Source organism: Isoptericola sp. NPDC058082 (assembly GCF_042885055.1).
GTDB lineage: Bacteria > Actinomycetota > Actinomycetes > Actinomycetales > Cellulomonadaceae > Isoptericola.
Genome location: NZ_JBHVSQ010000007.1, coordinates 164,117 through 218,852, shown reverse-complemented (window position 1 = coordinate 218,852; position 54,736 = coordinate 164,117). Strand labels below are relative to the sequence as shown.

Annotated in this window: 58 protein-coding genes and 1 tRNA gene (1 of these 59 only partly in view); 28 read left to right on the top strand and 31 right to left on the bottom strand. The window is 74.3% G+C overall.

What is annotated here, in order from left to right:
* From fbaA to ACFVS0_RS12265, 3 genes are all read right to left on the bottom strand, one after another.
* Positions 1-361, bottom strand: partial view of a class II fructose-bisphosphate aldolase gene (gene fbaA / locus ACFVS0_RS12275; protein ID WP_429766120.1) — the beginning only. 659 nt of this gene lie to the left of the window's left edge; 361 of the gene's 1,020 nt are visible here — the first part of the coding sequence; its start codon is at positions 359-361; its stop codon lies off the left edge, out of view.
* Between the two features lie 110 nt (positions 362-471).
* A complete protein-coding gene (locus tag ACFVS0_RS12270) occupies positions 472-1,179 on the bottom strand; it encodes a TrmH family RNA methyltransferase (RefSeq protein WP_430588121.1) in 708 nt (235 codons plus the stop codon).
* The gene (locus ACFVS0_RS12265; protein ID WP_430588120.1) at positions 1,176-2,018 is read right to left on the bottom strand and encodes an SDR family oxidoreductase; all 843 of its coding nucleotides are present in this window, start codon (positions 2,016-2,018) and stop codon (positions 1,176-1,178) included. Before ACFVS0_RS12265 ends, ACFVS0_RS12270 begins: the two co-directional genes overlap by 4 nt.
* A 103-nt stretch (positions 2,019-2,121) precedes the next feature.
* Between ACFVS0_RS12265 and ACFVS0_RS12260 the strand changes: the two genes are divergently transcribed.
* Positions 2,122-2,862, top strand: coding sequence for an HAD-IIA family hydrolase (locus tag ACFVS0_RS12260; RefSeq protein WP_429735840.1), 741 nt, complete (start codon positions 2,122-2,124; stop codon positions 2,860-2,862).
* A gap of 58 nt (positions 2,863-2,920) precedes the next feature.
* Positions 2,921-3,136 (top strand): hypothetical protein, encoded by a 216-nt coding sequence (locus ACFVS0_RS12255; RefSeq protein WP_430588119.1) that lies wholly within the window; start codon positions 2,921-2,923, stop codon positions 3,134-3,136.
* A 12-nt stretch (positions 3,137-3,148) separates the two neighbouring features.
* Here the strand turns inward: ACFVS0_RS12255 and ACFVS0_RS12250 are convergent, their stop codons facing one another.
* The 4 genes from ACFVS0_RS12250 to ACFVS0_RS12235 are packed head-to-tail and all read right to left on the bottom strand — an operon-like array spanning position 3,149 to position 6,654.
* Positions 3,149-3,946: a hypothetical protein gene (locus tag ACFVS0_RS12250; protein ID WP_430588118.1), complete on the bottom strand. Its 798-nt coding sequence runs from the start codon at positions 3,944-3,946 to the stop codon at positions 3,149-3,151.
* Positions 3,943-4,527: an orotate phosphoribosyltransferase gene (pyrE, locus tag ACFVS0_RS12245; protein WP_430551701.1), complete on the bottom strand. Its 585-nt coding sequence runs from the start codon at positions 4,525-4,527 to the stop codon at positions 3,943-3,945. Before pyrE ends, ACFVS0_RS12250 begins: the two co-directional genes overlap by 4 nt.
* A complete protein-coding gene (locus tag ACFVS0_RS12240; protein WP_430588117.1) occupies positions 4,524-5,825 on the bottom strand; it encodes a SpoIIE family protein phosphatase in 1,302 nt (433 codons plus the stop codon). Before ACFVS0_RS12240 ends, pyrE begins: the two co-directional genes overlap by 4 nt.
* A gap of 55 nt (positions 5,826-5,880) precedes the next feature.
* Positions 5,881-6,654 carry an SDR family NAD(P)-dependent oxidoreductase gene (locus ACFVS0_RS12235; RefSeq protein WP_430551699.1) on the bottom strand — a complete coding sequence of 258 codons (774 nt, stop codon included), beginning with the start codon at positions 6,652-6,654 and terminating at the stop codon, positions 5,881-5,883.
* Positions 6,655-6,722: 68 nt separating this feature from the next.
* On the opposite strand from ACFVS0_RS12235, the gene ACFVS0_RS12230 reads away from it, so the two are divergent.
* The 6 genes from ACFVS0_RS12230 (at position 6,723) to ACFVS0_RS12205 (ending at position 11,156) form a co-directional block, all read left to right on the top strand.
* Positions 6,723-7,244 (top strand): VOC family protein, encoded by a 522-nt coding sequence (locus ACFVS0_RS12230; protein WP_430588116.1) that lies wholly within the window; start codon positions 6,723-6,725, stop codon positions 7,242-7,244.
* A gap of 22 nt (positions 7,245-7,266) precedes the next feature.
* Positions 7,267-7,887, top strand: coding sequence for a MerR family transcriptional regulator (locus tag ACFVS0_RS12225; protein ID WP_430588115.1), 621 nt, complete (start codon positions 7,267-7,269; stop codon positions 7,885-7,887).
* Positions 7,888-7,927: 40 nt separating this feature from the next.
* Positions 7,928-8,818: an exodeoxyribonuclease III gene (locus tag ACFVS0_RS12220; RefSeq protein ID WP_430588114.1), complete on the top strand. Its 891-nt coding sequence runs from the start codon at positions 7,928-7,930 to the stop codon at positions 8,816-8,818.
* 17 nt (positions 8,819-8,835) lie between these two features.
* Positions 8,836-9,552, top strand: coding sequence for a septum formation family protein (locus ACFVS0_RS12215; RefSeq protein ID WP_430588113.1), 717 nt, complete (start codon positions 8,836-8,838; stop codon positions 9,550-9,552).
* Positions 9,553-9,978: 426 nt separating this feature from the next.
* Positions 9,979-10,845, top strand: coding sequence for a C40 family peptidase (locus tag ACFVS0_RS12210; protein ID WP_430588112.1), 867 nt, complete (start codon positions 9,979-9,981; stop codon positions 10,843-10,845).
* A 182-nt stretch (positions 10,846-11,027) separates the two neighbouring features.
* Positions 11,028-11,156 (top strand): hypothetical protein, encoded by a 129-nt coding sequence (locus ACFVS0_RS12205; protein ID WP_430588111.1) that lies wholly within the window; start codon positions 11,028-11,030, stop codon positions 11,154-11,156.
* Between the two features lie 105 nt (positions 11,157-11,261).
* On the opposite strand, the gene clpB is transcribed toward ACFVS0_RS12205, so the two are convergent.
* On the bottom strand, positions 11,262-13,868 hold the full coding sequence (gene clpB, locus ACFVS0_RS12200) for an ATP-dependent chaperone ClpB (RefSeq protein WP_430588110.1): 2,607 nt from the start codon (positions 13,866-13,868) through the stop codon (positions 11,262-11,264).
* Between the two features lie 147 nt (positions 13,869-14,015).
* Between clpB and ACFVS0_RS12195 the strand changes: the two genes are divergently transcribed.
* The 4 genes from ACFVS0_RS12195 (at position 14,016) to ACFVS0_RS12180 (ending at position 18,330) form a co-directional block, all read left to right on the top strand.
* Complete coding sequence (locus ACFVS0_RS12195) at positions 14,016-15,092, top strand: LppM family (lipo)protein (protein WP_430588109.1); 1,077 nt, start codon at positions 14,016-14,018, stop codon at positions 15,090-15,092.
* Positions 15,085-16,077: an alpha/beta hydrolase gene (locus ACFVS0_RS12190; protein ID WP_430588108.1), complete on the top strand. Its 993-nt coding sequence runs from the start codon at positions 15,085-15,087 to the stop codon at positions 16,075-16,077. Before ACFVS0_RS12195 ends, ACFVS0_RS12190 begins: the two co-directional genes overlap by 8 nt.
* Positions 16,078-16,139: 62 nt before the next feature.
* Complete coding sequence (locus ACFVS0_RS12185; protein WP_430551687.1) at positions 16,140-17,720, top strand: DNA-3-methyladenine glycosylase 2 family protein; 1,581 nt, start codon at positions 16,140-16,142, stop codon at positions 17,718-17,720.
* Between the two features lie 70 nt (positions 17,721-17,790).
* Positions 17,791-18,330: a methylated-DNA--[protein]-cysteine S-methyltransferase gene (locus ACFVS0_RS12180; RefSeq protein WP_430551686.1), complete on the top strand. Its 540-nt coding sequence runs from the start codon at positions 17,791-17,793 to the stop codon at positions 18,328-18,330.
* Between the two features lie 18 nt (positions 18,331-18,348).
* Here ACFVS0_RS12180 and ACFVS0_RS12175 read toward each other — a convergent pair whose 3' ends face one another.
* From ACFVS0_RS12175 to dcd, 9 genes are all read right to left on the bottom strand, one after another.
* Positions 18,349-19,437 carry a cation diffusion facilitator family transporter gene (locus ACFVS0_RS12175; RefSeq protein ID WP_430588107.1) on the bottom strand — a complete coding sequence of 363 codons (1,089 nt, stop codon included), beginning with the start codon at positions 19,435-19,437 and terminating at the stop codon, positions 18,349-18,351.
* A 23-nt stretch (positions 19,438-19,460) separates the two neighbouring features.
* Entirely contained in the window at positions 19,461-19,817 is a 357-nt protein-coding gene (gene mnhG / locus ACFVS0_RS12170) for a monovalent cation/H(+) antiporter subunit G (RefSeq protein WP_430551684.1), read from the bottom strand.
* On the bottom strand, positions 19,814-20,215 hold the full coding sequence (locus tag ACFVS0_RS12165) for a monovalent cation/H+ antiporter complex subunit F (RefSeq protein ID WP_430562792.1): 402 nt from the start codon (positions 20,213-20,215) through the stop codon (positions 19,814-19,816). The genes mnhG and ACFVS0_RS12165 overlap by 4 nt, the downstream gene beginning before the upstream one ends.
* On the bottom strand, positions 20,212-20,838 hold the full coding sequence (locus ACFVS0_RS12160; RefSeq protein ID WP_430551682.1) for a Na+/H+ antiporter subunit E: 627 nt from the start codon (positions 20,836-20,838) through the stop codon (positions 20,212-20,214). Before ACFVS0_RS12160 ends, ACFVS0_RS12165 begins: the two co-directional genes overlap by 4 nt.
* A complete protein-coding gene (locus tag ACFVS0_RS12155) occupies positions 20,835-22,445 on the bottom strand; it encodes a Na+/H+ antiporter subunit D (RefSeq protein ID WP_430551681.1) in 1,611 nt (536 codons plus the stop codon). Before ACFVS0_RS12155 ends, ACFVS0_RS12160 begins: the two co-directional genes overlap by 4 nt.
* The gene (locus tag ACFVS0_RS12150) at positions 22,445-22,978 is read right to left on the bottom strand and encodes a Na(+)/H(+) antiporter subunit C (RefSeq protein WP_430588106.1); all 534 of its coding nucleotides are present in this window, start codon (positions 22,976-22,978) and stop codon (positions 22,445-22,447) included. Before ACFVS0_RS12150 ends, ACFVS0_RS12155 begins: the two co-directional genes overlap by 1 nt.
* Positions 22,978-25,887 (bottom strand): Na+/H+ antiporter subunit A, encoded by a 2,910-nt coding sequence (locus ACFVS0_RS12145; RefSeq protein ID WP_430562791.1) that lies wholly within the window; start codon positions 25,885-25,887, stop codon positions 22,978-22,980. The genes ACFVS0_RS12150 and ACFVS0_RS12145 overlap by 1 nt, the downstream gene beginning before the upstream one ends.
* A 127-nt stretch (positions 25,888-26,014) precedes the next feature.
* Positions 26,015-27,133 (bottom strand): hypothetical protein, encoded by a 1,119-nt coding sequence (locus tag ACFVS0_RS12140; protein WP_430588105.1) that lies wholly within the window; start codon positions 27,131-27,133, stop codon positions 26,015-26,017.
* A gap of 125 nt (positions 27,134-27,258) precedes the next feature.
* Positions 27,259-27,834, bottom strand: coding sequence for a dCTP deaminase (dcd, locus tag ACFVS0_RS12135; protein WP_430551677.1), 576 nt, complete (start codon positions 27,832-27,834; stop codon positions 27,259-27,261).
* A 586-nt stretch (positions 27,835-28,420) separates the two neighbouring features.
* Between dcd and ACFVS0_RS12130 the strand changes: the two genes are divergently transcribed.
* The 4 genes from ACFVS0_RS12130 to ACFVS0_RS12115 all read left to right on the top strand — a co-directional run bounded on the left by ACFVS0_RS12130 (position 28,421) and on the right by ACFVS0_RS12115 (position 30,915).
* Positions 28,421-28,624 carry a cold-shock protein gene (locus tag ACFVS0_RS12130; RefSeq protein ID WP_430551676.1) on the top strand — a complete coding sequence of 68 codons (204 nt, stop codon included), beginning with the start codon at positions 28,421-28,423 and terminating at the stop codon, positions 28,622-28,624.
* Between the two features lie 101 nt (positions 28,625-28,725).
* Positions 28,726-28,799 (top strand) — tRNA-Gly (locus ACFVS0_RS12125).
* A gap of 105 nt (positions 28,800-28,904) precedes the next feature.
* A complete protein-coding gene (locus tag ACFVS0_RS12120) occupies positions 28,905-29,375 on the top strand; it encodes a nitroreductase family deazaflavin-dependent oxidoreductase (protein ID WP_430562789.1) in 471 nt (156 codons plus the stop codon).
* Between the two features lie 136 nt (positions 29,376-29,511).
* Positions 29,512-30,915, top strand: coding sequence for a hypothetical protein (locus ACFVS0_RS12115; protein ID WP_430588104.1), 1,404 nt, complete (start codon positions 29,512-29,514; stop codon positions 30,913-30,915).
* A gap of 9 nt (positions 30,916-30,924) precedes the next feature.
* Here the strand turns inward: ACFVS0_RS12115 and ACFVS0_RS12110 are convergent, their stop codons facing one another.
* From ACFVS0_RS12110 to ACFVS0_RS12100, 3 genes are all read right to left on the bottom strand, one after another.
* Positions 30,925-31,956 carry a pirin family protein gene (locus ACFVS0_RS12110; protein ID WP_430551673.1) on the bottom strand — a complete coding sequence of 344 codons (1,032 nt, stop codon included), beginning with the start codon at positions 31,954-31,956 and terminating at the stop codon, positions 30,925-30,927.
* An 810-nt stretch (positions 31,957-32,766) separates the two neighbouring features.
* A complete protein-coding gene (locus ACFVS0_RS12105) occupies positions 32,767-33,771 on the bottom strand; it encodes a hypothetical protein (protein WP_430588103.1) in 1,005 nt (334 codons plus the stop codon).
* Between the two features lie 91 nt (positions 33,772-33,862).
* A complete protein-coding gene (locus ACFVS0_RS12100; RefSeq protein ID WP_430562785.1) occupies positions 33,863-34,405 on the bottom strand; it encodes a DinB family protein in 543 nt (180 codons plus the stop codon).
* A 52-nt stretch (positions 34,406-34,457) separates the two neighbouring features.
* On the opposite strand from ACFVS0_RS12100, the gene ACFVS0_RS12095 reads away from it, so the two are divergent.
* Positions 34,458-35,060 (top strand): TetR/AcrR family transcriptional regulator, encoded by a 603-nt coding sequence (locus ACFVS0_RS12095; RefSeq protein WP_429735477.1) that lies wholly within the window; start codon positions 34,458-34,460, stop codon positions 35,058-35,060.
* Positions 35,061-35,099: 39 nt separating this feature from the next.
* Here the strand turns inward: ACFVS0_RS12095 and ACFVS0_RS12090 are convergent, their stop codons facing one another.
* Positions 35,100-35,984, bottom strand: coding sequence for a sugar phosphate isomerase/epimerase family protein (locus ACFVS0_RS12090; RefSeq protein WP_430551670.1), 885 nt, complete (start codon positions 35,982-35,984; stop codon positions 35,100-35,102).
* Positions 35,985-36,071: 87 nt separating this feature from the next.
* On the opposite strand from ACFVS0_RS12090, the gene ACFVS0_RS12085 reads away from it, so the two are divergent.
* Entirely contained in the window at positions 36,072-36,716 is a 645-nt protein-coding gene (locus tag ACFVS0_RS12085) for an HAD family hydrolase (protein WP_430551669.1), read from the top strand.
* A 21-nt stretch (positions 36,717-36,737) separates the two neighbouring features.
* Entirely contained in the window at positions 36,738-37,745 is a 1,008-nt protein-coding gene (locus ACFVS0_RS12080) for a phosphotransferase family protein (protein WP_430588102.1), read from the top strand.
* Between the two features lie 4 nt (positions 37,746-37,749).
* On the opposite strand, the gene ACFVS0_RS12075 is transcribed toward ACFVS0_RS12080, so the two are convergent.
* A complete protein-coding gene (locus ACFVS0_RS12075; RefSeq protein ID WP_430588101.1) occupies positions 37,750-38,586 on the bottom strand; it encodes a GAP family protein in 837 nt (278 codons plus the stop codon).
* Positions 38,587-38,719: 133 nt separating this feature from the next.
* Between ACFVS0_RS12075 and ACFVS0_RS12070 the strand changes: the two genes are divergently transcribed.
* Both ACFVS0_RS12070 and ACFVS0_RS12065 read left to right on the top strand, forming a co-directional pair.
* Complete coding sequence (locus ACFVS0_RS12070; protein ID WP_430588100.1) at positions 38,720-40,054, top strand: sensor histidine kinase; 1,335 nt, start codon at positions 38,720-38,722, stop codon at positions 40,052-40,054.
* Positions 40,055-40,167: 113 nt separating this feature from the next.
* Entirely contained in the window at positions 40,168-40,782 is a 615-nt protein-coding gene (locus tag ACFVS0_RS12065; protein ID WP_430588124.1) for a response regulator, read from the top strand.
* A gap of 58 nt (positions 40,783-40,840) precedes the next feature.
* On the opposite strand, the gene ACFVS0_RS12060 is transcribed toward ACFVS0_RS12065, so the two are convergent.
* The 3 genes from ACFVS0_RS12060 to ACFVS0_RS12050 all read right to left on the bottom strand — a co-directional run bounded on the left by ACFVS0_RS12060 (position 40,841) and on the right by ACFVS0_RS12050 (position 45,573).
* On the bottom strand, positions 40,841-41,731 hold the full coding sequence (locus ACFVS0_RS12060) for a carbohydrate kinase family protein (protein ID WP_430588099.1): 891 nt from the start codon (positions 41,729-41,731) through the stop codon (positions 40,841-40,843).
* A gap of 36 nt (positions 41,732-41,767) precedes the next feature.
* On the bottom strand, positions 41,768-43,726 hold the full coding sequence (locus ACFVS0_RS12055; protein WP_430588098.1) for an NHL domain-containing thioredoxin family protein: 1,959 nt from the start codon (positions 43,724-43,726) through the stop codon (positions 41,768-41,770).
* A 326-nt stretch (positions 43,727-44,052) separates the two neighbouring features.
* Complete coding sequence (locus ACFVS0_RS12050) at positions 44,053-45,573, bottom strand: P-loop ATPase, Sll1717 family (protein ID WP_430588097.1); 1,521 nt, start codon at positions 45,571-45,573, stop codon at positions 44,053-44,055.
* 232 nt (positions 45,574-45,805) lie between these two features.
* On the opposite strand from ACFVS0_RS12050, the gene ACFVS0_RS12045 reads away from it, so the two are divergent.
* The gene (locus ACFVS0_RS12045; protein WP_430588096.1) at positions 45,806-46,150 is read left to right on the top strand and encodes a hypothetical protein; all 345 of its coding nucleotides are present in this window, start codon (positions 45,806-45,808) and stop codon (positions 46,148-46,150) included.
* Between the two features lie 32 nt (positions 46,151-46,182).
* Here the strand turns inward: ACFVS0_RS12045 and ACFVS0_RS12040 are convergent, their stop codons facing one another.
* On the bottom strand, positions 46,183-47,376 hold the full coding sequence (locus tag ACFVS0_RS12040) for an FAD-dependent monooxygenase (RefSeq protein ID WP_430588095.1): 1,194 nt from the start codon (positions 47,374-47,376) through the stop codon (positions 46,183-46,185).
* 103 nt (positions 47,377-47,479) lie between these two features.
* On the opposite strand from ACFVS0_RS12040, the gene ACFVS0_RS12035 reads away from it, so the two are divergent.
* Positions 47,480-48,031 carry a TetR/AcrR family transcriptional regulator gene (locus ACFVS0_RS12035; RefSeq protein WP_430588094.1) on the top strand — a complete coding sequence of 184 codons (552 nt, stop codon included), beginning with the start codon at positions 47,480-47,482 and terminating at the stop codon, positions 48,029-48,031.
* A gap of 11 nt (positions 48,032-48,042) precedes the next feature.
* On the opposite strand, the gene ACFVS0_RS12030 is transcribed toward ACFVS0_RS12035, so the two are convergent.
* Positions 48,043-48,264 (bottom strand): hypothetical protein, encoded by a 222-nt coding sequence (locus ACFVS0_RS12030; RefSeq protein WP_430551660.1) that lies wholly within the window; start codon positions 48,262-48,264, stop codon positions 48,043-48,045.
* Between the two features lie 73 nt (positions 48,265-48,337).
* Complete coding sequence (locus tag ACFVS0_RS12025; RefSeq protein ID WP_430588093.1) at positions 48,338-48,583, bottom strand: hypothetical protein; 246 nt, start codon at positions 48,581-48,583, stop codon at positions 48,338-48,340.
* 78 nt (positions 48,584-48,661) lie between these two features.
* Between ACFVS0_RS12025 and ACFVS0_RS12020 the strand changes: the two genes are divergently transcribed.
* Positions 48,662-49,387 carry a cation transporter gene (locus tag ACFVS0_RS12020; protein ID WP_430588092.1) on the top strand — a complete coding sequence of 242 codons (726 nt, stop codon included), beginning with the start codon at positions 48,662-48,664 and terminating at the stop codon, positions 49,385-49,387.
* A gap of 49 nt (positions 49,388-49,436) precedes the next feature.
* Here ACFVS0_RS12020 and nrdI read toward each other — a convergent pair whose 3' ends face one another.
* Positions 49,437-49,892, bottom strand: coding sequence for a class Ib ribonucleoside-diphosphate reductase assembly flavoprotein NrdI (gene nrdI / locus ACFVS0_RS12015; protein ID WP_430588091.1), 456 nt, complete (start codon positions 49,890-49,892; stop codon positions 49,437-49,439).
* Positions 49,893-50,081: 189 nt separating this feature from the next.
* Between nrdI and ACFVS0_RS12010 the strand changes: the two genes are divergently transcribed.
* Positions 50,082-50,921 carry an aldo/keto reductase gene (locus ACFVS0_RS12010; RefSeq protein WP_430551710.1) on the top strand — a complete coding sequence of 280 codons (840 nt, stop codon included), beginning with the start codon at positions 50,082-50,084 and terminating at the stop codon, positions 50,919-50,921.
* A gap of 71 nt (positions 50,922-50,992) precedes the next feature.
* Here ACFVS0_RS12010 and ACFVS0_RS12005 read toward each other — a convergent pair whose 3' ends face one another.
* Together ACFVS0_RS12005 and ACFVS0_RS12000 are read right to left on the bottom strand one after the other, a co-directional pair.
* Positions 50,993-51,841 (bottom strand): ABC transporter permease, encoded by an 849-nt coding sequence (locus ACFVS0_RS12005; protein ID WP_430562773.1) that lies wholly within the window; start codon positions 51,839-51,841, stop codon positions 50,993-50,995.
* On the bottom strand, positions 51,838-52,800 hold the full coding sequence (locus ACFVS0_RS12000; protein ID WP_430551655.1) for an ATP-binding cassette domain-containing protein: 963 nt from the start codon (positions 52,798-52,800) through the stop codon (positions 51,838-51,840). Before ACFVS0_RS12000 ends, ACFVS0_RS12005 begins: the two co-directional genes overlap by 4 nt.
* 123 nt (positions 52,801-52,923) lie before the next feature.
* Between ACFVS0_RS12000 and ACFVS0_RS11995 the strand changes: the two genes are divergently transcribed.
* Genes ACFVS0_RS11995 through ACFVS0_RS11985 form a run of 3 tightly spaced genes read left to right on the top strand, consistent with a single transcriptional unit; the run spans position 52,924 to position 54,645 of the window.
* Entirely contained in the window at positions 52,924-53,724 is an 801-nt protein-coding gene (locus tag ACFVS0_RS11995; RefSeq protein WP_430588090.1) for a TetR/AcrR family transcriptional regulator, read from the top strand.
* 31 nt (positions 53,725-53,755) lie between these two features.
* A complete protein-coding gene (locus tag ACFVS0_RS11990; RefSeq protein WP_430551653.1) occupies positions 53,756-54,028 on the top strand; it encodes an HPr family phosphocarrier protein in 273 nt (90 codons plus the stop codon).
* A gap of 59 nt (positions 54,029-54,087) precedes the next feature.
* Entirely contained in the window at positions 54,088-54,645 is a 558-nt protein-coding gene (locus ACFVS0_RS11985; RefSeq protein ID WP_430562770.1) for a vitamin K epoxide reductase family protein, read from the top strand.
* The last annotated feature ends 91 nt before the right edge of the window (positions 54,646-54,736 follow it).

Genomic DNA, 54,736 nt, shown 5'->3' with positions numbered 1-54,736 from the left:
TGCCGGCCTTCACCTGCTCCGCCTCGAGGGCGAGCAGCGGACGCACCCAGGAGTCGAGGTTCTTCTTGACGCAGTGGTCGGTGTGGATCGCGATGTTCACCGAGTAGTTCTTCGCGACCTCGGTGGCGTAGGCCGCGAGGGCCAGCGAGCCGACGACGCGGTCCTTCACGGTGGAGCCAGACGCGTACTCGGCGCCGCCCACGGAGACCTGGATGATGCCGTCCGACTCGGCCTCGGCGAAGCCCTGGAGAGCGGCGGTCACGGTCTGCGACGAGGTGATGTTGACGGCGGGGTAGGCGAACTTGCCGGCCTTCGCCCGGTCGATCATCTCGGCGTAGACCTCGGGGGTTGCGATAGGCATCTGCGGTACTCCAATGACGGGGCGTACGAGGATGCAGCGGGATGCTTCGTCGCGACGGGCGCCGTGCGACCCGCATGCAACCGGATTTTCTCACGTCCGGGTCATGAGAGTCACATGCCGTCGGCTCCGTGAGACGGAGGGAGCCACCGCGACGCCCAGGCGTGCATCGCGATCGCGCCCGCGGCGCCCGCGTTGAGGGACCGCGTGGAGCCGTGCTGGGTGATGTGCAGGACGTCGGCGCACACCGCCTGCGCCTCCGGCGTCAGGCCGGTGGACTCCTGGCCGAACAGCAGCACGCAACGGGCGGGCAGGTCGGAGGCCTCCAGCGGCACCGACCCGGGCACGTTGTCGATGCCGATCACGGGCAGGCCGGCCCCGCCGTCCTCCGACGCCGCCCAGGCGGCGAGCGCCGCCGCGTCTGGGTGGTGGTGGGTGTGCAGATAGCGGTCGGTGACCATCGCGCCGCGCCGGTTCCACCGCCGTCGGCCGACGACGTGCACCCCGGCCGCGTTGAACGCGTTGGCCGTGCGCACCACGGAGCCGATGTTGAGGTCGTGCGCCCAGTTCTCGATGGCGACGTGCAGCTCCCGGCCGTCGGGGCGGCGGGCGTCGAGGTCGGCGAGGACGGCCTCGACGGTCCAGTACCGGTAGCGGTCGACGACGTTGCGGCGGTCGCCGTGCTCCAGCAGCTCGGGGTCGTAGCGCAGGTCCGGCGCACCGTCCGCGCGGCGGGGCCACGCGGACGGGCCGCCCGGCCACGGGCCGACGCCGACCTCGCGCTCGATCTCGCGCTCGGGCTCGCGCCCGGTCCCGGTCACCGCCCGGCCAGCCACTGGTCGTAGGTGGTCGTGCCCGCCGCGGCGTCCGGCACGAGGTTGCGCCCGGCGCGCAGGAAGTCCCCGAGCTGCCCGGGCAGCGGCACCCCCGCCGGCAGCCGGCGGGAGCCGCGGGCCCGCCGCCACGCGTCCGCCATCGCCCGCGCGTCGAGCACCTGCGGCCCGCCGACGGTGGCGGTCGGCGCGCCCGAGGGGCCCGTGGCGGGCCCGACCCCGAGCGGGTCCTCTCCCTCGGCCGCGTCCACGAGCGCGCGGGCGACGTCGCGCAGGTCGATCGTCTGGAAGCGGCAGCCGCGCGGGTACGGCAGCAGCCCGAGCCGCGACCAGGCGCCGAGGCGGCTGCCGCGGCCGAAGAAGAGGTCGAGGAACCCGTGGAACTGGGTGGCCCGCACGACCGTCACCGGCGCGGGCCCGGCCGCGTACACGCGCTCCTGCTCGGCGTGCGCGCGGTAGTAGGGGTACTCGCTCTGGTCCACAGTCGCGATCGACAGCACGACCGCACGGCCCACGCCCGCGCGGCCGGCCGCCTCCGCGACCCGCCGCGCACCGGTCGTGAACACGGCCTGCGCGCCGGGCGTCATGCCGTTGCTGGTGTCCACCACGGCGTCGGCGCCGTCGAACGCGGCGGTCAGCGCCGCGCTCACGGCCGCGTCGTCGTCCGCGAGCAGGTCCACCGCGTGGTGCGCCGCCCCGCCCAGCTCCGCGACGTCCTCCGGGCGCCGCCGCGACACCACGCGCACGTCGTGCCCCCGCGCCCCGGCCTCGCGCACGACGGCCCGGCCCGCCTGGCCGGTCCCGCCCACCACCACGATCGTCGTCATGCGCCCATCCTGGCCGACGCACGCGGACGCCCACGCACACGCGCGGCCCGCGCACTAGGGTTGGCGCGTGAGCGAACGACGGATCGAGTGCTGGCTGACCGACATGGACGGTGTCCTCGTGCACGAGGGGCAGGCCATCCCCGGGGCGCCGGAGTTCATCCGCGCGCTGCGCGACGCGGAGCGGCCGTTCCTCGTGCTCACGAACAACTCGATCTTCACGCCGCGCGACCTGCGCGCCCGCCTCGCGACGTCGGGCATCGACGTGCCGGAGGAGGCGATCTGGACGTCCGCGCTGGCCACCGGGCAGTTCCTCACCGACCAGATCCCCAACGGCTCGGCGTACGTGATCGGCGAGGCCGGCCTCACCACCGCCCTCTACGAGGCGGGGTACACGCTCACCGAGTCGAACCCGGACTACGTGGTGCTCGGCGAGACCCGCACCTACTCGTTCACGGCCATCACCAAGGCGATCCGCCTCGTGCGCGACGGCGCCCGCTTCATCGCCACCAACCCGGACACCACCGGGCCGTCGGCCGAGGGCCCGCTGCCCGCCACGGGCGCGGTCGCCGCGATGATCCAGGCCGCCACCGGCCGCTCGCCGTACTACGTGGGCAAGCCGAACCCGATGATGTTCCGCTCCGCCCTCAACCGCATCGACGCCCACTCCGAGGTGACGGCGATGATCGGCGACCGCATGGACACCGACGTCGTCGCCGGGATCGAGGCGGGGCTCGAGACCTTCCTGGTCATGACCGGCTCCACCTCGGCGGCCGAGGTCGACACGTACCCGTTCCGGCCGTCGCACGTCGTGGACTCCATCGCGGACCTCATCGGCCGTGTCTGACGACGCACCGGTCCCCGGGCCAGGGGATTCCCGGAGACGACGCGGCACCTGGACCGCGGTGCTCTCGATCGTGGTCGGCGCCGGCATGATCGCCTGGGTGCTGACCCGCCCCGTGGGCTACGCGTCGTTCGGCTGGTTCGCGTACGCCCCGCTCTCCGACACGGCGTTCGTCCCGGGGACGTCGAGGTGGGTGCTGATGTGGGTGCTGTTCGGGCTGGGCGCCCTGCTCGTGGGGCTGGGCGCAGGGTTCCTGCTCGGGCGCCGCCGCGGCTGACGCACCGTCGGGTCAGCGCGGCGCGTACGCCGCGGCCCGCGCGACGAGGCGGGCGACGTCGTCGACGACGTCCAGGTCCTGGTGGCCCTTGCGCCACCACAGCAGGGTGTCGCCGTCGAGCCGCAGCCGGCCGCCGTGCAGCGCGCCCACGCCCTGGCGGGCGAGGTCCGCGCCGCCGCCGTCGCCGAGCCACGCGTGTGCGGTCCGCTCGCTCTCGGTGGCCACGCGGAACGCGCGGTCGAAGTCCGGCACGCCGACCTCGACGTCGGCCCGCAGCGCGGCGGCGACGCCTGCGGCGGAGACCTCCACCGTGCCGTGCGCGCGGTCGAGACGCGTGACGACCAGGTGGTACGGGTCGGTCAGCGTCGCCGGGCCGGACTCCCGGGCGCCGGTGTCGGTGATCGTGCCGGCGGAGCGGCGCTGCACGCCCAGCTCGAGCGTCCATACGTCGCGACCGTCCACGCGGGTGCGCAGCACCTCGCCGATCGTGTGCCCGACGTCGCTCGCGAGCGGCTCGCGCTTCGGGAACGACCGCACGTCGCGTGGCACGTCGGGCTGCTCGGCGCCGCCGTACGCCGTCCACCGCCCGGCCGCGACGAGCCGGTCGACGCCCTCGCCCCGCCGCACGACGACGCGGCGCTGGGCGCGCAGGTAACCCAGCCCGCCGACGACGGCTGCCACGGGCACGACGATGTAAGCGACCCACAGGTCGACCACCCCGAGCGCCGCGAGCACGACCGCCGCGACCACGACCACCATCGGCGCGACCAGGAGCGCCAGGCTCGGCCGTCGCGCGGCCGGTCCGCTCACGCGAGGCCCAGGTCGGCCAGGTCGTAGAGGTAGTGGTAGGGCACGCCGAGGGCCTCGATCTTCTCGCCGGCGCCGGTGGCGCGGTCGACGATCGTGGCGCAGCCGAGCACCTCGGCGCCCGCGGCGCGCAGCGCCTCGATCGCCGTGATGGGCGACCCGCCGGTCGTCGTCGTGTCCTCGAGGACCACGACCTTGCGGCCCGCGACCTCGGGACCCTCGATCTGCCGCTGCATGCCGTGCGCCTTCGCCGCCTTGCGGACGACGAACGCGTCGAGGTCCTGCCCGCGCGACGCCGCGGCGTGCAGCAGGGCGTCCGCGATCGGGTCGGCGCCGAGCGTCAGGCCGCCGACGGCGTCCACCTCCGCCGTGCCGAGGCCGACCTCCTCGAGGTGGTCGAGCAGCACGTGGCCCACCAGCGGGGCGGCGCGGTGGTGCAGCGTGATGCGGCGCAGGTCGACGTAGTAGTCGGCCTCCTTGCCGGAGGACAGCGTCACCTTGCCGTGCACGACGGCGAGCTCGGTGATGAGGTCGCGCAGCTGCTCGCGGGGCGTGGGGCCGAAGGCGGTATCCGAGGAGGTCACCCGGTCATCGTACCGACGGCCTCGGGCCCGACCGCGGGGGCGCCGTCCACCTGGAGCGCGACCACCGCCACATCGTCGGCACCCCGGATCGGCGTGCTCCGCGCCAGCACGCAGTCGGCCAGCCGCTCGAGCCGCGCGTCCACCACCTGTTCCACGTCCTCACGCAGGTGCTCCAGGGAGTCCACCAGCGGCTCGCCCCGCCGCTCGACGAGGCCGTCCGTGAACAGCAGCAGCGACGCGCCGGGTGCCAGCACGAGGGTCGACTCCGGCCGCGCCTCGGGCAGCCGCAGCCCGAACAGCCGGCCAGGACGCTCGCCGTGGAGCTCGGCGCCGAGGTCGGCACGCCGCACCAGCGGCGGCAGGGACCCGGCGCGGGCCCAGGTGACGCGCCGCGACCCGTCGGCCGCGGGCGGCTCGACGACGGCGACCGTGATCGCCGCGAACGCCTCGATGCGCAGCACGGCGGCGGCGCGCTCGGCCCGGTCGAGGATCGCGGCAGGGCCCGCGTCGTCCTCGACCGCGACGGTGCGCAGCACGCCCTTGAGGTGCGACATCGTGGCCGCCGCGTCGACGTCGTGCCCCGCCACGTCGCCCACGACCAGCACCGCCCGACCCGACTCCCGGAGCACGACGTCGTACCAGTCGCCGCCCACCCGCGTGATCCGGTTGGCCGGCTGGTACCGGACGTCCACGGCGAGGCCGGGGACCTCCGGCGGCGGGATGAGCACCGAGGACTGCAGGGTGACTGCCGCGTCGCGCTCGGCGGCGGCGTTCGCCCGCATGCGCGCCACCGTGCTGTGCCACGACAAGCGCTCCGGTGTGGCGTAGCCGTCGGTGCCCTCGACGTCGGCCGCGTCGACCTCCTCCACCCGGACCACGACGGCACGGACGGCGGCGTCGCCCGCACGCGTGACCGGCAGCGCGAGGAGCATCCAGTACCGCGGTCCCGTCTCGCCCGTGCGTGGGTCGGGCAGGTCCCACCGGGTCGGCTCGACGACCTCGGGCATGCCCGTGCGCAGGCACCGGGCGATGGCGTCCATGGCATGGGGCACGGGCGGAGGGCCGCCCGGCACCTGCGCCAGGGCGTCGGCCAGCGTGCGCCCGACCAGCGCGTCCACCGGCATGCCGAGCAGCTCGGTGTACGAGCGGTTGGCGTCGAGCACGACGAGGTCGGGGTCCAGCACGATCTTCGGCACGGCCAGCGCGTCGAAGAGGTCGCGGTAGTCCAGCGCGTCGCCGCCGGGGAGGGCGCTCCGACCGTCCCCGGTGTCCGTCGCAGGTGCTTGCCCCCCGATCACATCTCCATCGTGGGGCAGGCGGCCGGATCTCGCCCAGCCTCGGTGCAGGCCGTGGTCAGCGGTACTTGCCGACGGCACGGACCGCGGCGCGCGGGGCCAGGCGCAGCAGGGCCGCGGCCGCCTTGTAGCGGACCGACGGCGTCGAGAGGACGACGCCGCGCCGCACGTCCGCGAGCGCCTCGGAGACGACGGTCGGGGCGTCGAGCCAGCCGGCGTCCGGGATCGTGGACATGTCCACGCCCGCCCGGTCGTGGAACTCGGTGCGCACGAACCCGGGGCTCACCACCGTGGCGGTGACGCCGGTGCCCTTGAGCTCGACGGCCAGGCCCTCCGTGAACGATCGGACGTACGCCTTCGCCGCGGCGTAGGTGCCGCCGGCGGTCAGCGCGGCGATCGAGCCCACGTTGAGGATGGCGCCGCGCCCGCGGCCCGTCATCTGCCCGGCGGCCGCGTGCGAGAGCACGAGCACCGCCCGGACCATGACGTCCAGGGCGGAGAGCTCGACGGCGAGGTCGCCGCGCACGAAGGACTGCGCCGTCGCGAACCCGGCGTTGTTGACGAGCAGGCCCACCGGGCGCCGGTCGTCGCCCTCCTCGTCGCCGGTGACGGCGAGCCGCGCCGCGACCCGCTCCAGGTCCTGCTTGACGGACAGGTCCGCCGGCAGCACCTCCACCCGCACGCCCGCCGCCGCGCGCACCTGCGCGGCGACCTGCTCCAGGCGGTCGGCGTCACGCGCGACCACGACCACGTCGTGTCGCGCCGTGGCGAGCTGCCAGACGAACTCCAGACCGAGGCCGGCGGTGGCGCCGGTGACGAGCGCGGTACCCATGGGGGCAGCCTAGAGGGCGGACGCGGCGGGGTTGACCCTCACGCGACGTGAGGGCCCACGCTGGCCGCATGACCGACACCACCTTCCCCGCGTTCTTCCCCGCGTTCAGCATCGGCCCCGTGCCGCGTCCCGGCCCCGGCGTGCAGCCGCCGGAGCAGTTCCGCGGCATCTACGGCATGCCGATGTTCGTCAACGTCCCGACCGCCGACCTCGAGGCCTCCACCGACTTCTGGGTGCGCGGCCTCGGCTTCTTCGAGCTCTTCGCCGCCCCCGGCACAGTGGTGCACCTGCGCCGGTGGGCGTTCCAGGACGTGCTGCTCGTGCCCGCGACGCCCGCCGCCGAGGCCGGCCCCCTGAGCGTGAGCTTCTCGTGCGTGCAGGGCGAGATCGACGAGATCGCGGCCGCGTGCGAGCGCGTCGCGCCCGGGTCGGCGAGCGGCCCTCGGCTGCAGCCGTGGGGCACCCTCGACCTGGAGGTCGTGACCCCCGAGCGGACGCGCGTCGTCATGACCGCCGCCCGCCCGTGGGACCCGGCGGGCCCGGAGGCGCAGACCGTGCGCGACGAGCTGGGTTTCGGCGCCGAGTGCTGATGCGGCGGGCAGACTGGTCGCCATGACGACCCGCCTCACCGTCGGCGCCGCGGCGCGGGCCGCGGGCGTCACGGTCCGGACGCTGCACCACTGGGACGCCGTCGGCCTGGTCCACCCGTCGGCGCGCACGGCCGCGGGATACCGGTTGTACACGGCGTCGGACCTCACGCGCGCGCACCGCGTCGTCCTGTACCGCGAGCTCGGCGTGCCGCTCGACGAGATCGGCGCGCTGCTCGACTCCCCGCGGGGCGCGGACGCGTCCCTGCGCCGCCAGCGCGACCTCGTGCGCGAGCGGCTGGGCCGGCTGGAGCGTGCGGCCGACGCCCTCGACCGGCTGGTCGAGGCGCGCGAGCGCGGCGTCCTGCTGTCCCCCGAGGAGCAGGTCGCCCTGTTCGGCGCCGACTGGCAGCCGTCGTGGGCGGCCGGGGCCCGCGCACGCTGGGGCGACACCGACCAGTGGGCCCAGTTCGCGGAGCGGTCGGCCGAGCGCACCCCCGAGGAGTGGCGGGAGGTCGCCGCCGACCACGACTTCACCGCCCAGCACGACCGACGCCGCCCCGGCCTGACGGCGTGGCTGCGCGAGGTCATCGACGCCGGTGCCCGCACGCACGGCGTCGACCCCGACACGGCGACGTGGGAATGAGCTCCCGAGGGCGTCGGCGACCGCCGGTAGCCTGGCGCCCGTGCGCCTCGCGACCTGGAACGTCAACTCCGTCCGTGCCCGCGTCGACCGGGTGATCGCCTTCCTGGAGCGCTCGGGCACGGACGTGCTCGCCATCCAGGAGACCAAGTGCCGCGACGAGCAGTTCCCCCACGCGGCGTTCGATGCCGCCGGCTACCAGGTGGCGCACACCGGGCACTCGGCGTGGAACGGCGTCGCCATCGCGTCCCGGGTCGGGATCACCGACGTCGAGACGTCCTTCCCGGGCCAGCCGGGGTTCGCCAAGCCCGCCGCGGCCGCTGACGCCGCACCGGCCGGCGCACCCGACGAGGCCCCGGACCCGACGCCCGACGAGGCACCGGCCACCCTGCTCGACGTGCCGCCGCCGATCGAGGCGCGCGCCCTCGGCGCCACCTGCGGCGGCGTGCGCGTGTGGTCCCTGTACGTGCCGCACGGCCGCGCGATCGGCGACCCGCACTACGCGTACAAGCTGGCGTGGCTGGGCGCGCTGCGCGACGCCGCGTCCGGCTGGCTCGCCGCCGATCCCCGCACCCCGGTCGCGCTGGTCGGCGACTGGAACGTCATCCCGCTCGACACGGACGTCTACGACCCGGCCGCGTTCGAGGGCCACACCCACGTGACCCCCGCCGAGCGGGAGGCCTTCACGGCGTTCGCGACCGCCGGCTACACCGAGGTGACGCGCGAGCACCTGCCCGCCGAGCACACCTACACGTACTGGGACTACCAGCAGCTCGCGTTCCCCCGGAACAAGGGTCTGCGCATCGACTTCGCCTACGCCTCCCCCGCCGTGCGCGAGCGCGTCACCGGCGTCGCCATCGACCGTGACGAGCGCAAGGGCAAGGGCGCCAGCGACCACGTCCCGGTGATCCTCGACCTCGCCGACCCGGCCTGACGCGCACGGAGCACGTCGTGACCCAGGACCCGGACCCGCACGACCGCGCGCAGGGCCCTGCACCCGACCCTGCACCCGACCCGGCACCCGACGCCGCGCCGACCCCCGCCGAGCCGGTCTTCGCCGCGCCGACGCCGGCGGGCGTGCTGCCCGCGGACGGCCTCGCCGGCCTGGGCCTGCCGGGCACGGGCGACGACGGCGCGCCCCCGCCCCGCGACGGCGCACGGCCCCGCGCCGGGGGCGGCGCCTCGGCCCGGGCGCGCCGCGGCGTGCGTCGCGCGGCCGTGGCGGTGGTGGCGCTCGCCGTCGTCGGCGGCGCCGTCGCGATCGGGGTCATGACGGCACGCGACCGGGCGACCGCGCCCGTGCCGGCCGCGGTGACCGGGGCGCGCGAGGTGAACGCGGCGCAGCTCGTGCTCGGGTCCTGCCTGCGGCACCTGCCGCCCGGCGACGTCGGCCGGGTGACCGTCGTGCCGTGCGCGGGCGAGCACGAGGCGCAGGTGGTGGGGCGCACGGACTCCGCGGCCGGTGCCGTGTGGCCCGGTCACGACGCGCTGGTGCGCAAGGCGTCCGCCGACTGCGGCCCCGGGCTGCTGGGCGCCGCGGGCCGCGACGCGGAGGGACTGACCTTCGTCGTCCTCACCCCGTCGGAGGCCGGCTGGGCGGCCGGCGACCGCACGGGACTGTGCGTCGCCGTGTCGGAGACTCCCGGGACGGTCGACCTGCTGGCCTGAGGACGGTCGACGTCTCCGATATCCCCCCACGAGTGGATTCTTACAGTGATCTTGGTCACATCCGGTATCACGCGACCGCGTCCGGTTCGCGCCGGGTTGACCGGACTCGTCCAGCACGGATGCCCACCGCCCCCCGCGCCAGCGACACGCGGGGCCTGTTATCGGAACGTGACCTCGAAGGGTCCGCGGGGTTAGCGTCCCTCGACCGCACCTGCCACGGGTGCCGGCCGACCGGGACGCAGCCGAGTGCTGCCGGCGTCCCGGTGACCACGAACCTCACGGCAGCAGCGGGAGACCCACTTCCGGCCGGCCGCCCGGGCACACCGCCCGGACGCTCCCGGCCTTGGGGTTCAGCCACCTCTGGTGGCGGGCCAACGATCTCGGCCTCACCCGACAGCTCATCTCGCAGGCTGGAGGTCACGCCCCATGTCCACGTCCCCTGCCTCCGCGCGCCCCGGCACCGCCGCCGCGGCCGCTCGCCGGCCCCGCCGGGCGATCATCGCCCTCGCCGTCGCCGGCGCCCTCACGGGTGGCGGTCTCGTCGCCGTCGCCCCCCACGCGTCCGCCGCCACCGGCGCCACCTCCGCGAACGTCGGTTCCGCGAACCTCGGCTCGGTGGCCGTGCAGGCCGCCAAGGGTTACAAGTCGACCGTCACGCTCAAGGTCGCCCGGAAGAAGACCGTCGTCAAGCACATGAGCGCCTCGAAGCGCCCGACCTACACCGTGACCGCCACCCGTTCCGGCAAGGCCGTGGCCGGGAAGGCCAAGCTCCTCGTCAACGGGAAGTCGGTCTCCACCCGCACGCTGCACAAGGGCAAGGCGACCTTCAACCCGAACTGGTCGATGCACAAGGTCGGCAAGAACAAGATGCAGATCTTCGTCCTGCCGAGCAGCTCGAAGCTCCGCAAGGTCGGCACGTCCGCCGTCACCGCGACCGCGAAGAGCGCCGGTTCGCCCGTCGTCGCGATCGCGAAGACGAAGGTCGGCGCCCGCTACGTCTCCGGCGCCACCGGTCCGAGCTCGTTCGACTGCTCCGGCTTCACCTCCTACGTGTACAAGAAGGCGATCGGCAAGAAGCTGCCGCGCACGTCGTCCGCGCAGAAGCACGTCGGCAAGAAGGTCTCGCGCAAGAACGCCAAGCCCGGCGACCTGATCTGGTCGCCCGGCCACGTGGCCATCTACATCGGCAACGGCAAGCAGATCGACGCCGGCAACCCGCGCGTCGGCGTCGTCAAGCGCAGCATCTGGCAGTCGAACCCGACGTTCATCCGGGTCAGCAGCAAGGCGGTCTGACCTCCCGAAGCACCCGTCGAGCCCCCGGCCTCCGTCACGCGAGGTCGGGGGCTCGACGCCTGTGTTCCCCATCCTCGCCGCCCAGGGTGAAGCCGCCCCGTTGCCGTGCCAGCCCGCGATGCCCCACCGGTAGACGCCGTGTCGGCGTTGTCGAAGAAGTCGAGCTCCTTGTCGTCCGGGCGGTGGCACGACGATGGTGCTGCAGAACCGCCTTCGACCCCGCGTCGTTCTACCCGTACACGCTCGACCCGGCGGCCGACGTGCCGTCGGTCGTGCGGGAGGGCGCCGGCCCGCAGACCTCCATCGGCTGACCCGGCCCCGCCGAGGTAGTGCGTGACGTGCCGAGGTAGTTCGTGACACGGAGTCACGAACGAACCACCTCGGCACGGCTCGGAACTACCTCGGCGGGCTTCGAGCTACCTCGGCGTGACGCTGAGGCCGGAGGCGTCCGGGTCGAGGTCCACGACGACGGTGCCGCCGTCGGACACGGCGCCGGACAGCAGCTCCTTGGCGAGCCGGTCGCCGATCTCGCGCTGCACCAGGCGGCGCAGCGGGCGGGCGCCGTACGCCGGGTCGAAGCCCTCCAGCGCCAGCCACTCGCGCGCGGCGGGCGTGACGTCCACCGTGATGCGCCGGTCTGCCAGGCGCTTCGCGAACGCCGCGACCTGGAGGTCGACGATCTCGCCCAGCTCCTCGACGTTCAGCGCGTCGAAGATCACCACGTCGTCGAGCCGGTTGAGGAACTCCGGCTTGAACGACGCGCGCACGGCCGCCATCACCGCCTCGCGACGGGCGGCGTCGTCCAGGGCCGGGTCCACGAGGAACTGCGAGCCCAGGTTCGACGTCAGCACCAGGATGACGTTGCGGAAGTCGACCGTGCGGCCCTGGCCGTCGGTGAGGCGTCCGTCGTCGAGCACCTGGAGCAGGATGTCGAAGACCTCGGGGTGCGCCTTCTCCACCTCGTCCAGCAGGACGACGGAGTAGGGGCGCCGCCGCACGGCCTCGGTGAGCTGGCCGCCCTCCTCGTAGCCGACGTACCCCGGAGGGGCGCCGACCAGCCGCGACACGGAGTGCTTCTCCGAGTACTCGGACATGTCGATGCGCACCATGGCGCGCTCGTCGTCGAACAGGAAGTCCGCGAGCGACTTGGCGAGCTCCGTCTTGCCGACGCCGGTCGGGCCGAGGAAGAGGAACGACCCGGTCGGACGGTCGGGGTCGGCCACGCCGGCCCGCGAGCGCCGCACGGCGTCGGACACCGCGCGGACGGCGGCCGTCTGGCCGATGAGCCGCTCGCCGATGACGTCCTCCATGTGCAGGAGCTTCTCGGACTCGCCCTGCAGCAGGCGCCCGGCGGGGATGCCCGTCCAGGCGGCGACGACCTCGGCGATCTCGTCGGAGCCCACCTTGTCGGCGATCATCGGCGCCTCGTGAGCCTGGGCCTCGTCCGCCTCCTGGGACGCCTCGGCCCGCTCGGCCTCCGCGAGCTCGCGCTCGACCTGCGGGATCTCCCCGTACAGGAGGCGGGCGGCGGACTCGAGGTCGCCCTCGCGCTGCAGCCGGTCGGACTCGGTGCGCAGCTCGTCGATGCGGGCGCGCAGGTCGCCGACGCGGTTGTGGCCGGCCTTCTCCGACTCCCACCGCGCGGTGAGCGCGGCGAGCTGCTCGCGGGTGTCCGCGAGGTCGGCGCGCAGGCGCTCCAGGCGCTCGGTGGAGGCGGCGTCGTCGGACTCCTTGAGCACGACCTCCTCCATCTCGAGGCGCGTGACGGCGCGCTGCAGCTCGTCGATCTCGACGGGCGAGGAGTCCATCTCCATGCGCAGGCGCGACGCCGCCTCGTCGACGAGGTCGATCGCCTTGTCCGGGAGCTGACGACCGGTGATGTACCGGTCGGACAGCGCGGCCGCGGCGACGAGCGCGGAGTCCGCGATCGTCACCTTGTGGTGCGCCTCGTACCGCTCCTTGAGCCCGCGCAGGATCGCGACGGTGTCCTCCACGGACGGCTCGCCGACGAACACCTGCTGGAACCGGCGCTCGAGGGCCGGGTCCTTCTCGATGTGCTCGCGGTACTCGTCGAGGGTCGTGGCCCCGACCAGGCGCAGCTCGCCGCGGGCGAGCATGGGCTTGAGCATGTTGCCCGCATCCATGGCGCCCTCGCCGCCGGCGCCCGCGCCGACGACGGTGTGCAGCTCGTCGATGAAGGTGACGACCTCGCCGTCCGACGCGGTGATCTCCTCGAGCACGGCCTTGAGGCGCTCCTCGAACTCGCCCCGGTACTTGGCGCCCGCGACCATGCCCGCCAGGTCGAGCGCGACGAGGCGCTTGCCCTGCAGGGACGTCGGGACGTCGCCCGCGACGATGCGCTGCGCCAGGCCCTCGACGACGGCCGTCTTGCCGACGCCGGGCTCGCCGATGAGGACGGGGTTGTTCTTGGTGCGGCGGCTGAGCACCTGCACGACGCGCCGGATCTCGGAGTCGCGGCCGATGACCGGGTCGAGCTTGCCGTCGCGGGCGCGCTGCGTGAGGTCGCTGCCGTACTGCTCCAGCGCCTTGTACGTGCCCTCGGGGTTGGGGCTGGTGACGCGGGACGAGCCGCGGACGGCGGGCAGCGCCGCGCGCAGGGCGTCGGCGGTCGCGCCCGCCTCGGTCAGCGCCTGGGCGGCGGCGGACTGCCCGGCGGCGAGCGCGATGAGCAGGTGCTCGGTCGAGACGTACTCGTCGCCGAGCGCCTCGGCCTCCTTGCCCGCGTTCTCCAGCACGGCGCTCATCGCGCGCGACGGCGCGGGCTGCGCGACGGCGGAGCCGCTCGCCTGCGGCAGGGCGACGAGGGCCGCGCGGGCGCGCTGGCCGATCTGCTGGGCGTTCGCGCCGACGGCGTCGAGCAGGCCGACGGCGACGCCGCCGCTCTGCTGGAGCAGCGCCTGGAGCAGGTGCACCGGCTCGAGCTGGGGGTTGCCCGCGGCCGACGCCGACTGGACGGCGTCGCCGAGCGCCTGCTGCGACATGGTCGTGAGCTTGATGTCCATGGGACCTCCGGGATGACGTGCGGTGATACGGGTCAGACTCCTGTCGGGGGAACGCCGCCAAAGTTGAGTCTATTCCGCTCAACTTTGAGCGCAAGGCGCCCGGGGTGCCGGGTGGCTCCCCGGCGGCCGCTGCGGGATGCTGGGCCGGTGACCACTCCAGCCCGCGGCCCCGTGCGCCGCCTCCGCACCGCGATCGCGGCGGCCCTGGCCGCCGTCGGCCTCCTCGCCCTCGCCGGGTGCATGAAGGTCGACATGGACATGACGCTGTCGGAGGACGACACCGTCTCCGGCTCGATCGTCATGGCCGTCTCGAACAGTCTCGCCGAGACCATGGGGATGGAGCCCGGCGAGCTGTGGAAGCAGGCCGGCGGCGAGCTCTCCCAGAACCTGCCCGAGGGCACGTCCCAGGAGCCGTACTCCGACGACGAGTACACCGGGACCAGGTACACCTTCACCGACGCCCCGATCAGCCAGATCTCCGGCGAGGGCGGCGAGGACCTCACCATCACCCGCGACGGCGACGACTACGTCGTGGACGGCACGATGGACCTCTCCGAGGGCGCCGACCAGCTGGAGTCGCTGCCGCAGAACGTGCAGGACGCCTTCGACGTCCGCCTCGCCGTCACGTTCCCCGGGCCGGTCAGCGACGCCACGGGCACCGTCGACGGCAACACCGTCACCTGGACGCCGAAGGTCGGCGAGAACACCGAGATCCACGCGGTCGGCTCGGCCACCGCCGGCAGCAGCTTCCCGTGGTGGATCGTCGGCCTCGTCGTCGGGCTGGTCGTCATCGGCCTCGTCGTGTGGTTCGTCGTGCGGAACAACCGCCGTCCCGCGACGTCGACGGGGACGGTCACGGGCACCGCGACGGGCGACGCCGCGTTCGCCGCGCAGGCCGCCCCCGGGGCCGTGCCGGCCGCCGGCTCGACGCCGGAGGAACAGGTCTTCGGCACGCCCGCGGCCCCGCCCGCCGAGCCGACCACCGGCCCGGTCGCCGAGCCGCTCGAGCCGGAGGCCGCGCCCGAGACCGCCCCGCCCGCAGGCCCCACGACCGGCCCCGTCGCCGAGCCGCTGGAGCCCGGCCGCCCGGGCGAGGAGGACACGGTCCGGCAGGAGCCCGCCGGCGGCGCCACCGAGCCCGACGTCGAGCCCGACGTCACGGGCACGCCCGACGACCGCCCCGGCGACGAGGACCGTCCGTCCGGTCCCGCGCAGGGTGCCTGACGCGCCGGCCGCGCCGCTCCCCGGACCCGGGGCGTGGCGCGAGGACGTCCTCGGCCCGGAGTTCCGGGCGCGCACGCTGCCGCTGCCCGGTGGCGCGGAGGCCGTGCTGGTGCGGCACGTGCCGTCCACGCCGGCCGACGACGGCACGCCGGGACCTCGCGGCGCCGTCGCGCGCACGGCGGTGCTGTACGTGCACGGGTTCGCGGACTACTTCTTCCACCCGCACCTCGCGGCGGCCGTCGCCGCGCGCGGGCTCGCGTTCTACGCCGTCGACCTGCGCGGGCACGGGCGCGCCTGGGACGCCCAGGTGTCCGCCGGCGGCGACCCGAACCAGGTGCGCGACATCGCCGTGTACGCGCAGGACCTCGACGCCGCGGCTGCCGTCGTCCGGGCCGCGGGGCACGAGCGGCTCGTGGTGCTCGGCCACTCCACGGGCGGGCTGGTGGCCCCGCTGTGGGCCGCGGCCCGGCCGGGCCGGGCGGACGCCCTGGTGCTCAACAGCCCCTGGGTCCAGCTCAACAAGCCCCGCCCGGTGCGGGTGGCCGCCACCGCGCTCGTCGAGGCCCTCGGCGTCGTCGCTCCGCGCGCCGTCGTGAACCACCTCGACGACGGCTACGCGCGGGCCCTGCACCGTGCCCACGGCGGCGAGTGGGACTTCGACGCGGCGTGGAAGCCGCACGAGCCGTTCGCCGTCCGCGCCGCCTGGCTGCGGTCGGTGCTGCGCGCGCAGCGCCGCCTCGCGCGCGGCCTGGGGCTCCGGATCCCGGTGCTGGTGCTGACCTCCGACCGGTCCACCACGGACCAGCACCTCACCACGGACACCGTGCTCGACGTCGCGCACATGCGCGAACGGGCGCGGCGGCTCGGGGGCGACGTCACCGTGCGCACGGTCGCGGGCGGCACCCACGACCTGGCCCTGTCACCGCGGCCCGCCCGCGACGCCTACCTCGCCGCCGTCCTCGACTGGATCGAGGCTCTCCCCTAGCGCCCACGATCGTGTCCGATTCCCGCTAGCACCTGGTCGGTGGGGCGCGTGAGGATGGGGACATGACGACGACAGCCCGCCCCGACGCACGGGAGTTCGAGGAGCGCTACCGCGCCATCGCCGCGCGCGACACCCGGTTCGACGGGCAGTTCTTCACGGCGGTGCGGTCCACCGGCATCTACTGCCGCCCCTCCTGCCCGGCGCGCACGCCCAAGCCGGAGAACGTCACCTTCTACCTCACCTCGGCGGCGGCGCACGAGGCGGGCTACCGCGCCTGCAAGCGGTGCCTGCCCGAGGCCGCGCCCGGCACGCCCGCCTGGGACCTGCGGCACGACCTCGCCGGTCGCGCGATGCGCCTGATCGCCGACGGCGTGGTGGACCGCGAGGGCACGGACGGGCTCGCGTCCCGCCTCGGGTACAGCGCGCGGCACGTGCACCGCCTGCTCGCCGCAGAGCTCGGCGCCGGCCCGCTCGCCCTGGCCCGTGCGCAGCGCGCGCAGACCGCGCGCAGCCTCGTCGTCGGCACCGACCTGCCGCTCGCGGACGTCGCCTTCGCGGCCGGGTTCGGCTCGATCCGCCAGTTCAACGACACGATGACCGAGGTCTTCGCCGTCGCGCCGAGCGAGCTGCGCGCGCGCAGCCGCCGCCGGGCCCGCCCCGACCACCCCTTCCGGCAGGCGACGGACGGCGGTCACGGCGCCGACGTCGCGCGGGTCCGCCTCGACCTGGAGCTGCCGGTGCGCGAGCCGTTCGACGCCCGCGGGGTCGTCGCCTTCCTCGCGGCGCGCGCCGTCGACGGCGTGGAGGTCGCGGACCTCGACGGCGACGACGTCCGGTACGCCCGCACGCTGCGGCTCCCCCACGGGCCGGGCGCGGCGGAGGTCCTGGCGGGGCCGGGCGTCGGGCCCGGCCGGGTCGCCGTGCGCCTGGAGCTCGCGTCCGCCGCCGACGTCTCGGTGGCCGTCGCCCGCCTGCGCCGGCTGCTCGACCTGGACGCCGACCCGGCGGCCGTCGACACCGCCCTCGCCGACGACCCCGCGCTGGCCCCGCTCGTCGCCCGCACGCCCGGTCTGCGGCTGCCCGGCACGGTGGACCCGCACGAGATCGTGGTGCGCGCCATCGTCGGCCAGCAGATCAGCGTGGCCGCCGCGCGCACGCACCTGGGCCGGCTGGCGGCCGGCGCCGGCACCCCGTACGACTCCGCGGTGCCGGGGCTCACGCGCCTGTTCCCGACGGCCGCGCAGGTCGCGGCCGCGGCGGCGGACCACCTGCGCCTACCCGCCCGGTCGGTCGCGACGGTCGTCGACACCGCCCGCGCCCTCGACGACGGCACCCTCGCCGTCGGGGTGGGCGACGACGGCGAGGCCCTGCGCGCCGCGCTCGTCGCGCGGCGCGGGATCGGGCCGTGGACCGCCGCCTACGTGGCGATGCGCGTGCTGCGCGACCCGGACTCCTGGCTCGACGGCGACGTCGCGCTCCTCGCGGGCGCTGCCGCGGCCGGCGTCGACCTCGGCCTGCCCGACGACGCCCCGCGCACGGCGCGCTCGCGCGCCCTGGCCGCCCGGGCCGAGCGGTGGGCGCCGTGGCGCTCGTACGCCGCCCTGCACCTGTGGCGCGCCGCCCTGCCGCCGAGCATGCGGTAGCGCACCTTCTCAGCCGTCAGTCCGAGCGCAGCCGCATGCTCGGCACCCACCCCAGACCCCGGAGGTTCCGATGACCGCCACGACCACCGTCCCCACCGCCCGCACCACCACCCTGAGCACCCCCGACGGCCCGTTCACCGTCGTCGTCGACCCGGACGGCACGGTCCTCGCGTCGGGCTGGACGACGGACGCCGACTCCCTGGTCGGCCTCGTCCACCCCGACGTCCGGCCCACGGCCACCACGACCGTGCCCGACGACGACCCCGCGGTGGCCGGCGCCGTCGCGGCGGTGCGCGCCTACTACGCCGGCGACGTGCACGCGATCGACGCCGTCCCCGTCCGCCAGGTCTCCGGCCCGTACCGCGCGCACGCGTGGGACGTGCTGCGCACCGTCGACGCCGGCGACCCCGTCACCTACACGCGGTACGCGGAGCTGTCCGGCCGTCCCGCCGCGGTCCGCGCGGCCGCGGGCGCGTGCGCGATGAACGCCGCCGCCCTGTTCGTGCCGTGCCACCGGGTGCTGCGCACCGACGGCAGCCTGGGCGGCTTCCGGTACGGCCTGGACGTCAAGCGCAGCCTGCTCGCCCACGAGGCGCGGCACGCGGGCTGATCCCGGGGCCGGGGCCGGTCAGAGCGAGGGCTCCTCGGGCGTGGACACGGTGAACACCGCACCGGCGATGACGGGGACCCGCGTCGCCGCCCGCTCCAGGTCGTCCAGGCGCCGCGCGACCGTCTCCTCCGGCTCGTTACCGCTGAGGTCGACGCTGGCCACGAGGTACAGCGACCTCGGCCCCACGTACTCGAGCCGCAGGTAGGTGACCCGCTCCACCTGCGGCATCGTCACGAGGTGCGCGAGCACGGCGGCCCGCGTCTCGGGCCGGGCGGCCTCCCCGACGAGGAACCGCCGGTTGCGGTCCACGAGCACGAGGGAGACGACGGCGAGCACGACGCCGACGACGATCGAGCCGACGGCGTCGGGCACCGGCGACCCCGTGAGCTGGTGCGCGAGCACGCCCCCGAACGCGACGACGAGGCCGACGAGGGCCGCGGCGTCCTCCGCGTAGACGGCGCGCAGCGTCGGGTCGGAGGTGACGAGCACGTGGTGCAGCACGTCGTGCTCGGCCTTCTTCGCCTCGGCGCGCGCCTGCCGGCTTGCCTGGAGGAACGAGAAGCCCTCGAGCACGAACGCGAGGCCGAGCACGGCGTACGCGACGCCGAAGTCGCTCGCGGGCTCGGGGTGCACCAGCTCCTGGATGCCGTGCGTGATGGACACGCCGGCACCGACGGCGAACAGCCCGATCGCGGCGAACATCGACCACACGTAGGCCTCGCGGCCGAAGCCGAGCGGGTGCTCGCGGTCGGCGGGACGGCGGGAGCGGCGGTCGGCGACGAGCAGGAAGATCTCGTTCCCGGTGTCCGCCCAGGAGTGCACGGCCTCCGCGAGCATGGACGCCGACCCGGTGATGGTGGCGGCCACGGACTTCGCGACGGCGACGAACGCGTTGGCGGCGAACGCGATGATCACGGTGACGGTACTCTCGCCGCCGGCGTGCGCGTCCTGCACGACGCGCGGGCTCGCGAGGGGTTCCGGCGGCGCGGCGCCCGGCTCGGTGTCGGCCGGGCGGCTCAGCGCCTCGAACGGGTCCGGCGTCGCGGAAGGGTCCGGCGCGGCGACGTGGTCGGGCTCGCGATCGGGTCCGGGCTCGGCAGGGGCCATGCGCCCGGTCTACCAGCCGTGGGTCAGTCGGGCTCGCCGAACTCGTTGGGACGCAGGTCCTCGGGGTCGACCTTGCCCGTGCGGAACCCGGCCCGGCCGACCATGTGCGCGGCGACGGGCGACGTGACGAGCTGGAACGCCACGACGAGCACGAGCATCGCGACGGCCGACCAGCTGCGCACCCTCAGCGCGAGCGCCGTGAGCAGGAGGATGAGGCCGAGCACCTGCGGCTTGGTGACGGTGTGCATGCGGGCCAGCAGGGACGGGAAGCGCACGAGGCCCAGCCCCGCGCCGAGCGTCAGGAACGCCCCGGCGAGCAGGCACACCGCGGCGACGGTGTCGGCGACCGTCGTCCACACACCCGGGTCGACGTGGGTCATCTCGGCGCACCTCCCGCGCTCTCGGCGTCGTCCTCGGCATCGATGGCGCGCGCGCCGTCCCGCTGCTCGCCCCGCGGCACGTCCGCGGCACGCGCCTGGGCGGCGACCTCCTCGGGCGTCCGCACGCGGCCCTCGTCCTCGGGCTCCTTCGCGGCGAACCGGGCCATCGTCACGGAGCCCACGAAGCCGACCATCGACAGCGCGACGAGGATCGGGATGGTCTCCGTGCGCCGCGACCAGATCGCCTCGATCGCGATGGCGCACACGAGCGTGACGGTCAGGGTGTCCAGCGCGACGGCCCGGTCGAGCATCGACGGACCCCGCTCCACCCGCACGAGCGCGAGCAGCGCGGCGACGGCCACGAGCACGGCGGCCGCGATCACGGCGGCGAGCATCATGCGTCCCCCCTCCCTCGCCCGGACGGCGGCGTCGCCGCGGCGTCGAGGGCCGCGGCGGCGTCACCGGGTGCCAGTCCGCACCGGGCCAGCACGGCGTCGCTCGCGAACGCGCGCAGCACCCGCTCCTCGAGCGCCAGCGTGTCGCGGCGCACGGCCTCCGCGCCGCCGGAGCCGTCGATGTCGAGCACGTGCAGGTAGACGACGCCGGTGCTGCGGCGCGCCTCGACGACCAGCGACCCCGGCACCAGCGACGACATCACCGCCGTGATGGTGAGGTAGGCGTCCTCGGGGTTGCGCAGCCGGACGGCGACGATGGCGCCGTGCGGCGCCGGGCCCGGCCGGACGGCCTTCCACGCCACCTCGAAGGAGGCGACGAACAGGTCGGCGACGAACCGCGCCACGAGCACGACGGCCCGCCACGGTCGCACGGTGCCCTGCATGTCGATGGCCGGCAGCGGGAACAACGTCAGCACGGCGCTCGCGATCACGGCACCCGCGATGACGTTCGCCCACGACAGGTCGCCCCACAGGAGCACCCACACGGCGGTGAGCAGCACGAGCGCGTGCCACTGCGAGCCCAGCCGGCGCAGCAGGTGGGCGGGTCGGCGCGACTGCGGGCTCATCCGTGCCCACCTCCCTGGTCCGCGTCGGCGTCGGTGTCGTCGCCCACGACGACCGACTCGCCGCGGCCGCGGTCCGCGCCGTCGGGGAAGACCGCGTCCACGTAGCTGTGGCCGTCCATCGACGCGGTGGCGGCGCGCTCCGCATAGCCGTACAGCGGGCCGGCGGCGACGGTGAGCAGCAGGCCGAACGCGACGAGCGCGCCGGTGGGCAGCACCATCCCGCGGGGCAGCGGCACGTCGGACTCGATCTCCTCCGACGGCGCCTGCCAGAACGCCTTGTTCCACGCCTTGACCACCGCGTACAGGGTGAGCAACGACGTCACGACCGACCCGACGACGAGCACCCACGCGAGCCCGGTCCCCACGGTCGCGCCCTCCGTGAGCAGGCCGACCTTGCCGAGGAACCCGGACAGCGGCGGGATGCCCGCCAGGTTGAGCGCGGGCACGAAGAACAGCACCGCGAGCCCCGGCGCGAGCTTGGCGAGCCCGCCCAGCCGGTCGAGCGACGTCGACCCGCCCCGCCACTCGACGAGCCCCACGACGAGGAACAGCGCCGTCTGGACGGAGATGTGGTGCACCACGTAGTAGATGGCCGCCGCCGTGCCCGCCTCGGTGGCGAGCGCGATGCCGAAGATCATGTAGCCGATGTGGCTGACCAGGGTGAACGACAGCAGACGTTTGACGTCGTTCTGCGCGACGGCGCCCAGGATCCCGATGACCATCGTGAGCAGCGCCAGCACCATGAGCACCTGGTCCACGGTGGGGTTGTCCGGGAACAGCAGGGTCTGCGTGCGCAGGATGGAGTACACGCCCACCTTGGTGAGCAGGCCCGCGAACACGGCGGTGACCGGCGCGGGCGCCGTCGGGTAGGAGTCCGGCAGCCACGCGGACAGCGGGAAGATGGCGGCCTTGATGCCGAACGCGAGCAGCAGCAGGAGCTGCAGCGCCGTGCGCACGGTCGGGTCGATCTCCGGCAGCCGCTCGGCGAGCTGCGCCATGTTCACCGTGCCGGTCGCGCCGTAGATCAGCGCGATCGCGGTGAGGAAGAGCAGCGAGGAGACCAGCGTGACGATGATGTACACCGACCCGGCGCGGATGCGCTCGGCCGTGCCACCCAGGGTGAGCAGCACCGCGGACGACGCGAGCAGGATCTCGAACCCGACGTAGAGGTTGAACAGGTCGCCGGTGAGGAACGCGTTCGCGACGCCGGCGGCCAGGATGAGGAACGTCGGGTGGAAGATCGCGACGGGGATCATGTCGCCGCGCGTGGTGCCCGGGTCGTCCTCCCCCTCGGGCACGCCCTGCCCCAGGGAGTACAGGAGCACGCACAGCAGCATCACGAACGAGACGGTGAGCATCACGGCGGAGATGCGGTCGGCCACCAGGTCGATGCCGACCGGCACGGCCCAGCTGCCGACCTCGACGACGATCGGCCCGCCGTCCGCGGCGACGAGCAGCCCGACGGACGCGGCGAGCGCGGCGGCGAGCGCGGTGACGCTGATGATGCGCTGCACGCGGGCGTACCGGTGCAGGGCGAGCGTCAGGCCGGCCGCGAAGAGCGGCAGCATGACGGGCAGCGGCACCAGCGTGGCGGAGTCCCAGGGCATCAGGGGCGCTCCTTGTGGCCGGCGGCGCCGTGAGGGGCCCGGTGACCGTCGCCGTCGCCGTCGCTGTCGTCGACGTCGTCGTACACGTCGGCGGCCTCCTCGTCGAGCGTCCGGTCGGGCTCGGTGTCGTCCGCGTCCTCGAACGCGGGGGCGTTGAGCGCCGCGTGCCGGGCGACGCGCCGGTCCTCGACGTCGTCCGCGACCTCGTCGTGGCCGTGCAGCTGCCACGACCGGTAGGCCATGGCCAGCACGAACGCGGTGAGCGCGAGGGTGATGACGATCGAGGTGAGCACCATCGCCTGCGCGAGCGGGTCGCTCATGCGCACGCCGTCCGGGGCGTTGCCGATGATGGGCGACGCTCCCGACCGGCCGCCCATGACCAGCAGCATGAGGTTGACGCCGTTGCCGATGAGCACGAAGCCGAGCAGCACCCGGGTGAGCGGGCGCTCCAGCAGCAGGTAGACGCCGGTGGCGAACAGCACGCCGATGGCCAGCACCAGGATGGCCGGCGGGGTGTTCTCGAGGACGACCATCAGACCTCGACCTCCTCACGTGCGGGTCGGGGGTCCTGGCGGTCGATCTCGGCGCCCAGCGTGCGCAGCAGGTCGAGCACGAGGCCGACCACGACGAGCATCACGCCGATGTCGAAGAACAGGGAGGTCACGAGGTGCACCTCCCCGAGGACGGGGATGCTCAGGTTGCGGATCGTGCTCTGCAGCACCTCCTGGCCGCCGACGAGCGTCGCGAGGCCCACGCCGGCGGAGAGGAACAGGCCGGTGCCGAGCAGCACACCGGGGTTGATCGGCGCCGCCTCGCCCAGCTCGTACCGCCCGCCCGCGAGGTACCGCACGGCGAACGCGATGCCCACCACGAGCCCCGCCGCGAAGCCGCCGCCGGGCGCGTTGTGCCCGCTGAACAGCAGGAACAGGGCGAACACGATCATGGCGTGGAAGATCACGCGGGTGACGACCTCGAACAGGACGGACCGGCGCTCCGGCTCCAGCGTGCTGCCCGCGGCGAGCCACACGCGGCGCGTGTGCGGGTCGGACCGGCTGACCTCGTCCACGCGGGACAGCCGCAGCACCTCGCCGCTGCGCTGCCGCAGGAAGATGAGCGAGGCGACGCCCGTCGCCGCGACGAGCAGCACGGAGATCTCGCCGACGGTGTCCCAGGCGCGGATGTCGACCAGGGTCACGTTGACGATGTTCTTGCCGCCGCCCCACGTGTAGGCCTCGTCGGGGAAGTGGGTGCTGATCGGCTCGGCGACGCGCACCAGCGGCGCGGCGACGGTGAACGCCATCATGACGACGCCGGTCACCACGGCCAGCGCGAGCCGCAGCCAGCGGCTGGCGGCGAGCGGCCGGTCCGTGAAGTACGGGGGCATGCGCCGCAGCACCAGCACCATGACGACCAGCGTGATCGTCTCGCACAGCACCTGCGTGAGGGCGAGGTCGGGGGCGCCGTGCAGCATGAACAGGGTCGCGTTGGCGTACCCGGCGACACCCACCAGGACGACGGCCTTGAGGCGCCGACGCGCGCGGGCGGCGAGCACGCAGGCGACGACGACGACCGCGACGACCGCCGCGTCGGCGGGCCGGTCCCACAGCACGAGCTCCGTCCGCGGATGGCCGTTGAGCAGCCCGGACGCGATGACGGTGCCCGGCGCGACGGCGAGGACCACGAGGATCACGCCGAGGTAGACGGGCAGCGAACCGCGCTGGGTGGCGGCGGTGACGTCGGCCGCGAGGTCGTCCAGCCGGCGCATGGTGCGCCGGTAGGTGACCTCGGCGGAGCGCGGGGACCACAGGAAGTCCTGGGCCTTCTCCACGCGGGCGCGCTGCCAGAAGAGGACGGCGCCGGCGAGCAGCACCAGCACGGTGAGGGCGAGGACCGGCGTGAAGCCGCCCCACAGGGTCAGGTGGCCCGGCTCGCCGCCCGGGTAGCGGTCCGCGTACGGGGCGAGCAGCCGCTCCCCGGTCGCCGGCACGAGCGCCACCGCCAGGCCGAGCACCGCGAGCACGAGGGGCGGGGTGACGAGCAGCCACGGCTGGCGGCGCACCGGCGTCGCGGGCGCGGGCTCCGCCGCGGCGTCGCGGGTCGTGGCCGGGACGCCGGCCGCGGCGACGCCCGGACGCCGCTTGGTGCCGAACGCGCCCCACGCGAACCGCAGCCCGTAGGCGACGGTGAGCGCCGACCCGACGACCACCGCGAGGAGGGCGATCCACTCGACGGCGCCGGCGCCGTGCGTGACGTCGTGCCACAGCCCCTCGAGGGCGGCCTCCTTGGCGACGTACCCGGCGAACGGCGGGAAGCCGATCATCGAGGCCGTGGCGAGCACGCCCGCGACGGCGGTGAACGGCATCGTGCGCCACAGCCCGGACAGCTTGCGCAGGTCGCGGGTGCCGGTGGCGACGTCGACCGCGCCGACGACGAGGAACAGCGCGGCCTTGAACATGGCGTGCGCCCCGAGCATCGCGAGGCCGGCGAGCGCCAGCGCCTTGCTCCCGAGCCCCAGGAGCAGCACGATCAGGCCGAGCTGGGAGACGGTGCCGAACGCGAGGACGAGCTTGAGGTCGTGCTGCCGCAGCGCCTGGTAGCCGCCCAGCAGCAGGGTGCCGCCGCCCAGGACCAGCACCAGCCAGCGCCAGACGGGCAGGTCGGCGAACGCCGGGGCGAAGCGCGCCACGAGGTAGACGCCCGCCTTGACCATGGCCGCCGCGTGCAGGTAGGCGGACACCGGCGTCGGGGCCGCCATCGCCGCGGGGAGCCAGAAGTGGAACGGGATGAGCGCGGACTTCGTGGCGGCGCCCGCGAGGAGGCACACCGCCGCCCAGGTGACCGCGGTGCCCGACGGCGGGTTCGCGACCAGCTCGGAGACCCGCCAGGAGTCGCCCACGACGCCGAGGATGATGAGCCCGACGAGCATGGCCAGGCCGCCCGCCGTCGTCACGACGATCGCCTGCATGGCCGCCCGGCGGGAGGCCTTGCGGTCCGCGTAGTGGCCGATCAGGAGGTAGGAGAAGACGGTGGTGAGCTCCCAGAACACGAACAGGAGCAGCAGGTCGTCGGCGACGACGAGGCCGACCATGGCGGCGGCGAACGCCGTGAGCACGGCGGCGAACCGGCCGAGCCCGAGGGCGTCGCGGGCGAAGTAGGCGGAGCAGTAGAGCAGCACCAGGGCGCCGACGCCGCCGACCACGAGCAGCATGAACCACGCGAGCGTGTCGAGCTGCAGGGTGATCGACAGGTGCAGCCCGGGCACCCAGGGGACCTCGGTGGTGGGGAAGTCGCCCGCGGTCACCCGGGGGGTCATCGCCAGCGCGTACGCAGCGGCGGAGGCGGGCCCGAGGGCCAGCAGCCAGAAGGCTCTCCTGCCCACCCACGCCACCAGAGCCGGCGCCGCGAGGGCCAGCAGGAAGGTGAAGAGCAGCACTGAGAGCACAGCACTCCGTCCGGTCGAGGGGCGGGGCGTCGGCTTTACTTTACCGGCATCGGGCGATGGTCCGACCCTGACGAGGTGACAGGTCGGTGTGACCTGGGTCGCTCGACCCCGGGACCGGACGCAGGGACTACAGGTCCTCGGGGGCCAGCAGGAAGTCCGCCTCGTCCGCGATCTCGCCGCCCACGGCGGCGTGGATCGCCACCGCCATCTTCCCGACGAGGTCGGCGGCGCGCCGCCGGGCGACGACGTGCGCCGCCTGCGGGAACTCCTGGTTCGCCTCGAACAGGTCCGGCGGGTCCCAGCGCACGTGGTAGCAGACGGCGCCCGAGGCGGCCCACGGCAGCTCGCGCACCAGCAGGGGCAGGGTCTCGTCGCCGATCACCTCCACGGTGACGGAGCCGTCGAGGCCGAGGTCGGTCGTCAGGCCGTAGGCGTCGAGCACCATCGGCGCCTGCAGCGCCTCGATGTCGACGTCGTCCGCGCGCTCGTGGATCGCCTTGCGCACCTCGGGGTCGAGCGGCTCCCCCGGGTACAGGGGCCGGTCCGCGATCCCGGCGGGCGGGCCCTGGTACGGCTTGCCCTCCGTCGCGAGCCGGACCCGCGGGTGCGTGGCCTGCAGCACGCGGTGCGCGGCCTGCGGGTCCAGCCAGATGTCGGAGTAGACGGTGAGGTCGACGGCCCGGTCGGGGTCGGGGGTCAGCACCACGCCCGGGCCCGTCGCGCGCCGGCCACCGTCCGCGTCGTCCCAGGTGCCCGCGACGTCGAGCCGCACCGAGCCGCCGAGGCGGCGCGCCGCCTGGAGCAGCCAGGCGACGACCCGCTCCTCCTCGCGGTTCGGCAGCGCCGCGGGGAACGCCCGCCCGAGGCCGTCCCGGTCGCCGCCGAGGCGGGCCGCGTCGTCCCAGCGCTCGCGCGGGCACACGACGTCGAAGACCATCGCGGTGCCACCGGGCAGGCCCGCGTCGACCCCCTTGCCCGACGGCGCGTACGGGCCGGAGACGACGCTATGCCGCGACAGCCGCAGCACGCCCGGCTCCCCCGGGTTCGCCATCCGGCCCACGGGGACGTCCGCGCCGGGCAGGTCCTCGGGGACCACGTCCCAGCGCGTGCCCACGAAGCGCGACATCGCGAGGACCTCGATCTCGTCGACCACGACGTCCGACGGCACACCCAGCAGGTGACGCGCCTGGTGACCCTGTGCCGCCACCTGGGGCAACGGCGGCAGGGCGGGCTGGTTCTGGGCCACTTGGCGGAGCTCCTTCCGGGACCGGGGCGCGCCGGTGCCGGCGCGGCGGGACCGAGCGTAGCGACGTCCCGCCCCGTCGCGGAACGCCCCGTCAGGCGCCCCGGTGCCGCGGCCGCGCGCGGCGCTCAGACGTCGCTCCGGTGGAACGACTGCCACGACCGGCTGGCCGTCGGCCCGCGCTGCCCCTGGTACCGCGAGCCGTACGCGTCCGAGCCGTACGGGTGCTCCGCCGGGGACGACAGGCGGAAGAAGCACATCTGGCCGATCTTCATGCCCGGCCACAGCGTGATCGGCAGCGTCGCGACGTTGCTCAGCTCCAGGGTGACGTGCCCGGAGAAGCCCGGATCGATGAACCCGGCCGTGCTGTGCGTGAGCAGACCCAGCCGGCCCAGCGACGACTTGCCCTCCAGCCGCGCCGCGACGTCGTCCGGCAGCGTGACCGACTCGAACGTGGAGCCCAGCACGAACTCGCCCGGGTGCAGCACGAACGGCTCGTCGGGCGACACCTCGACGAGCCGCGTGAGCTCGGGCTGCTCCTGCGACGGGTCGATGAACGGGTACTTGTGGTTGTCGAACAGCCGGAAGTACCGGTCGAGGCGGACGTCGATGCTGGAGGGCTGGAGCATCGCCGGGTCGTAGGGGTCGAGGACGACCCGCCCGGCGTCGAGCTCGGCCCGGATGTCGCGGTCGGAGAGCAGCACGGGGACACGGTAGTCGGGTCGGCGGGCGCGTGCCCCGTCGTCCCGATGACGGGGCACGCCGCGTCGTCGTGTACCCTGGGTGCCGCGCATGCCGCGGGATCCGACCCCGGCACTCTTCGGTACCTCGCATCGAAGCCAGGTCCGCGCGCAGACGGCAGTCCCGCCGTCCACGACGATCTCCGCCCGACGAACCGAACACCGACGTCACGCGGAGCGAGAGCAGAGCAGAGAGCATCACTTCTTCCACCATCGCCAGGCCCACGTCCGCATCCGCATCCGCGGCAGAGGGCAGCACCCGACCTACCCCCGTGTGGCGCCGGGCCGACGACGACCTGTGGGTCGCGACGGTCGACGGCGAGTACGGGGGCATGATCACCCGACTCCCGGACGGCTACCACGTGCACGACCGCTTCTCGCGGCCCGTCGCCGTCGTCCCCACGCTTGCCCAGGCGACGGGGCTCCACGCCCCGTCCCGCCACGGCACCCCGCGCGCTCGCCGAGCCCGCGCCCACACCGTCCGCACCCGTCCGGGTGCGACGACCGGACCCCGGTTCGCGGGTCCGTCGCATCAACGAGAGAAGACACCATGACCACCGGAACTGTGAAGTGGTTCAACGAGGAGAAGGGGTTCGGCTTCATCGCCCCCTCCGACGGCACCGCCGACGTGTTCGCGCACTACAGCGCGATCTCGGCCAGCGGCTTCCGCACCCTCGCCGAGGGCCAGCAGGTCGAGTTCGAGGTCACCCAGGGTCCCAAGGGTCTCCAGGCCTCGGACATCCGTCCGCTCTGACGCCGCCGCCGGCACGCCGTCCGCGGCGTGCCGGCCACCGGTTCGGAGCATCACCCCCGGTTGGGTATGATCGGGGCGCGCACACCGTCAGGTGCTGCTACGCGGGTGTAGTTCAATGGTAGAACTTCAGCTTCCCAAGCTGACAGCGCGGGTTCGATTCCCGTCACCCGCTCCATCACGAGGCCCGGACCGTTCGGTCCGGGCCTTCGTCGTCCCCGGACCGAGCGCGGGGTGCCGCGCCGACGGGACGACGACCGCCGGCGCCGATACGTTCGCGGGCATGAGCCTCGCGTCCCGGCTGCTGCGCACCCGCTGGTTCGTCCGCGCCCCGATCGGGATGTTCCGTGCGGGTCTCGGCTTCCTCGCCGGGGGCCGGTTGCTGATGATGCAGCACCGCGGACGCCGCAGCGGGGAGCGGCGGTACGTCGTGCTCGAGGTCGTCGCGCGGCCGGGGCCGGACCGCGCCGTCGTCGTCGCCGGACTCGGACCGCGGTCGCAGTGGTTCCGCAACGTGCGGGCCGACCCGCGCGTGCTCGTGTCGATCGGCACGCGGCTCGACGTCCGGTCCCGCGCCGTCGTGCTCGCTCCGGACGAGGGCGCCGCGATCCTGCGCGCGTACACCGCCGCGCACCCCGGCCCTTGGGCGACGCTCGGCCCGGTCCTCGCCGAGTGGGCCGAGCCCCTCGCCCGCGAGCGGGGCGAGACGGACTGGCTCCGGGTCGTGCCGGTGGTCGAGCTGCGCCTCGGGTGAGCGCCCCGGGCGACGATTTCACCCGCCGGCCGGCCCACGTCACCCCCGCTCCGGTGGGCGGCACCGCAGGGTGGGTGCCTACGCTTCTGGGGCCGATCGCGCCCTCCCGGCGCGCATCCGGAGCCCAGGGGGAACCATGCAGGCACGCGCGATCACCGTCGTCGCCCTCGTCACCGCCGCGCTGCTCGCGGAGCCGCTCGCGGCCGTCGGCGCCCCGGCCGCGTCGGGCGCCGTCCCGAGCGCCGTCGCCCACGCCCCCGCCCAGGCCCTCCCCCAGGCCCCCGGCATCGACGACACGGTGCCGGACGACGTGGTCGACGACACGGTCCGCTGGCAGTCGTCCGTCACCCGGCCGGACCTCGCGCGTACCGCCGCCGCACAGACGGACCGCAGGGTGCACCGGGTGGACGTCGCGGTCGCGACGCCGCGCTGGATGTCGAAGACCCGGGCGTCGCGGCTGATCCGGGACGCCGACGTCGACGCCCTGCTCGCCAAGGTGTCGACGTACTGGTCGACGCAGTCGGGCGGGCGGGTCCGGTTCGTGCGCTCCTCGGCCGTGAAGCGCGTCGAGACCGGCGACGGCCGGTGCACCACGACCGGTCGCATCCTCACGCAGGTGAAGCGCGGCGGGCGAGCGCACTACGGCGCCGACTGGATGGACTCCACGACGCGCGGCCCGGGCACGCGCGAGCACCTCGTGGTGCTCTTCCCGTACCTGCGGGGCGACTACCCCGGCGGCCCGCGCGAGTCGGAGACGTGCGGCGGCACGCTCGGGCTCGGCTCGCTGCCGAGCAAGGCGAGCCGGGACAACCCCGGCGGCTGGTCGTTCTCCCTGTTCGGCGGCCCGGGCGGCGCGACCCGCAGCTCCCGGTTCACGCACCCCCAGTACCGGACGGCGGTGTCCACGCTGGCGCACGAGCTCGGCCACAACATGGGCCTGGAGCACTCGGGCGTCGGCTGGTGCACGGGGAGCGTCCCGGACCGGACCTTCACGTCCTCCCGCTGCGGCGCGGTCGAGGGGCTCGACCCGATGGACCTCATGGGCGCCGACTTCGCCGCGGTCGGCACCGCCCCGCTGTCCGGCGCGCAGAAGAAGCGCCTCGGCGTGCTCCCGGCGTCCGACATCGTGACCGTCACGAAGAAGGGCGGCGCCCGCACCGTCACGCTCGACGCCCGGCACCGGACCACCAGCCGCCCCACCCTGCTGCGCGCCGTCGACCCGAAGACGGGGCAGTACTACTACGTGGAGCTCCGGCGCCCGTCCGGGGCCACGTACCGGCGCCTCGGCGGCATGCCGTGGCGGGCGGCGGGCAACTACACGGTCTCGTACGGCGTCACGGTGAGCCGTCTCGGGTGGCGGGGCTCGACCTGGGCCTATCCCGGCGAGCACCTGATCGTGCCGATGGGCAAGGAGTCCGCCCGGCGGTCGACCCTGCGCGAGGGGTCGTCGTTCACGACCCGCTCCGGCGCGATGCGGCTCACCGTGCGCTCCTCGTCCGCCGGCGTCGCCACCGTGCGGGTGACGTTCCCCCGGGCCTGAACCGCGCCGTCAGCGCCGGGTGCGCGGGCGCAGCCGCACGTCGGGCAGCACCGGCGCGCGCAGCGGCCCGCTCGCGTAGCCGTGCACCTCGCCGAACCGGCGGCCCGCGGCGCCGTCGGCGTACCGCGTCGGGGTGCCCTCGCCGGAGTCGGCGACCTGCGCCATCCAGTCCGCGCGGGCCCGCGCCACGTCGTCGTGCGTGCGCCCCACGAAGTTCCACCACATGACGACGTCCTCGGTGAACGGCTCCCCGCCGATGAGGACGGCGCGCACGGGCGAGGCGCCCGCCGTCACGACGAGCCGGTCGCGGCCGGGGGCCACGTAGCCGAGCTCGGCGGGCGGTACGACCTCGCCCTCGAGGCGGGCGTCACCGGCGTCGACGAGCAGGGCGTGCTCGAAGCCCGGGGCGGTCCCCAGCGTGACGCTCCCGCCCGCGGGCAGGTCGAGCTGGGCGCCGACGAGCGGCGTGTACGTGCGGGCCGGGGACACGAGCCGCTCCCCCGCGACCTCGAGCTCGCCCATGAACACCTGCACGCGCGCGCCGTCCGCGGTCGCCACGGGCAGGTCGCCGTGGTGCTCGAAGTGCGGCTCGGACGTGCGGTCGGCCTCGGGCAGCACCGTCCACAGCTGGACGCCGTGCAGCCGGGGCGGGCGGCCCTCCGCGGGCGACTCCTCCGAGTGCGAGATGCCGACGCCCGCGGTCATGAGGTTGAGCTCCCCGGGCCGCACCGTCTGCAGGGACCCCACCGAGTCGCGGTGCAGGATCTCGCCCGCGAACAGCCACGAGACGGTCTGCAGCCCGATGTGCGGGTGCGGCGGCACCTGCATCCCCGCCGACGTCGACACGTCGTCCGGCCCGTAGTGGTCGCAGAAGCACCAGGCACCCACGAGGGACCGCTGCCGCTGCGGGATGGTGCGCCGCACGTTCATCGCGCGGGGACCGCCGAGGGGGACGTCGCGGGCGGTCAGCAGCTCGACGCCGGCCGGGCGGTCGCCGGCGGTGCAGGTGCGCTCGGCGGGACGCGTCTCGAGGTTGCTCATGGCCCGAGCGTAGGCCGCGCGGTGCGGCCGGCGAACCCAGGACCCGGGAAATGCCGAGGCCCCCCGGGGCGGCCGGGGGGCCTCGGAGAGAACCGCGTACCCCTGATCGACGGTCCCGGGGACCAGGGGTGCCGTGGCGACGTCACGACCCCGACCGCTCGCCGTGTCCCGTCGAGGCCTGGTGCGTCGTCGCCTCTGCAGAACCCGTTCTCCACGAACAGCCGGACGCGGGTGGTCTTCCGGCCCCGTACAGGCACCTGTGTCGTCACCCACAACCCGCACCGCGGTACGGGACGGCCCGTCGTTCTCCGGTCGACCGTGTCCCGTGGAGCGGGCAGGCGGCCGCCCTCTCGGGTGATCGTCGACCCGATCTCCGCAAGACCGGTACGCACGTTTCTAGACCTGCTACGGGTGCGGTGCAAGGGGTGTGGAGCAGGTTTTCCGGGTGGATCCTCCGGCCACAGGCTCGTCCACAGGGCGACCCGCGGAATCCCCACGTCACCCACAGCCCTGTGGAAGAAATTTGTGGACGACGCGCCGGGCGCGACACGCCCCACCCGCCCGCCGGGTCGCCGCGCCGCCCGCGACAGGCCCGGCGCCGCCCCGCCCGGCTCGACGCACGATCCGCAGGATCTCGCGGTTCCCGCGGGGGTTCGGTCCGTCCGGCCCCGCACCTCCGCACGACCGACGTGAGCCCACCGCACACCGTTCCACGGTGGAACGTCGCAGGTGAGGGACCACGGGAAGGCGGTCACCGTCCACCCCGCCCTGTGGACAGAGGCTGTGGACAGCGGCTGTGGACGACGCTCCTCACACCCAGGCGCGCGACCCCGGGGTCGGGCTCGCGCGGCGCAGCTCCAGCTCACGGGCCGTCACCTCGAACCCCGCGTCGTCGAGGACGGCGCCGCCGGCCCGGCCGAGCAGCAGGGTCGCGACCCTCGCCAACAGGGCCCGCGCCCGGTCCCGGGCGATGACGTGCAGGCCCGACGGGTCGGAGACCTGGAGCTCGTACGGGTCCTGCGGCCGCCACTCCAGGCGGACGACGGTCGCGGGAGCCCCGTCGGGCCACGACCGGGTCTCGAGCGCGCGCGGCAGCCCGCCCGCCGCCTCCTGGGTGACCACCAGGTCGCCGTCGTACGCGGTCCGGGCCAGCACCCGGTGGCCGGGGCCACCCGGCACGGCCGCGAGCGTGGCGGTGGCGACCACGGCCCGCACCACCTCGAGCAGCTCCCCGGCGGGCACCGGCCGCGCCGGCCGGACCGAGAGGTCGACGGAGGCGCCGGGGTCGGGGCGCAGCACCTGCCGTCCGTCGGCGAGCAGCAGCCCCGAGGTGCGCCGGGCCACCGCGACCGCCCAGCCGACGAGCCGCAGCTCCTCCCCCACGGGCAGCGCCGCGGCGAACGCCCGTGCGATCCCGTCGCGGTCGTCGTGCACGGCGGGCCGGCCGCCCCGGACGTCGAGCGCGCCGTCCGCGCGGCCCAGCGCCCAGGCCTCCGCCGGGTGCGCGCACCCCAGCGCCGCCGCCGCGTCGGCGTCGAGCGGGAAGGGCCCCGTGGCGCGGTGCTCCTCGCCGAGCCGCAGCACGCCGGCGGCGGGCCGGGCCGCGGCCCGCACGCCGTGGAACCGCGCCCCGCCCGCGGGCCGGGCGGGCGCCGCGGTGGACGGTTCGCTCAGCCAGCGGACGTCGTCGAACCAGGCCGCCGCCAACCCGGGCACGTCGTGGCTCGGCCCGACGCCGTCGTCGGCCGGGCGCGGCACGACGAGCACGTGGTCGGAGGTGTGCTCCGCGGGGACGAGCGCCGGGACGGAGGCCATGGCGCGGACCGTACCGGTCGCACCGTCACCCCCGTGTCACGACCGTGTTGCGAACGTGTGACCTGCGGAGACGCGCGGGCGGTGCCGTCCGTCAGGCGCGCACGTCGTGCAGGTGGTGCACCACGTCGTGCAGGAAGTACCGCCCCAGCGTGCGGACGGTGAAGACCGAGCCGTTGGACCGGCGGCCGGTGCGCTCCGCCTCGCCGGGCGCGACGGCGTCGAACGCCGCGGCGACGGCCGCGCCGTCGGCGTCGAGCTCGGCGACCAGGGTCGCGACGTCCTGGTGGGCGTAGTCGCCCTCGAGCGCCGCGACGTCCTGGTCCCAGTTCGCGAACGCCGGGTCGTCCTCGGCGAGCATCAGCGCGAGGCGCTCGTCGAAGATCCGGAAGACGTCGCGCACGTGGGCGCCGTACTCGAGCGTGGACCACACGTCGGGACGGGGCCGCTCGGCGACGTCGGGGCGGCCGAGGGCGGCGCGCCAGCGGGGCAGCGTCCCGCGCACGGCCTGGCCGACGTCCGACGGCTCCACGCCCGCGGCCGAGAAGCCGCACTCGGGACAGGGGCGCTCGAGCACCCAGGTCCAGTCCTTGGTGTCCGGGACGATGCCGTCCGGCTGTGCGGTGGGGTCGGTCACACCGGAACCCTAGCGTCCCGAGGTGCTGACAACGGATGCCTATGATGTCAGCATGCCCAAGATCATCGGGAAGAGCCTGCACGAGCACCGCCAGATGACCCGGCACAAGCTGTTCACCGCCCTCTCGACGCTGATGTCCGAGCGGGGGTTCGACTCCGTGACGCTGGCCGACATCGCGACGGCGGCCGGCGTCGGTCGCACCGCGGTCTACAACCACTTCCCCGACAAGGAAGCGCTGCTGCTGGGGTTCATCACCCACGAGACCGAGCAGTACGCACAGACCCTGGAGCGGGCCCTCGCCGAGGTGGACGATCCCGTCGAACAGCTCCGGACGTACATCCGCCAGCAGGCTCAGCTCACCCGCGTCTTCCACCTCGCCCCCGGCCCGGACCTGCGCACCGTGCTGTCGCGCACCACCCAGGCGCGGCTGCGCGAGCACGCGGAGATCGTGGAGTCCATCCTCAAGCGCATCCTGCGCGCGGGGATCGCGGAGGGAGAGTTCCCCGAGCAGGACATCGAACCGACCGTGCAGCTGGTCAACGCGTGCCTGTCGGGCCGGCTCATCCCGGACGACCCCGCCGCGCGCGAGCGCGCGATCCGCGCCACGGAGGCGTTCGTGCTGCGCGCCGTCGGCGCCCGCGTCGCCGCGGCCTGAGAGCTCCGCCCGGCCGCCGTCCCCCGCCTGCCCGGCGGCCTACCAGGCGTCGGCGGGCAGGTGGTGGTGCTCCGGCGGGGGCGGCTGGTACGGCTCCGGCACCGGCGCGAGGTGCGCCCGCGCGAACTTCAGCGCCGCCTGCAGGTCGGCGTGCCGCTCGCTCGCGGTGCGCGCCTTGCGCGTCGAGATCTCGACGACGACGTCGCCCGCGTAGTCGCGTCGCGCCAGCTCCTCCAGCACCTTGTCGCACGCCATGTCGCCGCGGCCGGGCACCATGTGCTCGTCGCGGCCCGACGCCGTCCCGTCGGCGAGGTGCACGTGCCGCAGCTTGTCGCCGAAGCCGTGCACCAGCGCCAGCCCGTCCTGGTGGGCGATCGCCGCATGGGAGAGGTCGAGGGTCACGGCGTCGTAGTCGTGGTCCGCGGGGTCCCATCCGGGCAGGTAGGCCTTGAGCTCCCGGTCGCCGCGGGAGCGCGGCTTCCACGGGTACATGTTCTCCACGGCGACGGTGACGCCGTCGGCCTCGTGGACGCTGGCCTCGTTGAGCTCGTGGACGAGGTCCTGGAACTGCCGTGCGTACTTGTACTGCCACCGGAACGGCGGGTGCACCACGACGGTCGGGGCCCCGAGCTCGCCCGCCATGTCGACGGCGCGGCGCAGCTTGTCGGCCGGCGACCGGCCCCACACCCGCTGGCTGACCAGGAGCGTCGGCGCGTGCACGGAGCGGATCGGCATGCCGTGCTCGTCGGAGAGGCGCCGCAGCGCCGCGGGGTCCTGCGTGGCGGGGTCGGACCACACCATGACCTCGACGCCGTCGTACCCGAGCTCGGCCGCGACCTCGAACGCGAACGCCGCGCGACGTGGGTACACCGAGGCGGTCGACAGCGTCACGGGGACTGCCTGTGCTTCGCGCGGTTCGGCCATGCTCCGCACGATAGCCGCCGCAACTGGACGGAGGCTGACAAGCGGCTGTCCCCCGCCCGCGCGCACGACGACCGATAGGGTCGCGGCATGGTGCGTGCGGTGGTGTTCGACGTCGGCGAGACCCTCATCGACGAGACCCGGATCTGGACCCGCTGGGCCGACCGCCTGGGGGTGCCCGCACTGACGTTCCTGGGGATCCTCGGCGGGTGCGCGGCCCTCGACCTGTCGCACCGGCACGCGTTCGAGATGGTGCGACCGGACCTCGACGTCCCCGCCGAGATCGAGCGGTGGGCGACGGACGACCCGACCGGCCTGCGGGAGAACTTCGACGCCGACGACCTCTACCCCGACGTGCGCGAGGCGCTGGCCGCGCTGCGCGCCGCCGGGCTCGCCGTCGTCGTCGCGGGGAACCAGCCGCCCCAGGCGCGCGCCGCGCTCGAGGCGATGGATCTGCCTGTCGACGCGATCCGCACCTCCGACGAGTGGGGCGTGCAGAAGCCCGCACCGGAGTTCTTCGCGAAGGTCGCCGAGCTCACCGGCGTGCCCGCCACCGAGATCGCGTACGTCGGCGACCGGCTCGACAACGACGTCCTGCCCGCCGCCGACGCCGGGATGGTGCCGATCCTGGTCCGGCGCGGCCCGTGGGGCTTCCTGCACGCCGAGCGCCCCGAGGCGGCGCGCGCGACCGTCGTCGACTCCCTCCTCGAGCTGCCCGCGCTCCTCGCGGGCTGAGCAGCCGCTACGCTCGCGCGCGTGCTCACCAAGACGGCGGTCTCCGACGCACAGGTCGTCGCGCTGCTCGCGCCGCTGGGCGTCGTGCGACGCGTCATCCCGCTGAGCGGCGGCCTGTTCGCGAGCGTGCTGCGCGCGGACCTCGCCGACGGGCGGACGGTGGTGGTCAAGGTGACCGGCGCGGACACGTCCCGCCTGCTGCGCTACGAGCACGGCGTGCTCGGCACGGAGGCGGCGGTCGACCGGGTGGCCCACGCCGCCGGGCTGCCCGTGCCGCGGGTGCTGCACCTCGACACGACCCGCGCCCACGTGGACGGCGACGCCCTCGTCACGACCTTCCTCGACGGCGACCTGTGGAGCACCCTCGAGCTGGACGGGGCGACCGCCGGCCGGGCCCGCCGCTCCCTGGGCGCCCTCATGGCCCGGCTGCACCGCCTCGCCCGCGACGACGACGCCCGCGACCGGTTCGGCTACCCGGCGCCCGAGTCGGGGCTCGCCGCCGCCACCTGGCCGGAGGCGTTCGCCGGGATGGTGCGCGCCGCCCTCGACGACGCCGCCCGCTGGGGCGTCGACCTGCCCGCCGGCCGGCTCGTGGCCGCCGTCGAGCGGCACCACGACCTGCTCGCCGCCGTCACGACGCCGCGGCTCGTGCACGCCGACCTCTGGCCGGGCAACCTCCTGCTCGACCCCGCCGACCGCACGGTGGTCGGGGCGATCGACGCCGAGCGGGCGCTGTGGGGCGACCCCCTGTTCGAGCTGGTCGGCGCCGACCAGCTCGGCGCCGGCGCGGTGGACGCGGACCTGCTCGCCGGGTACCGGGACGCCGGCGGGGACCTGGGCGTCGGCGACGGCACGCCCGATTCGGGCGACCCCGACGCCTGGCAGCGCCTGCGGCTCTACCGGGCGTACTTCGCCTGCCTCCTCGTCGTGGAGATCGTGCCCCGCGCGTACGAGGGCGACTGGGTGGCCGGGTACGCGCGCACCGCACGCGCCAACCTCCAGCGGGTGCTGGACGAGCTGGACGCCTGACGCGTCAACCGGTCCAGCCGAGCCGGCCGAGGGCGTTGAGGGCGAGCAGCACGCCCAGGATCCCGAGCGCCCACCCCGTGAGCTCGGCGGCGTTCCTCGACAGCCACCTCTCCAGCCGTGCCAGCAACGGCTCGACGAACCGTGCGGCGACGAGCCGCCCGCCCAGCAGCAGCAGCGCCGGCAGCACCATGACCACGCAGTACGCGGCGAGGACGCCGAGGCTCGTGCCGGTGCCCAGGTCCGACGTCGTGATGAGGCCGATCGCCGCCAGGTACGGCAGCATCGTGCCGACCTCGAGCGCCACCGCGCCGAGCGCCAGGCCCAGCAGCGGCAGCAGCGACGCGTGCGGCGCCGCGACCGTCGACGTCGGGGTCGTGCCGGGCAGCAGGCCCGGCACGGGGCCGCCGGGCGTCGTCGTCCCCGCCTCGATGCCCATCGCCCGCGCCCGCCAGCGCACCAGCCGCCCGGACTTCGCGCCCTGGCGCGCGGCCCGGGCCTCGGCCTTCTTGCCGTCGAAGCGCCAGCTGATGGCGAACAGGAAGACGCCGAGGGCGAGCTGCAGCAGCATCGCCGGCCGCGAGTCCAGCGCGTCGCCGTACCGGTCCAGCAGGGCGCCCGCGCCGAGCATCACCGCGATCCCCACGGCGAGGTAGAAGCCGGCGACGGTGCCGAGGTAGGCGAGCAGCCGCGCCGGGCGGGGGCGGCCGGGCGCCATGAGCAGCCACACGGGGATGAGCAGGGTGCCGAAGCTGGTCGAGTCGATCAGCGCCAGCACGACCAGCGCTCCCGCGAGCACGCCGAGGCCCGCGCCTTCCAGCCCGCCGACGTCGATGAGGTCCATGCCGACGATCCTCGCGGCGCGGCACGGATGCCGTCGTCGCCCGAACGACTGATCCTGCACCGTGGTGGGACACGCGGCACGGGTACACCCTTCGACCGATCCGCCGCGGGACGCCCTGTGCTGGGATGGTGCGGTGACGACCGACCGCCCCGCCCCCACCCTCCTCGGGAGGCTCGTGCGGGTGTGGGGCGGCGACGACCGGCGCGGCGACGTCACGACCGCGGTGACGCTGTTCCTCCTCGGCTGGCTGTTCCTCGAGGTCGGGCTCGTCGACCTCTACACCTGGGACCCGCCCCTGACGGCCCAGGCCGAGCCCTGGTGGCGGGTGGCGCTCCTGGCGGTCGGCTGCGCGATCACCCTCGCCAAGCGGTCGCGGCCGATGCTGGCGCTCGCGGGCGGCGCCGTCGTGACGGCGGTCGACGTCCTGTGGGGCGGCAGCCTCGCGATCATGCTCGTGTTCTGGGACCTGCTGTACGCGGCCGCGCTGTGGACGGGCCCGACGGCGCGACGTTGGCTGTGGAGCACGGCGCTCGTGCTGGCGGTGGGCGGTGCGATCGCGGTCGGCGAGGTGACCCGGGACGCGCGGATGTTCGTCTACGCGGGCCTGCAGTTCGGCGCGATCCTGCTGGTGCCGATGTGGTGGGCCGACAACGTGCGGCAGAAGTCCGAGCTCGCGGCGGTGGAGCGCGCACGGGCCGACGAGGCTGCCCGGGCGGCGGAGCTGGAGCGCAAGCGCGCCTCGGACCTCGAACGGATCGCCGAGCTCGACCGGCACGAGGCCGTGCGGGCGGAGCGGGCCGCGATGGCGCGCGACCTGCACGACGTCATCGCCTCGCACCTGTCGACGATCGCGATCCACTCCGGCGCCGCCCTGGCCGTCCCGCCGGACGTCGCACGCGACCGCGGAGCGCTGGAGCAGGTGCGGGCGAGCGCGGTCGCGTCGCTCACGGAGATGCGGTCCATGATCGAGCTGCTGCGCGCCGACTCGGCGCGCGACCCGCTCGCCGCCCCCGGGCGGCTCGACCGCCTGGACGACCTGCTCGACCTCGCCCGGGCGGGCGGCACGGTCGTGACGGCCGACGACCCGGACGGGGTCGCCCGCGCCGAGCTGCCCGCCGCCGTCGGGCACGCCCTGTACCGGATCGCGCAGGAGTCGCTCACCAACGCCCGCAAGCACGCGCCCGGGGCGCCGGTGACGGTGCGCCTGACCCGCGAGCCCCGGCCCCGCGGCGGTGCGGTGGCGCTGGAGGTGCGGAACGCGGCTCCGCCGACGGGGCAGGGTTCGCCCGCCGGCGCGGCCGGGCTGCCGCTCAGCGCCGGGACGGGCATGCTCACGATGCGCGAGCGTGCGGAGGCGCTCGGCGGCACCTTCGAGGCCGCCGCGACGGACGACGGCGGGTGGGCCGTGCGCGCGCGGGTGCCGGCCGGTGCGGAGAACGGCCGAGAGAACGGGGGAACCAGGAGATGACGACGCCAGCGACCCGGGACGGCGCGGCAGGCGGCACGGCGGGCGGCACGGCAGGTGGCACGGTCCGCGTGCTGATCGCGGACGACCACGCCGCGATCCGCGCCGGGCTGCGGATGCTCCTGGACGCGGCGGACGACGTCGAGGTGGTGGGCGAGGCGGCCGACGGAGACGCCGCGGTGACGAACGCCCGCGCGCTGCGCCCCGACGTCGTGCTCATGGACCTGCGCATGCCGGGGACGGACGGCATCGCCGCCACGCGCGCCATCGCCGCCCAGGGCCTCGCGGACGTCCTGGTGCTCACCACGTTCGACCTGGACGAGTACGTGGACGGCGCGCTGCGCGCGGGCGCCGCCGGGTTCCTGCTCAAGACGGCGGAGCCCGCCGCGCTGCTCGACGCCGTGCGCCGCGTCGCGGCCGGCGACGGCGTCCTCGCGCCCGAGGTCACCCGCCGCGTGCTCGCCCAGCTGTCGGGGACCGGCGTCGCGCCGGCCGCCATGCCCGCCGCCGGGCCGCCGAGCCTCGTGGACCCCCGGCTCGGGGACCTCACGCCGCGCGAGGTCGACGTGCTGGGCGCCCTGGGCCGAGGGTTGTCCAACCAGGGCATCGCGGACGAGCTGGTGATCACGGAGGCGACGGCCAAGACCCACGTGTCGCGCGTGCTCGCGAAGCTGGGCGTGGTGTCGCGGATGCAGGCGGCGATCGTCGCGCGGGACGTCGGCCTGGCCTGATGCCCCCCTGACGTGATCGACGGCGCCGGCGACGTGAGCGCCAGCGCAGGGAGACGCGTCAGCCGGCAGGCGCGAGGCCCGGGCTGCGCACCACCCGCGCGGCGTGGGCCGCGGCCGCGGCGAGCGCCTCGGCGAGGTCCGCCCCGCCCAGGTGGGCGTCGAGGAAGCCGGCGAAGAACCCGTCGCCCGCGCCGTTGGTGTCCACGACGTCGTCCACCGGTTCGGCGGGGGCGTCCACGAAGCCGTCGGCGGTGAGGGCCGTGGCGCCGCGGGCGCCGTGCGTGCACACCACCAGCCGGGCCCCGGCGTCGAGCCGCTCGGCCATGAAGGCGCGGTGGTCGGGAAGCCGGTCGGAGCTGAGGAACACGTGCGTGCCCGCGTCGGCCCACGGGCGGTGGAACGCGGTGACTCCGTCGTAGTCGTGCAGGTCCACCCACACGTCGCGGCCCCGCTCGGCGGCCGCGACCAGGACGGGGACGGAGTGCGCCGCGAGGTCGACGACGACGGCCGCGGCGGCGTCCACCGCCGCGAGCGCCGCGTCCCAGCCGGGCCCTGTGGCGGCGACCTCGCCGGGCGCGCGCAGGTAGACGGACAGCCGGCCGCCGCCGGTGTCCATGAGGTTGAGGTGGCTCTCGGTGCGCCCGTCCGGGGACGGTTCCGCGAGCACGCGCACCCCGGCGTCGTCGAGCACCGCGCGCACGCGGGCGCCCTCGTCGTCGTCCCCGAGCACCGTGCGCAGCACGACGCCGCGCCCCAGGCTCGCCAGGTTGAGCGCCTTGCCGGCCGAGGTGCCGCCGACCGTGTCGTACGCGCCGCGCGCGAACACGGTGTGGGGCGTGGGATCGGGCAGCGCGTCGAGGTGCACGATCCGGTTCCAGGACGCGGGGCCGGCGACGAGGACGTCGGCGGTGCTCGGTGTGGTGCTCGGTGTGGTGCTCGGTGTGGTCACGACCGGCACCCTAGGGTGCCGCGGCCTCGGCCCGCGTCAGCCGCGCAGCGGCAGGCTGAGCGTCGCGTCGCCGTCGGGCGTGACGCGCACGGGCACGCCCCAGTCCTGCTGCGCCAGGTGGCAGGCGGGGAAGACGTCGGGGTCGGGCTCGCCGTCCGGGCCGAGAGGGACGACGTCGCACGACGCCGCCTTCGCGGTCACGTGCAGCACGCCCTCGGCGACGTCCGGGTTCAGCACCAGCACGCGGTCCAGGTCGGTCCCGTCGCCCGCGCCGTCGAGCAGCAGCTCGGGCGGGGTGGCGCTGACGCGCAGCTCGGTGGACGGGCCCCAGCGGACGTCGAGCTTCTGGCCCGGGGCGGGCACGAACGGCACGTCCAGGCGCAGCTCGCCGGGCGCGACCTCCGTCGCCGGGCGCGCCACCCGGTGCGCACCGCCGTCGAGCACCTGGCCCGCGACGTCGGCGGGCAGCGCGACCCGGGTCAGCCGGTGCGCGGCGGACTCCACGACGAGCAGGTGGACCGCGTCGTCGGACGTCTCGACGAGCACGTCGCTCGGCTCCGCGAGGCCGGTGGCGAGCGTCGTCACGGTGCCCGCCGCCGGGTCGTACCGCCGCAGCGCGCCGTTGTACGTGTCGGCGACGACGACGCTGCCGTCGGGGAGCGACGCCACGCCCAGCGGGTGCTGCAGCAGCGCCTCGCCGGCCGCGCCGTCGCGGTGGCCGAAGTCGAACAGCCCCTGCCCGACGGCCGTGCTCACGGCGACCGTCCCGTCCGCGGCGGGCACGACGCGGCGCAGGGCCGACGTCTCGGCATCGGCGAGCCAGAGCGCGTCGGCGGCGTCGGGGCCGCTCGCGGCGGCCAGACCGGACGGCTGCGCGAACCACGCGTCGGCGCCCGGCCCGTCCTCCAGCCCCTCGTTCATCGTGCCGGCGAGCAGGCGGATCGAGCCGTGCCCGTCGCTCGCCACCGGGTCGAACGCCCACAGCGTGTGGTTCCCGGCCATCGCGACGACGAACGCGCCGAGGCGCGGCGACCACGCGACGTCCCACGGGGAGCTGAGGCGCACGGCGGCCGCGGGGTAGGTCGCGGCCGGGTCGAACGCGTCGGTCGACCCGACGACGTTCTCCTGCCCGCCCACCATGAACTGCTCGCCCGTGCCGGCCACCGTTCGCACGCGCCCGGTCGCCAGGTCGACGCCGCGCAGCGCGTGGTTCACCGTGTCGGCGACGAGCACGTCGTACCCGAGCGCCGGGCGCAGCTCGTCCGGCACGCGGCACAGACCGTTCGGCTCGCTGAACCGCGCCTCGTCGGGGGCCGCGTCGCCGCGGGAGTCGGCGAGCCCGCGCTCGCCGGAGCCGATGCGCCGCACCAGCGTCTCGCCGTCGGGGGCGAGCTCCGCCAGCGCGTGGTGGCCGGCGTCGGCCACGAGCAGGTTCCCGGACGGCAGCGCGACCGCCTTGGCCGGGAAGCGCAGCGTGCCCGACGTGGGCTCGGGCGGCACGTACGGCCCGTCGCCGCGGTGCAGCGTGCCCTTCGCGTCGTGCTCGGCGACCAGCTCGTCCACGATCGCCTCGATCGCCGACGCGTGCCCCTCCCCCGCCATCTGCGCCACGACGTACCCCTCCGGGTCGACGACGACGAGCGTCGGCCAGGCCCGGGCCGTGTACGCGCCCCACGTGACCAGCTCCGGGTCGTCGAGCACCGGGTGGTGCACCTCGTACCGCTCGACGGCGGCGGCCAGCGCGTCCGGGTCCGCCTCGTGCGCGAACTTGGGCGAGTGCACGCCCACGATCACCAGCTCGTCGCGGTGCCGCTCCTCCAGCTCGCGCAGCTCGTCCAGCACGTGCAGGCAGTTGATGCAGCAGAAGGTCCAAAAGTCGAGGACGACGATCTTGCCGCGCAGGTCGGCCAGCGTGACGTCGCGGCCGCCGGTGTTGAGCCAGCCGCGGCCGACCAGCTCGGAGGCACGGACGCGGGGCAGTCGGGAGGAGCTCACCGATCCATTCTGCGGGATCCGCCGGGTGCACCCGTGTCGCGGCGGCCCGGCGACGCTTCGGCAAACTCGGGCTGCCGACCGAGACCCTCCAGTCATGAGACCGCTGTGGTATCCCTGCTCGCCGCCCAGACCTCCCCGGAGTTACGCCCTTCCCGCCTCCCGGTGTCAACCACCACGGGTTACCTTGAGCAAGTCCGAAGGAAACTCAGTCAGATTTGACATACAGCAACCAATGGGGCACCCACCTGCCCGGAGGGCGAGGTGCTTCGCATATCGGATCGAGTCATTACCCACTGGAATTCGCAGTGGGTTACCTAGATGGATGTCTAATCGAGTTCATCACCGTCATCAACGACTTCTCCATCGCCCTTGCCGCCAGACGCGAAGGCCTTTCCGTTGGTAATAGCCATCCCGCCACGATAGAGCATCGGCACCTTATATGTCGGCCCGGTCTGCTCAAGAAACCCGAGTCCTACAAGGCGCTTTATCGCATCGCCATTCTCCGGTCCGAGTATTGTCGCAAGGCTTTCCGGATTATGTTCCGCCTTGCCATTCTCAAAAAGCCGCACCGTAGCCGCGGCGGAACCTGCCTCTGCAAGTAGCGTGTCCTCAACACGCTCTTTACTAAGTTCAAGCAGGGCGCGCTTCAGCGCGTCACCCGTAAGAAGCGGTTCGCCGGCAACATAGTTTCGACCCGCGCTGGCCTCGCGACGTTGCTGTGCAGCTACCGCCTTCGTGACGAGGTCGACAAGATTTCGAGGTGACTTTACGTCGTTGCCATCTCGAATCCGAGTAAGAATCCATTTCCATGTCGTCGGACGTCGTAGACCAGGATCAACCTGGGCAGGAAAAACTCGGTCGAAGATTTCATCGTCGCTCATTCCATCGAGATCGGCCGCGGCAACAAAGTCGCGCGATTCTTTGATGCGCTGAATCAGCAAGGCATAAAGATCGGCATCCTCCCAGGTGATGGTGATTTTTCGAGCATTTACGTGGGTAAGGTTGACGAAACCGCCGACGATCACACGTCCGAGGAGATCGTTCCTGATGAACAACTTGGGTCGAACATGCGTAAAGTCCTGCATGTCAAGGTACGCGCGAAACAATGCGCGCAGTGCAGGGTGCTCGACATCTGGCGTCGCCTGAAAAGCCTCATCCAGCCGATCCAAGACAAGCCACAGCTTGAAACCGGTCTCTTCGAGACAGTTTTCGAGCAATCGCAACGCATCGTCGTGCCGCACGAATTCAGCGGGCTCCAGGGCCCGGCTTCCGCGTCGACCAAATGAAGCCTTCGTGGCAACGAGCGGTATGCCGTCTGGCGAGATAGTCCACGTTGATTCGACTGTTTCGGGCCGGAGAATATCGACCAACTGGGAGAATAGTGATTGCGGCGCCGAGTTGTTCGAACGCATCCCCCCCTTGGTCAGCACTTCATCAAGACGCTTTAGTGACCCGGGGCGAGCATCGCCATGCAATTCAAGGAGCCAGTTCCCTGCCAACATGAGGAAATAGGCTTTCCACACTCGCGTGTACTCAGGCTCCTGCAGCACGCCGGCGTCGAGGAGGCGCTGGAAGACGGGGGTCCCGGCCGGGTTGAATGCGGGGAGCACTTCGACATCGCCTAGATCGGCGTAAGAAGTGTAACGCTCCTTGAGGATCCTAAAAAGGGCAGATTTTCCGGTTCCTTTGTCCCCGGCGACCGTGTCGCCCTCATCACGCCTTAGGCGGGCAAACGTGTCGGTTTCAATGAAATAGTCCGCGAGAGCGGTGTCGAACTCGGCGACGGGTGAACCTAGGGAGATCTTGCTCAGCAGAGACGCCACCGTCGGGGTTTCGTTTGAGGTCACGAGGACATGCTGGCGGGCCTTCTCACATCAGGCAAGGGTGGCGCGTGGCAATCACCCGTAGGTACCCGGCTTCCGCGCCGCGGCCGCCGGTGTTGAGCCAGCCGCGGCCGACCAGCTCGGAGGCACGGACACGGGGCAGTCGGGAGGAGCTCACCGATCCATTCTGCGGGATCGGCCGGGTTCACCCGTGTCACGGCGGCCCGGCGACCGGGACGGCCGCCACACTGTGCCCATGACCGACGACGCCGGCGCGCCCGCTGCAGCTCCCGTCCCCGCCGCCGGCGGTTCCGTCGACCCCGAGTTCCCGCCCCGCAAGCCGTCCGCCACGGCGCTGGTGGTGGGGATCGTCCTGCTGGTCGTCGGGCTGGTCCTGTTCCAGGCGGGCCAGCAGATGCTCGTCGACGGGATGGTCGTCCTGGAGGACGAGCAGCCCCCGAGCGGCGACGTGCCGTACTACCTCGGCCTGATCACCGCGGCGGTCGGCCTGGTCGTCGTGCTCGCCGAGGTCTGGCGACTCGCCAAGCAGCTCGACGTCGTCTACAACCGGGCGATCGGCGCTCCCCCGGGCGGCGAGTGACGAGCCGAGGTGACGAGCGCCCGTGACGCCGCTCAGGCGGCGTCGGGCAGCTCGACGGCGTGGGCCGCCCTGTGGATGGGCGCCGTCATCGCGGCCATCATGCGGTCCTTGCCGGGCAGCCTGTCCATGACCCGCAGCATCGCGAGCGAGGCGCGCACCTGCCCACGGGTGGCGACCACCATCCGCTTGATGTTCGCCGGTCCGAGCGCCTGGTTCGCCGCCACGAACGGGCGCATCCGGCGCTCGTAGTCCGCGAACGCGGCGACGGGGTCGTCGTGCGCGTCGAGGGCGGCGGCCAGCACGTACGCGCCGACGAGCGCCAGGCTCGTGCCCTGCCCGGACGCCGCCGAGGCGCAGTACGCGGCGTCGCCGAGCAGCACGGTGCGGCCGGCCGACCACCGCTCGGCGCGCACCTGGCTGAGGGAGTCGAACAGCAGGTCGGGCGAGGCGGGCACGTCGGCCAGCAGGCCGGGCACCTCCCAGCCCTCGCCGGCGTACGCGTCGGCGAGCAGGCGCTCGCGTTCCGCGCGCCCGAGGTCCCGGTGGCCGAGGGGCCCCGACGACCACAGGAACATCGCCCGCGCGCCCTCCTCCCGCGCCGTGGCGTAGACCAGGGCGGTGCGGCCGGGCCCCACGTAGGTGACCTCCTCGCGGTCGAGGCCGAGCCGGTTGGGGACGGTCGCCACGGCGACGTAGTACCCGAGGTCGACGACGTGCCGCTCGTCCGGCCCGAGCACCAGGTTCCGCGTCCGGGAGCGCAGCCCGTCGGCGCCGACGACGACGTCGTAGCGCCCCGTGCGACCCGAGGCGAGCTCCACCTCCACGCCGTCGCCGGTGTCCACCAGGGACCGGATCGAGTCGCCGTGGACGTGCTCGACGCCGGCCGCCCCCTCGCGCAGCAGGCGGTGCAGGTCGCCGCGCAGCAGCTCGACGTCGTCGTGCACGCGCCCGCCGAAGGTGTCGCCGTCCATGCTGGCGGCCCGGCGCCCGCGGGCGTCGACGACGGTGCCCGCGCGGACCTCCGTGCGCAGGCTCCGCGCCTCGTCGAGCAGGCCCATGCGGTCCAGGACCTGTAGCGCGGCGCCCCGCACGTCGACCTTGTAGCCGCCGTCGCGGGGCGCGGGCGCCTGCTCGACGACGGTCACGACGTCGCCGCGGGCGGCGAGCCGGTGCGCGAGGGCGAGGCCGGCGACGCCGCCGCCGGAGACGAGGACGGAGCGGTTCATGGGAGTTCTCCTGACCCTGGGAAGGTGGCGCGCACCACGCTAGACCCGATTCAGACGATCGTGCAAGACGTTCGTTTCAGACGTTCGAGCTAGCATGGGCACCATGCGCTCCACCGACAACAGGGCCGCGCTCCTCGCCGCCGCCCGGACCTGCCTGCGCGACAAGGGGTACGCCCGCACGTCGGCACGCGACGTCGCCACCACCGCGGGCGTGAGCCTCGCGGCGATCGGGTACCACTTCGGGAGCAAGGAGGCGCTGCTCGACGCGGCCCTCGTCGACGCCCTGCGCGACTGGGGCGACGCGTTGGAGGCCATCGGCGCCGAGGACCTGGGTGCGTCGCCGGGCGAGCGGTTCCGCGCGGTGTGGCAGCGGGTCATGGCGTCGGTCGCCGACGACCGCGCCCTCTGGGCGGTGCAGCTCGAGCTCGTCGCGGCCGCCGCGCGCGACCCGGAGCGGGCCGCCGCCGTCGCCGCCGACAACGCGCACGCCCGCGCCGCGCTGGCCGAGCTCTTCGGGGTCCCCGACGCCCAGGGCGCGCTCGTGCAGATGCTGCTGCTGGGGGCGGTGTCGCGGGTGCTCCTCGACCCCGACGACGCCGTCGGCGCGGACGAGCTGCTGGAGCAGGTGGCCGCGCTCGCGGCGCTGGCCGCCTGAGCGTCAGGACGTCAGAGCGCGGTGACCGCGCCGACCACCGTCACCTGCACGGGGACGCCGTCCACCTGGGGCGGCACGTCCTTGCGCGCGCTGAGGGAGACGACGTTCACCTGCAGCACCCAGTCCGTCTCGTCGCCGCGCTGGGCGAGGCCGACGCCGCGCACCCCCTCGACGCTCTCGAGCGCCTCGCGCAGGGCGGGCTTGGCGGCGCGCGCCTCGTCGATCGTGACCATGGAACACCTCCGACCCCTCCATTGTGCGCCACCCGCCGACAGGGCCGCAGTCCGGGTGCCGTGACCTGCGCCCCTATCGCACGGTCGGGCCCTCGACCTCCACGGGGCTCTGCGGGGACCGGCGTTCGATGCGCAGGTCGAGGGTGCTCCGGGACGTCGGGGCGACCGTGATCCGGGCCTCGCCCTCGCCGGCGTCGATGGCGCGCACGTGCAGGTGCCCGTCCTTGAGCTTGATCGCGAACTGGTTCGGCCCCGCGACGAACCGCACCTCCCGGTCGTCGTCGATCACCGTGGGGCCCAGGGGGAGACTCTTCGCCATGGGTACAGCATGCCTGCCACCCGGGCCGCCCCCGCCGGCCCTGGTCGACGGTACAGGTCTCCGTGTACCGTCAGCGGGGTGACGAGCCTCCCGCTGCACCCCCTGCCGTCCGCCCGCCGCGCGCTCCTCGAGCGCCGGGTGCGCTGGATCGTCGCCGCGACGATCACGTACAACGTCGTCGAGGCGGTCGTGGCCATCGCGGCAGGGCGCGCGGCGTCGTCGTCGGCGCTGGTCGGCTTCGGCCTGGACTCCGTGGTCGAGGTGCTGTCGGCGGCCGCGGTCGCCTGGCAGTTCGCGGCGCCGGACCCGCACCGCCGCGAGCGCACGGCGCTGCGGCTCATCGCGCTGTCGTTCTTCGGGCTGGCGCTGTTCGTCACCGTCGACGCCGCCCGCACGCTGCTCGGCGCGGCCGACCCGGACCACTCCCCCGTCGGCATCGCTCTCGCGGCGGTCAGCCTCGCGGTGATGCCGTTCCTGTCGTGGGCCGAGCGGCGCACCGGCCGCGAGCTCGGCTCGGTGTCCGCCGTCGCCGACTCGAAGCAGACCCTGATCTGCACGTACCTGTCGGCGGTGCTGCTGGTCGGGCTCGTCCTCAACGCCACGCTCGGCTGGTCGTGGGCCGACCCGCTCGCGGCGCTCGTCATCGCCGGGTTCGCGGTGCGCGAGGGCGTCGAGGCCTGGCGCGGCGACGCCTGCTGCACCCCTGTCGGGGCGCTCCTCGCAGGTGACGAGGGGTGCGACGACGACAGGTGCGACGACGGCTGCTGCGCTCCCCCTGACGGCGGGGCGGCCGGTCCGCGCTGACCGTGCGGCGGCGCCGTCGCCGCCGGCCACCCCGCCGGGTCGTGCGGTCTCAGGCGGGCACGCGTGCGTGCCGCTCGCGCAGCCCGGCGTCGAGGGCGGCGAGGACCTCGCGCGCCTGCTCGACGTCCCACCTCGTGCCCTGGAGCTCGAACTCGAGCAGCACCGGGCGCCCGGACGCACGCGCCACCTGCCGCGCCGCCGCCTGGTAGTGCGGACCGAAGTTCCGGTTGCCCGACCCCATCACGCCCACGAGCCGGCGTCGCGTCACGGGGTCGCGCAGGAACCGGCGCACCGGCTCGGGGAGGGTGTCGTTGTCCGGGTTGCCGGTCTTGTACGACGGCGTCACCAGCACCCACGGACCGTCCGGCACCGCACGGCGCACCGCGCGGTCGCCGAGGTCGTGGGCGGGGCGGCCGAGGCGCTCGCAGAACTGGCGCACCATGCCCGACGCGGACGACGCGAAGTACACCTCGACCTGGTCGGACGGTGCCTGCTCGGGCGACATCGGGCCTCCTGACTGGGCGGCTGCGGGCCGCCGGGACGACACCTCCAGCGTGCTCCCGGCACCCGTGGGACGGCGACCCCGGGCGCCATGGGATCGATCACGCAGCGCCGTCATCTCGGCGGCGCGCCCCTCACCGGCGCGGACGCGATCTCGCTGCGGCACCGCCCCGTCCGCGACAAGATGGGTGACATGAGCACCGAGATCCCGTCCCTGCCCCTGAACAACGGCACGTCGATCCCGCAGCTCGGCTACGGCGTCTTCAAGGTCCCGCCGGAGGAGACGCGCGAGCTGGTGCTGACCGCCCTCGAGGCGGGCTACCGGCACATCGACACCGCGCAGATGTACCGCAACGAGCGCGGCGTCGGCGAGGCCATCGCCGCGGCCGGGCTGCCGCGCGACGAGCTCTTCGTCACCACCAAGCTGAACAACGCGTTCCACGAGCACGACGCCGCGCTGGAGGCGTTCGACCGGTCGCTCGAGGAGCTCGGCCTCGACCACGTGGACCTGTTCCTCATCCACTGGCCGCTGCCCGCCGTCGGTCGGTTCGTCGAGGCGTGGGGAGCGCTCGAGGAGCTGTACCGCTCGGGCCGCACCCGCGCGATCGGCACGTCGAACTTCCAGCCGCACCATCTGCGCCGCATCCTCGCGGAGGGCACCGTGGTGCCCGCCGTCAACCAGGTGGAGATCCACCCGTGGTTCGGCAACGAGGAGGTCCGCGCGTTCGACGCCGAGCACGGCATCGTCACCGAGGCCTGGTCCCCTCTGGGCCGCGGCCGCGTGCTGGAGGACCCGACCCTCGCCCGCATCGCCGCCGAGCACGGCCGCACCCCCGCCCAGGTGGTGCTGCGCTGGCACGTGCAGCGCGGCGACGTCGTCTTCCCCAAGTCCGCGACGCCGTCGCGCATCCGCGAGAACCTGGAGATCTTCGACTTCGAGCTCTCCGGCGGCGACATGGCCTCCATCACCGGCCTCGACCGCGGCGAGCGCATCGGCTCCCACCCCGACGAGATGAACAACACCGGCCGCTGACCGATCGCCGCGAGCACGAAGGGCGCCCACTCCCGCTCGCGAGAGCGGGCCCCCTTCATGCGCACAGCACGTCACACGGCCTTGCGGGTGGCGCGGATCCCGACGAGCAGGCCGACGGCGCAGGTGGCGGCCGCGGCGACGACCCCCCACAGGACGGCGCTGTCGGCGAACGTGCCGCCGAACAGCACGCGCTCGGCGTCGACCATGTAGGTGAGCGGGTTGAACTTCGCCGCGGTCTGCATCCACGACGGGCCGGCCTCGAGCGGCAGCATCATCCCGGACAGGATGAGCAGCGGGAACAGCAGCGACTGCTGCACGCCCCAGAACAGCCACTCCCGGTTCTTCGACGCCAGGGCCAGGGCGTGCGACAGCGCCCCGATCCCGACGCCGAACACGCCGAGCAGCACCAGGCCGGCGAGTGCGGGCAGCACATGGAACGTGAACCCGAAGGGGATGCACACGACGGCGATGAGCAGCCCCTGCGCCAGCAGCGGCGCGAACTCCTTGAGCGCGCGGCCCACGAGGATCGCCGAGCGGTCCAGCGGCGTCGCGAGCACCCGCTCGTAGGAGCCGGTCATGATCTCGTACAGCAGGTTCGAGCCGGTCATCGAGGTGCCGAACAGCGAGATCATGACGATCACCCCGGGCACGAACCACTGCAGGGTGTCCGCCGTGCTCGCTCCCCCGCCGCCGAAGCCACCACCGAACGTGCCGGTGAGCAGCGGCCCGAACAGGCCGAGGAAGATCAGCGGCTGCAGCAGCGAGAAGATCAGCGTGAACGGGTCGCGCAGCACCAGCAGGATCTCGCGGGTGAAGACCGCCCCCGTGTCCGAGACGAACTTGCCCGGCCCGGTGCGCGTGACGATGCGCGGCGCCTCGTGCTGCGCCGTCGTCGTGGTGGTGCGGGTCTGCTCGGTCATGCTGCCGCCTCCTCGCGCAGGCTCCGGCCGGTGAGGTTGAGGAACACGTCGTCGAGGCTGGCCTGGCGGGCGCTCGCCGACGTCGTGGCGATGCCGGCCACCCGGAGCGCCTCGATGACGGCGGGCAGCGCCTCGGCGCCCTGCGCCGTGCCGACCCGCACCTGCAGCCCGGCGTCCTGCGCCGTGAGCTCGACGTCGCCGAGAGCGTCCGGCAGCGCGGCCCGGACCGCCCCGCCGTCGTCGGTCGCGACGACGACGGTGAGGGTGTCGTCGGCGTACCGACGCTTGAGCGCGTCGGGCGCGGCGTCCGCGATGATCTCGCCGTGGTCGATGACGACGACGCGCTCGGCCATGCTGTCCGCCTCGTCGAGGTAGTGCGTGGTGAGCACCACGGTCATCCCGTACCGCTCGCGCATCGCCGTGATGTGCCCCCACAGGTTGGCCCGCGAGTGCGGGTCGAGACCGGTGGTGGGCTCGTCGAGGAACAGCAGCGGGGGGTGGTTCATCAGCCCGAGCGCGACGTCGAGCCGGCGACGCTGGCCGCCCGACAGCGACTGCACCGACCGCTTCTCGAGGCCGCCCAGCTCGAGCGCCGCCATGAGGTCAGCGGCGCGCTCCCTGTAGACCTCCGGCGGCAGCCCGTAGAAGCGGCCCTGGTTGTGCAGCTCGTCGGCCACCTTGTAGCTGAAGCCGCCGCCGTTGCCCTGCCCGATGAAGCCCAGCCGGGCCCGCACCTGCGCGGGGCTCTTGACGACGTCGTACCCGGCCACGGTGGCCTCGCCCGCCGTCGGCTCCAAGAGCGACGTCAGCATCCGCAGCGTCGTGGACTTGCCGGCCCCGTTGGGCCCGAGGAAGGCGACGAGCTCGCCCTCCGCCACGTCGACGTCGATCGCCTTGACCGCCTCGACGGTCTCCTTGCGACGGCTGAACGTCTTGGTCAGCCCTCGTGCTCGAATCATCTCCGCACCTCTTCCACCCTCATCTCTCGTACGCTGTACTGGAACTAGTCTCGACTCTAGCCAGGGGGTCCGACAAGACCCGTGCGCGAGGACGGGACCGCCGGGATGGGAGGATGACGAGCCATGTCGAGCACTTCTCCTCAGCCGCCGGACGACGGCGTCCCCCGCCCGCCCGAGGTCGTGCGGCGGCTGGCACTGCTGTGGGACCCGCCGCAGCCGTCGGGCCGCGGCCGCCGGGCCCGGCTGACCCTCGACGACGTCGTCGGCGCGGGCACCGCGATCGCCGACGCCGACGGGCTGGAAGGGCTGTCGATGCGGAAGGTCGCGGCACGTCTCGGCGTCGGCGCGATGTCGCTGTACACGTACGTGCCGGGGCGCACGGAGCTGCTGGACCTCATGATCGACCGGGCCTTCGCCGAGCTCGGGCTGCCGCCCGCCACGGCGACCTGGCGCGACGGCCTCGCCGCGTACGCCCGCGCGCACTGGGAGCTGTTCCAGCGCCACCCGTGGATCCTGCAGACCAACATGTGGCGCCTGCCCCTCACCCCGTCGGTCCTCGACGCGCAGGAGTGCGGGCTGCGCACCCTCGTGGACACCGGGCTGCCGGAGCGTCAGGTGGTGGAGATCGTCGGGCTCGTCGACGCGTTCGTGCGCGGGCTGGCGCGCTCGACCGTCGCGGAGTCCGCGGAGAAGGACGCCTCCGGGCAGAGCAACGACGAGTACTGGACGTCAATGAGCAGCTTCTGGGTGGACCACTTCGACCCGCAGCGCTACCCCACCATGCTGCGGATCTGGGACGCGGGCGGCTTCGACGCCGAGGCCACGCCGTTCGAGGCCTCGCTGGAGCGGCTGCTCGACTCCGTGGGCATGGCGATCGACCGCGCGCGCGGGACTTCCCAACCCGGCGGCCCGTCCCTACGATGAACTGGTCCAGACCACCGTCCCGGAGGACCCCATGGAACGCACCGTCGTCGTCGCCATCACCGAGGGCCTGCACGCCCGCCCGGCCGCGCTCTTCGCGCAGAAGGCCGGCCAGCAGCCGGTGCCCGTGAAGATCGCCAAGACCGCCGGCGGCGACGCCGTGGACGCCGCGAGCATCCTCGGGATCATGACCCTCGGCGCCTCGGTCGGCGACGAGGTGGTGCTGCGCACCGAGACCGACGGCGACGACGCCAGCACCGCGCTCGACGCCCTCGTCGAGTTCCTGTCGCAGGAAGCGGTGGCCTGACGGACAGGCCCGCCCGGCCGAGCGGGTTCTTCCACTCGGCCGGCTGGCTGTTCGGCGAGATGCTCGTCGGGGCGCTCGTCGGGCTCGTCGCGGCCTTCGTGCTGTCGGTCGACGCCGTCGAGCTCGCGGCGAACCCGGACGCCGCGCTGGCGTGCGACATCAACGCCGTGATCTCGTGCGGCACGGTCGGCACGTCGTGGCAGGCCAGCCTGTTCGGCTTCCCCAACGCGTTCCTCGGGCTGATCGCCGAGTCCGTGGTCATCACCGTGGCCGTCGCGGGCCTGGCCGGCGTGCGGTTCCCGCGCTGGTTCATGACGGCCGCCCAGACCGTCTACCTGCTGGGGTTCGTCTTCGCGTACTGGCTGTTCTGGCAGTCGATGTTCGTCATCGGCGCGCTCTGCCCGTGGTGCCTGACGATCACCGTCTCCACGACGCTGGTCTTCGCGTCGATGCTGCACTGGAACATCCTCGAGGACAACCTCTACTGGCCCGCCCGGATGCAGTCGTGGGCGATGTCGCTGGTGCGCTCCGGCGCGTTCGGCATCCTCACCGCCGCCTGGTTCCTGCTCCTCGCCGCCGTCGTCCTGCTCAAGTACGGCACGGCCCTCTTCGCCTGATGGCGTGGACAGGAAAGAGGGCCCCCCCGTCAAAGAGTAGGACAACCGCCCACCCGCCCCACACCGGCGCGTGGCAGAGGAAGAGAGGACA

Coding starts and splice junctions, on each gene's coding strand:
- ACFVS0_RS12265 (WP_430588120.1), bottom strand. CDS start 2,018: ATGACGACGATCGTGGTGGTGGGCGGGACCGGCCAGGCGGGCCGGGCC.
- ACFVS0_RS12260 (WP_429735840.1), top strand. CDS start 2,122: ATGGACGGTGTCCTCGTGCACGAGGGGCAGGCCATCCCCGGGGCGCCG.
- ACFVS0_RS12235 (WP_430551699.1), bottom strand. CDS start 6,654: ATGGGTACCGCGCTCGTCACCGGCGCCACCGCCGGCCTCGGTCTGGAG.
- ACFVS0_RS12230 (WP_430588116.1), top strand. CDS start 6,723: ATGACCGACACCACCTTCCCCGCGTTCTTCCCCGCGTTCAGCATCGGC.
- ACFVS0_RS12225 (WP_430588115.1), top strand. CDS start 7,267: ATGACGACCCGCCTCACCGTCGGCGCCGCGGCGCGGGCCGCGGGCGTC.
- ACFVS0_RS12210 (WP_430588112.1), top strand. CDS start 9,979: ATGTCCACGTCCCCTGCCTCCGCGCGCCCCGGCACCGCCGCCGCGGCC.
- clpB (WP_430588110.1), bottom strand. CDS start 13,868: ATGGACATCAAGCTCACGACCATGTCGCAGCAGGCGCTCGGCGACGCC.
- ACFVS0_RS12185 (WP_430551687.1), top strand. CDS start 16,140: ATGACGACGACAGCCCGCCCCGACGCACGGGAGTTCGAGGAGCGCTAC.
- ACFVS0_RS12180 (WP_430551686.1), top strand. CDS start 17,791: ATGACCGCCACGACCACCGTCCCCACCGCCCGCACCACCACCCTGAGC.
- ACFVS0_RS12175 (WP_430588107.1), bottom strand. CDS start 19,437: ATGGCCCCTGCCGAGCCCGGACCCGATCGCGAGCCCGACCACGTCGCC.
- mnhG (WP_430551684.1), bottom strand. CDS start 19,817: ATGACCCACGTCGACCCGGGTGTGTGGACGACGGTCGCCGACACCGTC.
- ACFVS0_RS12165 (WP_430562792.1), bottom strand. CDS start 20,215: ATGATGCTCGCCGCCGTGATCGCGGCCGCCGTGCTCGTGGCCGTCGCC.
- ACFVS0_RS12160 (WP_430551682.1), bottom strand. CDS start 20,838: ATGAGCCCGCAGTCGCGCCGACCCGCCCACCTGCTGCGCCGGCTGGGC.
- ACFVS0_RS12155 (WP_430551681.1), bottom strand. CDS start 22,445: ATGCCCTGGGACTCCGCCACGCTGGTGCCGCTGCCCGTCATGCTGCCG.
- ACFVS0_RS12150 (WP_430588106.1), bottom strand. CDS start 22,978: ATGGTCGTCCTCGAGAACACCCCGCCGGCCATCCTGGTGCTGGCCATC.
- ACFVS0_RS12130 (WP_430551676.1), top strand. CDS start 28,421: ATGACCACCGGAACTGTGAAGTGGTTCAACGAGGAGAAGGGGTTCGGC.
- ACFVS0_RS12120 (WP_430562789.1), top strand. CDS start 28,905: ATGAGCCTCGCGTCCCGGCTGCTGCGCACCCGCTGGTTCGTCCGCGCC.
- ACFVS0_RS12115 (WP_430588104.1), top strand. CDS start 29,512: ATGCAGGCACGCGCGATCACCGTCGTCGCCCTCGTCACCGCCGCGCTG.
- ACFVS0_RS12110 (WP_430551673.1), bottom strand. CDS start 31,956: ATGAGCAACCTCGAGACGCGTCCCGCCGAGCGCACCTGCACCGCCGGC.
- ACFVS0_RS12105 (WP_430588103.1), bottom strand. CDS start 33,771: ATGGCCTCCGTCCCGGCGCTCGTCCCCGCGGAGCACACCTCCGACCAC.
- ACFVS0_RS12095 (WP_429735477.1), top strand. CDS start 34,458: ATGCCCAAGATCATCGGGAAGAGCCTGCACGAGCACCGCCAGATGACC.
- ACFVS0_RS12090 (WP_430551670.1), bottom strand. CDS start 35,984: ATGGCCGAACCGCGCGAAGCACAGGCAGTCCCCGTGACGCTGTCGACC.
- ACFVS0_RS12085 (WP_430551669.1), top strand. CDS start 36,072: ATGGTGCGTGCGGTGGTGTTCGACGTCGGCGAGACCCTCATCGACGAG.
- ACFVS0_RS12075 (WP_430588101.1), bottom strand. CDS start 38,586: ATGGACCTCATCGACGTCGGCGGGCTGGAAGGCGCGGGCCTCGGCGTG.
- ACFVS0_RS12065 (WP_430588124.1), top strand. CDS start 40,168: ATGCTCCTGGACGCGGCGGACGACGTCGAGGTGGTGGGCGAGGCGGCC.
- ACFVS0_RS12045 (WP_430588096.1), top strand. CDS start 45,806: ATGACCGACGACGCCGGCGCGCCCGCTGCAGCTCCCGTCCCCGCCGCC.
- ACFVS0_RS12040 (WP_430588095.1), bottom strand. CDS start 47,376: ATGAACCGCTCCGTCCTCGTCTCCGGCGGCGGCGTCGCCGGCCTCGCC.
- ACFVS0_RS12035 (WP_430588094.1), top strand. CDS start 47,480: ATGCGCTCCACCGACAACAGGGCCGCGCTCCTCGCCGCCGCCCGGACC.
- ACFVS0_RS12030 (WP_430551660.1), bottom strand. CDS start 48,264: ATGGTCACGATCGACGAGGCGCGCGCCGCCAAGCCCGCCCTGCGCGAG.
- ACFVS0_RS12025 (WP_430588093.1), bottom strand. CDS start 48,583: ATGGCGAAGAGTCTCCCCCTGGGCCCCACGGTGATCGACGACGACCGG.
- nrdI (WP_430588091.1), bottom strand. CDS start 49,892: ATGTCGCCCGAGCAGGCACCGTCCGACCAGGTCGAGGTGTACTTCGCG.
- ACFVS0_RS12010 (WP_430551710.1), top strand. CDS start 50,082: ATGAGCACCGAGATCCCGTCCCTGCCCCTGAACAACGGCACGTCGATC.
- ACFVS0_RS12005 (WP_430562773.1), bottom strand. CDS start 51,841: ATGACCGAGCAGACCCGCACCACCACGACGACGGCGCAGCACGAGGCG.
- ACFVS0_RS12000 (WP_430551655.1), bottom strand. CDS start 52,800: ATGATTCGAGCACGAGGGCTGACCAAGACGTTCAGCCGTCGCAAGGAG.
- ACFVS0_RS11995 (WP_430588090.1), top strand. CDS start 52,924: ATGTCGAGCACTTCTCCTCAGCCGCCGGACGACGGCGTCCCCCGCCCG.
- ACFVS0_RS11990 (WP_430551653.1), top strand. CDS start 53,756: ATGGAACGCACCGTCGTCGTCGCCATCACCGAGGGCCTGCACGCCCGC.
- ACFVS0_RS11985 (WP_430562770.1), top strand. CDS start 54,088: ATGCTCGTCGGGGCGCTCGTCGGGCTCGTCGCGGCCTTCGTGCTGTCG.